39 protein-coding genes, 3 tRNA genes and 1 pseudogene are annotated in these 49,061 nt (G+C 60.9%); 12 read left to right on the top strand and 31 right to left on the bottom strand.

The features are described 5' to 3' along the window. Positions 1 to 58 precede the first annotated feature (58 nt). From C7C56_RS15260 to cysS, 23 genes and pseudogenes are all read right to left on the bottom strand, one after another. Positions 59 to 340, bottom strand: a complete 282-nt coding sequence (locus C7C56_RS15260; RefSeq protein WP_106758229.1) for a type II toxin-antitoxin system RelE/ParE family toxin — start codon at positions 338 to 340, stop codon at positions 59 to 61. After that, a complete protein-coding gene (locus tag C7C56_RS15255; protein ID WP_229458797.1) occupies positions 330 to 551 on the bottom strand; it encodes a CopG family ribbon-helix-helix protein in 222 nt (73 codons plus the stop codon). Before C7C56_RS15255 ends, C7C56_RS15260 begins: the two co-directional genes overlap by 11 nt. Positions 552 to 877: 326 nt before the next feature. Then, a pseudogene (locus C7C56_RS15250) lies at positions 878 to 1,266 on the bottom strand (ATP-binding protein). Positions 1,267 to 1,371: 105 nt separating this feature from the next. Next, positions 1,372 to 3,417, bottom strand: coding sequence for a BREX system Lon protease-like protein BrxL (gene brxL, locus C7C56_RS15245; protein WP_106758227.1), 2,046 nt, complete (start codon positions 3,415 to 3,417; stop codon positions 1,372 to 1,374). Between the two features lie 64 nt (positions 3,418 to 3,481). After that, positions 3,482 to 5,884 carry a BREX-1 system phosphatase PglZ type B gene (gene pglZ, locus C7C56_RS15240; protein WP_229458796.1) on the bottom strand — a complete coding sequence of 801 codons (2,403 nt, stop codon included), beginning with the start codon at positions 5,882 to 5,884 and terminating at the stop codon, positions 3,482 to 3,484. Beyond that, positions 5,824 to 7,638, bottom strand: a complete 1,815-nt coding sequence (locus C7C56_RS15235; protein WP_106758225.1) for an Hsp70 family protein — start codon at positions 7,636 to 7,638, stop codon at positions 5,824 to 5,826. Before C7C56_RS15235 ends, pglZ begins: the two co-directional genes overlap by 61 nt. A gap of 4 nt (positions 7,639 to 7,642) precedes the next feature. Then, positions 7,643 to 8,914, bottom strand: a complete 1,272-nt coding sequence (locus tag C7C56_RS28210) for a hypothetical protein (RefSeq protein WP_146204498.1) — start codon at positions 8,912 to 8,914, stop codon at positions 7,643 to 7,645. Further along, entirely contained in the window at positions 8,911 to 10,026 is a 1,116-nt protein-coding gene (locus C7C56_RS15220; RefSeq protein WP_106758222.1) for a hypothetical protein, read from the bottom strand. Before C7C56_RS15220 ends, C7C56_RS28210 begins: the two co-directional genes overlap by 4 nt. A gap of 68 nt (positions 10,027 to 10,094) precedes the next feature. After that, on the bottom strand, positions 10,095 to 11,786 hold the full coding sequence (locus tag C7C56_RS15215; protein ID WP_106758221.1) for a DUF262 domain-containing protein: 1,692 nt from the start codon (positions 11,784 to 11,786) through the stop codon (positions 10,095 to 10,097). A gap of 97 nt (positions 11,787 to 11,883) precedes the next feature. Beyond that, positions 11,884 to 15,270, bottom strand: coding sequence for an Eco57I restriction-modification methylase domain-containing protein (locus tag C7C56_RS15210; protein WP_229458795.1), 3,387 nt, complete (start codon positions 15,268 to 15,270; stop codon positions 11,884 to 11,886). Between the two features lie 148 nt (positions 15,271 to 15,418). Continuing rightward, positions 15,419 to 18,343: a dynamin family protein gene (locus tag C7C56_RS15205; RefSeq protein ID WP_146204497.1), complete on the bottom strand. Its 2,925-nt coding sequence runs from the start codon at positions 18,341 to 18,343 to the stop codon at positions 15,419 to 15,421. 46 nt (positions 18,344 to 18,389) lie between these two features. Beyond that, positions 18,390 to 21,854, bottom strand: coding sequence for a BREX system P-loop protein BrxC (gene brxC, locus C7C56_RS15200; RefSeq protein WP_106758218.1), 3,465 nt, complete (start codon positions 21,852 to 21,854; stop codon positions 18,390 to 18,392). Positions 21,855 to 21,911: 57 nt separating this feature from the next. Beyond that, the gene (locus tag C7C56_RS15195; RefSeq protein ID WP_106758217.1) at positions 21,912 to 22,475 is read right to left on the bottom strand and encodes a DUF1788 domain-containing protein; all 564 of its coding nucleotides are present in this window, start codon (positions 22,473 to 22,475) and stop codon (positions 21,912 to 21,914) included. Further along, positions 22,465 to 23,265, bottom strand: coding sequence for a hypothetical protein (locus C7C56_RS15190; protein ID WP_229458794.1), 801 nt, complete (start codon positions 23,263 to 23,265; stop codon positions 22,465 to 22,467). Before C7C56_RS15190 ends, C7C56_RS15195 begins: the two co-directional genes overlap by 11 nt. A gap of 2 nt (positions 23,266 to 23,267) precedes the next feature. After that, complete coding sequence (locus C7C56_RS15185; protein WP_106758215.1) at positions 23,268 to 23,468, bottom strand: hypothetical protein; 201 nt, start codon at positions 23,466 to 23,468, stop codon at positions 23,268 to 23,270. A 154-nt stretch (positions 23,469 to 23,622) separates the two neighbouring features. Further along, on the bottom strand, positions 23,623 to 23,847 hold the full coding sequence (rmuC, locus tag C7C56_RS30325) for a DNA recombination protein RmuC (protein ID WP_267874715.1): 225 nt from the start codon (positions 23,845 to 23,847) through the stop codon (positions 23,623 to 23,625). Further along, positions 23,811 to 23,987: a hypothetical protein gene (locus tag C7C56_RS30320; protein WP_267874714.1), complete on the bottom strand. Its 177-nt coding sequence runs from the start codon at positions 23,985 to 23,987 to the stop codon at positions 23,811 to 23,813. Before C7C56_RS30320 ends, rmuC begins: the two co-directional genes overlap by 37 nt. A gap of 981 nt (positions 23,988 to 24,968) precedes the next feature. After that, positions 24,969 to 25,061, bottom strand: a tRNA-Ser gene (locus tag C7C56_RS15175). 116 nt (positions 25,062 to 25,177) lie between these two features. Then, positions 25,178 to 26,425 carry an aspartate kinase gene (locus C7C56_RS15170; RefSeq protein ID WP_106758214.1) on the bottom strand — a complete coding sequence of 416 codons (1,248 nt, stop codon included), beginning with the start codon at positions 26,423 to 26,425 and terminating at the stop codon, positions 25,178 to 25,180. A gap of 132 nt (positions 26,426 to 26,557) precedes the next feature. Next, positions 26,558 to 27,916: a tRNA lysidine(34) synthetase TilS gene (gene tilS, locus C7C56_RS15165; protein ID WP_106758213.1), complete on the bottom strand. Its 1,359-nt coding sequence runs from the start codon at positions 27,914 to 27,916 to the stop codon at positions 26,558 to 26,560. Between the two features lie 236 nt (positions 27,917 to 28,152). Further along, positions 28,153 to 29,130, bottom strand: coding sequence for an acetyl-CoA carboxylase carboxyltransferase subunit alpha (locus C7C56_RS15160; protein ID WP_106758212.1), 978 nt, complete (start codon positions 29,128 to 29,130; stop codon positions 28,153 to 28,155). 164 nt (positions 29,131 to 29,294) lie between these two features. Beyond that, entirely contained in the window at positions 29,295 to 29,954 is a 660-nt protein-coding gene (locus tag C7C56_RS15155; RefSeq protein WP_106758232.1) for a DNA-3-methyladenine glycosylase family protein, read from the bottom strand. Next, the gene (cysS, locus tag C7C56_RS15150; RefSeq protein ID WP_106758211.1) at positions 29,954 to 31,348 is read right to left on the bottom strand and encodes a cysteine--tRNA ligase; all 1,395 of its coding nucleotides are present in this window, start codon (positions 31,346 to 31,348) and stop codon (positions 29,954 to 29,956) included. Before cysS ends, C7C56_RS15155 begins: the two co-directional genes overlap by 1 nt. Positions 31,349 to 31,623: 275 nt before the next feature. On the opposite strand from cysS, the gene C7C56_RS15145 reads away from it, so the two are divergent. The 3 genes from C7C56_RS15145 (at position 31,624) to C7C56_RS15135 (ending at position 33,604) form a co-directional block, all read left to right on the top strand. Further along, positions 31,624 to 32,217, top strand: a complete 594-nt coding sequence (locus tag C7C56_RS15145; RefSeq protein ID WP_106758231.1) for a peptidylprolyl isomerase — start codon at positions 31,624 to 31,626, stop codon at positions 32,215 to 32,217. Positions 32,218 to 32,328: 111 nt separating this feature from the next. After that, positions 32,329 to 32,817, top strand: coding sequence for a peptidylprolyl isomerase (locus C7C56_RS15140; protein WP_106758210.1), 489 nt, complete (start codon positions 32,329 to 32,331; stop codon positions 32,815 to 32,817). Positions 32,818 to 32,833: 16 nt separating this feature from the next. Then, positions 32,834 to 33,604 carry a UDP-2,3-diacylglucosamine diphosphatase gene (locus C7C56_RS15135; protein WP_370660210.1) on the top strand — a complete coding sequence of 257 codons (771 nt, stop codon included), beginning with the start codon at positions 32,834 to 32,836 and terminating at the stop codon, positions 33,602 to 33,604. Positions 33,605 to 33,633: 29 nt separating this feature from the next. Here C7C56_RS15135 and C7C56_RS15130 read toward each other — a convergent pair whose 3' ends face one another. Then, positions 33,634 to 34,404 (bottom strand): YoaK family protein, encoded by a 771-nt coding sequence (locus tag C7C56_RS15130; protein ID WP_106758209.1) that lies wholly within the window; start codon positions 34,402 to 34,404, stop codon positions 33,634 to 33,636. A 100-nt stretch (positions 34,405 to 34,504) separates the two neighbouring features. After that, complete coding sequence (locus C7C56_RS15125; RefSeq protein ID WP_146204496.1) at positions 34,505 to 35,425, bottom strand: hypothetical protein; 921 nt, start codon at positions 35,423 to 35,425, stop codon at positions 34,505 to 34,507. Positions 35,426 to 35,666: 241 nt separating this feature from the next. Between C7C56_RS15125 and C7C56_RS15120 the strand changes: the two genes are divergently transcribed. Genes C7C56_RS15120 through C7C56_RS15110 form a run of 3 tightly spaced genes read left to right on the top strand, consistent with a single transcriptional unit; the run spans position 35,667 to position 37,881 of the window. Then, a complete protein-coding gene (locus C7C56_RS15120; protein WP_106758207.1) occupies positions 35,667 to 36,035 on the top strand; it encodes a GntR family transcriptional regulator in 369 nt (122 codons plus the stop codon). Then, positions 36,032 to 36,889, top strand: coding sequence for an ABC transporter ATP-binding protein (locus tag C7C56_RS15115; RefSeq protein ID WP_106758206.1), 858 nt, complete (start codon positions 36,032 to 36,034; stop codon positions 36,887 to 36,889). Before C7C56_RS15120 ends, C7C56_RS15115 begins: the two co-directional genes overlap by 4 nt. Continuing rightward, on the top strand, positions 36,886 to 37,881 hold the full coding sequence (locus tag C7C56_RS15110; RefSeq protein WP_106758205.1) for a hypothetical protein: 996 nt from the start codon (positions 36,886 to 36,888) through the stop codon (positions 37,879 to 37,881). Before C7C56_RS15115 ends, C7C56_RS15110 begins: the two co-directional genes overlap by 4 nt. Before the next feature lie 142 nt (positions 37,882 to 38,023). On the opposite strand, the gene C7C56_RS15105 is transcribed toward C7C56_RS15110, so the two are convergent. From C7C56_RS15105 to rnr, 4 genes are all read right to left on the bottom strand, one after another. After that, complete coding sequence (locus C7C56_RS15105; protein ID WP_106758204.1) at positions 38,024 to 38,713, bottom strand: YceH family protein; 690 nt, start codon at positions 38,711 to 38,713, stop codon at positions 38,024 to 38,026. Between the two features lie 28 nt (positions 38,714 to 38,741). Next, the gene (cysE, locus tag C7C56_RS15100; RefSeq protein WP_106758203.1) at positions 38,742 to 39,479 is read right to left on the bottom strand and encodes a serine O-acetyltransferase; all 738 of its coding nucleotides are present in this window, start codon (positions 39,477 to 39,479) and stop codon (positions 38,742 to 38,744) included. A gap of 199 nt (positions 39,480 to 39,678) precedes the next feature. Then, complete coding sequence (rlmB, locus tag C7C56_RS15095) at positions 39,679 to 40,422, bottom strand: 23S rRNA (guanosine(2251)-2'-O)-methyltransferase RlmB (protein WP_106758202.1); 744 nt, start codon at positions 40,420 to 40,422, stop codon at positions 39,679 to 39,681. 41 nt (positions 40,423 to 40,463) lie between these two features. After that, positions 40,464 to 42,932: a ribonuclease R gene (gene rnr, locus C7C56_RS15090; RefSeq protein WP_370660211.1), complete on the bottom strand. Its 2,469-nt coding sequence runs from the start codon at positions 42,930 to 42,932 to the stop codon at positions 40,464 to 40,466. 347 nt (positions 42,933 to 43,279) lie between these two features. On the opposite strand from rnr, the gene C7C56_RS15085 reads away from it, so the two are divergent. Continuing rightward, positions 43,280 to 43,364 (top strand) — tRNA-Leu (locus tag C7C56_RS15085). Between the two features lie 119 nt (positions 43,365 to 43,483). Beyond that, positions 43,484 to 43,568, top strand: a tRNA-Leu gene (locus tag C7C56_RS15080). A gap of 232 nt (positions 43,569 to 43,800) precedes the next feature. Here the strand turns inward: C7C56_RS15080 and cueR are convergent. Continuing rightward, complete coding sequence (gene cueR, locus C7C56_RS15075) at positions 43,801 to 44,214, bottom strand: Cu(I)-responsive transcriptional regulator (protein ID WP_106758200.1); 414 nt, start codon at positions 44,212 to 44,214, stop codon at positions 43,801 to 43,803. A 211-nt stretch (positions 44,215 to 44,425) separates the two neighbouring features. Between cueR and C7C56_RS15070 the strand changes: the two genes are divergently transcribed. The 3 genes from C7C56_RS15070 (at position 44,426) to phaP (ending at position 47,308) form a co-directional block, all read left to right on the top strand. After that, positions 44,426 to 46,369 carry a GAF domain-containing sensor histidine kinase gene (locus tag C7C56_RS15070; protein ID WP_106758199.1) on the top strand — a complete coding sequence of 648 codons (1,944 nt, stop codon included), beginning with the start codon at positions 44,426 to 44,428 and terminating at the stop codon, positions 46,367 to 46,369. Positions 46,370 to 46,406: 37 nt separating this feature from the next. Further along, complete coding sequence (locus tag C7C56_RS15065) at positions 46,407 to 46,613, top strand: hypothetical protein (protein ID WP_106758198.1); 207 nt, start codon at positions 46,407 to 46,409, stop codon at positions 46,611 to 46,613. A gap of 131 nt (positions 46,614 to 46,744) precedes the next feature. Then, positions 46,745 to 47,308: a TIGR01841 family phasin gene (phaP, locus tag C7C56_RS15060; protein ID WP_106758197.1), complete on the top strand. Its 564-nt coding sequence runs from the start codon at positions 46,745 to 46,747 to the stop codon at positions 47,306 to 47,308. A gap of 301 nt (positions 47,309 to 47,609) precedes the next feature. On the opposite strand, the gene C7C56_RS15055 is transcribed toward phaP, so the two are convergent. Next, positions 47,610 to 48,479 (bottom strand): type VI secretion system protein TssA, encoded by an 870-nt coding sequence (locus tag C7C56_RS15055; RefSeq protein WP_106758196.1) that lies wholly within the window; start codon positions 48,477 to 48,479, stop codon positions 47,610 to 47,612. A gap of 343 nt (positions 48,480 to 48,822) precedes the next feature. Between C7C56_RS15055 and C7C56_RS15050 the strand changes: the two genes are divergently transcribed. Then, on the top strand, positions 48,823 to 49,061 hold a 239-nt coding region (locus C7C56_RS15050; protein ID WP_146204495.1), incomplete at its 3' end, for a hypothetical protein.

Below are 49,061 nucleotides of genomic sequence, written 5' to 3'. Positions count from 1 at the left end.
AAATACGCAACTGAACCCGTCGCCCCGCTTTGGCAGATGCAATCGTGGATGTAATTTATTAAAGGCGTTTCGGCCAGCGCCTTGCCACATGCTGAACTCGCAAAATCTCTACGACGTCGCCGCGCACGCGGTATGAAATGATGTAATTTGGGTGAATGACCAGCTCACGCGTGCCTGTCACACGGCCAGGACGCCCGATGCTAGGAAACTCGGTAAGCCTGTTGGTCTTGGATTGAATTTCCATCGCAAACGACTTTGCGCGCTCGGGATTGTCTCGCTCGATGAACTCGACGATGGAAATGAGATTTGCGAGCGCGGTTTTCGTCCACTTAACTGTCATATTTCGCGAAGAAGGAATCTACCTCATCGGCGCTGGCGAATTCGCCCCGGTCTGCCTCGGCAATACTTTCCTGAACATCACGAATCTGCAAGGCCTCTGACTCGACAAACGCTCGAAGCGCGGCGACCGCTATCAAACGCGTGTTGCCGCCGGTTGCAAGCGCCAACTTCTCCAGCTCACTGGCCAGGTCGGCAGGAAGGTGTATGGTCATTGGTTCGTCAGCGCTGGGTTTCATAGTTTTCAAACCTAAGAGGCAAAATGTTCTACGCCTTCAGTGTACTTATCGCAGCGGCAATGTCAAACCGCTCGATGAATCGAGTCGCCTGGTGGGCGTCAACTATCACAGCCGGCCAAGAATATTGGCGCTAACCTGCGTATGCCGGTGAACGTGACCAGCGATTCCGGGGAACGTGACCGCTGCGCAGGAGATGGCGTTACGCGGTCAAAATTCTAATCCCTGCGATCACGATGGGTCGATGTTTTTCTCCTTTTTGGCCGTTTTTGGCCGTTGGGTGCGTAGCGAATCACCGGTCAGCGTCAGCGTGAAGCGGTGGTTGCACTGCATGATGCGGTCCAGAATGGGTCGGCAATGTTGGCGTCGCCGATCCAGGCATGCAAGTGCTCGACCGGCAATTGGCTGGTGATGTTGGTGGCCTTGTTGCCAGCCCGGTCATAGATGATCTCCAACAGATCGGAGCGCGTGATGCCGTCAATTGTTCCCATGCCCCATCCAGGACCAGCACATCAGTCTTAGCCAATTGCAGCAGCCATTTGCCAAAGGCGCCAAAGCCGTGCCGGATCCGCAGTTCTTCCTGCAAGCGGGGTACACGCTGGTAGATCGCCGAGTATCCACGCCGGCAGGCGTACTGTGCCAACGCGCAGGCCAGCCACGACTTGCCTGCGCCGGTCGGGCCCGTGACGAGCACGCTGTGGCTGCGCTGACCCAATCGCCCAAGGCCAGGCTCATTACCTCGCGCCGGTCGAATCCGCGATCTGCGCGCGCAGCGATGTCCCCGATCGCAGCCTGCCTACTAGTCGACTAACGCCTTCAACAACGCATCCCTGCCGTCCTGATAGAACTCAACATCGAGTTTGGTCGCCATATCGTCTGACAAATCGAACAGCTGCTTGCGGCAGGAAACTGGCAAGAGAAGCGACTTAGCACCTTTCTCCACCGATTGTTCAGCCAAAGCCACTGCGTTATAAATCGGTTCAATGGTGCCGCCCAGCGTCACTTCTCCAACCACCACCAAGCCGCCGCGCACCGACTTGCGTAACAAAGCACTGGCCAAGGCAATTAGTGATGCAACGCCCGTCTTGGCGCCTGATTTAGCGGCGTCAAAGGCCCTCAGCTGGACCGAGAATTCATGCGCTCGCGGGTCACGGTCGCCGACCAGCTGAACAGCTCGCGCGTACAAGTTCTGCTCCGCACAACGAATAGACTCCTTGAAAGCGGCCGGCACCGGGTTATTCAACACCCGCACGCCGCTGCCGGGGCCCTCGGTGACTTCCAGCCGAAACAGCCCGGGATGTTCGTCCTGCCCGCCAGGACTCAGCGTCCAAATCTGGCCACATTCAAGTGGCTCGTCGCCAATGCCCCCTTGACTTTGCAGCTCAGGAGTCGATACGAACTTCTCAACCCCCTCGGAACCGATCGTGTAGCTGAAGTGCGTATTGCGGAACTCTGCGGCCCCGATGCGCTTTTGTTGCTCCTTAACCCGGCGCCGCACCTCCAGGCTCAAGCGAACGGCCCATTCCAAGTCCTCATCACTAACCTGGGCCTGCGCATCGGGGCTGAGCAGCTTGAGCAAACCACTGACCGTCTTGTTGACCCCGTTCAGATCTCGGCCAGAAAGCGCACCGCCCCAAAACACTCGCCCCTGCAGGGTTGAGACCCGGCTCTGGCCGCGCAGTTGAGTGAAGCACTCGGAAAGGAAGTCGCTCACCAAACCAAAATGGTCGGTGAACATGGTCGGATTCAGCTTGGGAACATCCCAGCCCGGCAGGAAGCAGTGGATGCGGTCCATGAAGGCCGTGTCGTCACGCATCCCCGTTGGCAGCGGGCCAAATAGATGTCCAAGCCGTTGCTGGTGTTCGACGTCGACATCGAAATTACCTACCAACACAATGGAGCCATCGGCGCGAATGCTCTCCTTGCCACGGGAAAATTCGCCGCTCTCCATGTACCCTTTCATGATATTGACGCCGTCCTTCTGGTCGAAAGACACGCCTGAAACCTCGTCGAAACACACTACATCATACTGGCACACCAGCCCGCGCTGGCCATTGCTGTTGTTGACGAACATGCGTGCGACACTGGCCTTGCCGCCGGAAATTAGATGGGCATAGGGCGATATTTGCTGAAAAAGGTGTGATTTCCCGGTGCCTCGCGGCCCCAACTCGACCATGTTGTAGTTTCGCTCCACAAAGGGCACCATGCGCAGCAACAGAGCGTCTTTGGCGCGCTCGGTCAAGCCGGCTGGCTCGAAGCCAACACTACGCAGTAGCACATCGCGCCATTCGGGCGTGCTGAAGTTAGCCCTCCCCTTGGCCAAGACTTCGAGTACTTCGCGCTTAGATAACTGTATCGGCCTCAGAGCATCCACCCCGAAAGGCCGGCCGCCCTTTTCTTGCGCGATAGAGCCGTCATAACCCAAGGTGACCTCGGCATAAAATCCCCCGGTCAACATCCGCTCATGGTCCTTCACCATCTCAGGTGTAATGCGCACGTCGTTCAAGCGCAGGCTCGGTAGCGACGCCACATAGGAATCGCTTTTCGCGTCCAGCCGAGCCGTCACGATATCAATAATTTTCACCGAACCAGACTCTTTCGCCCTGGCCTTGAACAGCTCCTCTTCACCCGCTTTCACCGTGCGGGAGCCCAGTTGACGCTGAACGATTTCCAGCCCCTCCTGGATCTCCGCCTCGTCGGTCGTGGCGCAGTAACGCCCCAGCAGGAACTCAACTACATAGGTCGGCACTGGAAACTGCCGACTGAAAGTGCGGACCAGGTCCTTGCGCACGACATAACCCTCAAACGCTGCAGTGGCCTTGCGGTCCAGTTCATCTAATTGCATTCTTCGTCCCCTCTCACCGCGTCTTTAAGGATCTTACTTAAACTGGCGGTGAGAAAATTGCTCATCACTCGCCGACGGTCGTTGGCTTCTTCTGCACCACCTTGCCCGCCGCGTCCAGTATGACCAAAAAGGCCGCCGTGCCCTCCTTCGAATCATCCTCCACCGCCAGCGACGCCTTGCCGCCGGCCAAAGGCTTGGCATGTGACACCAGCGACGAGTCCGGCAAGGCTGCTTTCGTACGGATGTCGACTTTAAGAACTCCTATATCGACACCCGCCTCGGCGCTCACCTCGACCTTGCAGCGCATTCCCGTCCATGCCACTTTCGCGATATCGACCTTCACCAAGGCGACGGGACTGCTTGTCGCCAGCACTTCCAAGATTGGCACCAAACACTCCTGGAGGGTCAAACCGCCATGAGCGTACTCTGCGCCGGCGATGAAGCTCCCGATTCCGGGTGCGAACGCAATTTGGACATCCTTGCACCAATCCCAAGCGAAGGTCAGATCGGTGCCGTGTGAGTTATCCTTCAGGACAGCACAACGTCCCCAACGGGTCTCCGCTTCGAATTTGGAGAGCTCGGTCTTCGGCAACCCGCCCGGAACTAGCAGCCAGCCATGGTCGGTAACGATTCGAAAGCGCGCCCAACCGCCTTCATTGAGCTCCGCAATGCGTTCAACAATCTGCGCCAACTGGCTTTCGATGTCCCTGGCCAAACGAAGCCCATGTTCATGCCCAAAATGGTCGAGATCACCGCACTCCACCCACGCCCTACCATCGGGCGCCCCGGTTTCGTGTTTGTCCAGCACCTGATAGCCCTGTTCGGCCAACAGCTTGCGAAAATTGTGGGTCGATAATGCCTTGCCGTCCGCGGCAACACTCGGCTGGAAATCTGCATCTTCCTTCTTCCCGGCCACGAAGGGGGCAACAGGCGATGCCCAGGCCTTTCCCGACGCAGTGACGGACGGCATGCTGGTCCACGCCGCGCTTAACTGAACCTGGCCCACAGCCGCCAATTCATCCTTCAAGCGCATGGCGACGTCGTAGCGCAAACCGTCGACGAAGACTGTGCAAACCCCGTCCTGTGGCTTAACGGCGCCGGGCGCCTGACTCGGCAGCCCAAGCCGTCCCTCCGCTTTTACCAAGTCTTGGAATCGATAGGCACAAGCTTCCAACCAAGGCACATAGAGCGCCTTCAGTGCCGCGCATACTGCCTCGTTATCGGTCTTTCCTGAGACCGCAGCCAAGGCATGCATGGCGGCTTGGTCCAACTTCCATCCCGTATCCTGATACCAACCGGCGAGCTGCGTCAACGTCGTGCCGGCGCCCGTCTGAGCCGACAAGGATGCCAGCAGCTCCAGATGTTCAAGCGCACCGGCCAGAGAGGACCGGCCCATTCGTGCCCACAGCCAAGCTCGCCGGTCGCCGTGTTCTTGCTCTGCCTGGCGAATCGATGCCCGTGCAAGCTCAGGCGTCATCGCCGCACACGCATGAAGCCTATACCGTAGGGCGCCCTCGGCATCCTCATTGGCTTGCGGGTAGCCGGCCAGCTCATTCAAGTCATCGAATAGACCTTTGGGCTTCGGTGCCTGCAACTGCCCCAACAACTCGGCCACTGCGGGGAAACTCGCAAATGAGTCTCGGTAAAGTTCCCAAACAGAAGCCCATGCGCCGGTACGTCCGGCAAGTTTTTCCGCAGCGGCCAACGCGCCATCAGCGATGGGGTCGAATCCAAAATCCTTGCCACAGCGGCTGACGAAAATTTCCCACCGAGGTCCTGCCCATTGTGAGCCGACCTGACCAGGATCGTTTAGCCAAACCAACATATCCCGCGCTGGGTTCGGCAACACCAAGGCGTCTAACCAGGCTGCATTGATGGCTTGGGCTTGCAATTCTTTGACGCTCCGCTCCAGCAGGACGCCCGCTGCAAGCGCCCGTCCCAACGCCTCATGCGTCGCCTTGTCACCGGCCACATCCAAACCCAAGCCGCCATTTTTCGACGACAGAAAGGCCGCCAAGGTCCAATCCTTGCCATTGGACTGGCTCCAGAACACGCCGCGATATTGAAGCTCGGCGAGCGGCTGCAGGTCGCGCGGACAGTTCTCGATGGCACGCAGGTCGGTACGGCTAACTCCAGGCAAGTATACTAACGGCACTCCGCTGTACTTACAGTCTTCAAAGGCGCCGGCGATCGCGCATTTGAGCCAAATAGCCGGTCCCGTGCGTTGTGCTTGGTTGAACGCGCCAAAGCTGAACAACTCAGGCATAGCAGCAGCAAACTTGGGCACCACGCTTTCCCAAATGCCGTCCTTATCCGGCCACAGGATGGCTGCGGCTGGGGCTGACGTGTTTGAATTACCCTTCGCGGACAAGACCAGCGAGTGAATCACCGCATCAAAAAGTGTTGTCATTGCTGTGCCCGTGGCTGAATTGCTTGCGTTGTCCTTGTCGCGGGAGAACTCGCGCATTTGCAAAGTGGATCATTAGACACCCTGCGGCAATATGAACATGGCTCGTAGTACAAGCGCTCGTCCACCTGAATTTGGGGCGGACGAAATTGTTGGAAGTACGTGGGGTCGAAGCGGTAGAGTACCTCTCCGGGAACCAGTGCATTGTTCTCCGACGCGGCCAGATTAGACCGCATTACGAGTTCTCCGACGCCATGTGCAGGGCCGCCATCTGTTGCGTCTTGCATGCGCGTCGCCTGCTTCCAGCCTCGTTCGCCAGAGGGTAACGACAGTGCGAATTCCAAATCGTGCACCTCGACTTGCGCTTGGCCTTTTTGAATGGGCGACCATGCCTTGGCGAATAAGACCAAGTTGTCATTGATTTCCACATCAAGTTGAAGTCGCTCCCTAAATGGTGCGGCCTTGCTGTCAACATTCACCACCATATTCGACAGAACACGGCGCTTGTCGTCCGCCATCACCATCGGCCCGGCCCGGTGCGGAGAGACGAGTTGAAATTTTCCATGCCCATCAGTGGGGTCAACGCAATAGATGCTGAAACCATCGCTACGAACCTCGCCTTCGGTAGGCATTTCCAAACCCGCACACAACAGCGGCATGTAGGAATTGCGCGCCAACGACAGTTCAACGTTTTTGGCCAAATGCAAGCGCGCATCATCATGGGCGACCCACGCTGCCCCCTCTGAAATGAGCGAGGCACTGCGTTCAGAAACATGCACGCGTTGAGGCCCAAAAAGTTCATGCAATCGTGCCTTGACGATCGGCATATTGACCATGCCGCCGGTCGCCAGACAAAGTGCCACCGACGCTGTGGAATAGCCCTCGCGCTCAAGCAAACTCTCTATGCGGGCTATGCCGTGCTTGACAAGATTGAAGACGATACCTTCGAGGTCTTCTCGCGACAGCGTCACATCTAGTGCCGGGTCGTCGACACCATGGAAGAACGTCGGCACGAAGATCGTCACATTACTGCGGCCACTTAAGTCAATTTTGGCTTTCTCGCATTCATGCATCAACCGTGAACGAGCGTCAGCATGCACCTCTATGTCGTCCGGCAATTTCCTGGCGACTCGCGCCCGTCGCTCGATCTCATTTCGAAGTGCCTCGTCGAACAGGTCACCACCCACGTCCTCGGTACCGTCATTGCCGACCTGTACCAACATCCCATCGACCAATCGACACAGGGTTAAATCCAAGGTACCGCCACCCCAGTCAAACACCAAGACCAATTGCCGGTCAAAGAGCCGTAGCGTGGCCGCCATGTCCTCGCTGGAGCGCAAGTATCCATATAACGCGGCCAGGGGTTCATGGACAAACTGGACAATTCCGATACCCGCCATCCGAAAAGCATCCCGGAGCAAGGCCCGACGCCGCCCCTCCATATTGACTGGGATAGTAACCACGGCGCGGTCCGCGCTCAGGTCCCGGATTGTTCTCGACTGCGAAGCAAACTTCCGAACGAATTGCACAACATCACGCACAATGTCCACCGGGCTACGTTCCACACCACCGACGAAAACACTCTCTCTGCCGAGCAGCGTTTTGGGGGACCGAACCACATTCCCCTGCACTCCCAAACCCGCCTTACTCAGCCGTTCCCGGGCCTCGCGGCCGACGATGGTCTTGGATCCCTCGTAGCAAACCACAGAGGGAATGGGCGAACCTTGCTCATCATTGAAACTGATGACACGGTCCCCTTGGACGATCGAGATGAGACTGTTCGTCGTGCCAAAATCGAATCCAACAACTGCCATGGTTCTATTCCTCCCTGAGTTTGTTTAATTCTGTTCGCAGCGCATCCACCACGCGCTCGGCCCTGTCCTGCATTACATGAAAGCGCGGCTCGGGGCTGCGAAGTGCGGTCAAGCCCAGCTCCAACTGTTCCACGTCCGTCACCAGTCTGCGCAGCAGGCGGCTGCGAATCTGCTCAATATCGTCGCGCAGGTGGGCCGCTTCCGTTTGGGCGTCGGTCTTGAGAGTCATCACTTCAAGGTCACGCTCTCTGCGCAACGATTCAAGTGCAGACTTCGTCGCTTGAAGTTCTGAGAGCGCTTCGCCGAGTTCTTCTTCCAGTGCCGCCACCCGGTCCTTAAGCCTTGCCGCATCTCGGCTTGCTTGTTCTGCCAGATTTGTCTTTTCTCTCGCCTGCTGTCGATACAGCTCGCAGACGAGCCCGACACCTTGCACGTCTTCAATCTCCGTTAAAGCCCTGAGCCTGGCACCGTCGTCCAACAGGGCACGTGCACTTGGTATCCACAGGGCAGTGTTCAGGGACTCGATCAACTCCGTTGCTGCCAACTGCTTGGCGTCGGACAGCCACACCAGCAAGCAATTGGCTGCATTCAATCTTTGCGTTTCCTGGTCACTAGATTTAAGCGCGCCGCTTGCGTCTTGGGGGAGCATGGCGTCGCCGGCGTACACCAAGGCGAGAGCTTCCGCGCATGAAGGTGCATCAGGCAGGTTTCGAATAACCGCTTGCAATTTCTGCTGCTTGAATATCGGATGCCGGAGCATCACATCACCGACAAACTCGCGCAAAGCAGCGCGCAGGGTCGGATAGCCCTGAACTTCACGACACACCAGCATCAGTTGCCTAGGCACGGCAAACAGCTTGTCGGTTTGAGCGAGTTGCACCAATCGACTTGCCGCGTCCTCGGACAGCTGCGAGTTCTCCGCTACTGCTTTTTCAGCTTTTCCTGGCAGAGAAATCTTCCTGCCTTTTTTTCCATAAGCATGGACGATGAATTGCTCAAAATTCTGTATCTCGACGCTCTTCTTGGATGGCGAAGAATCTATCTCGGCTGCGGCTGGCTCGGTGGCGAGCGAGCGATCGCCGGATTCAGGAGAGGCGGTAGCAGTAGCATCGACAACACTTGCTTTCACCTCTTTGGGCAATCCCGCTGCGGGCATCGCTGACGACGGCCCTTCGGTTGGCAAGTCGCGCTTGGGACCATTGCTCTGCCCGCCCTCGACGTAACGAACCTCTCCGGTGCGGCTATTTACGACTCGCGTTCGATTGTCTTTATTCATTTTCCGGATTCCTTGTCTGGCAAGCGGGCCAATAATGCCTCCGCCCATATTGTTGTTCTTGAATTACCCCGCAACTCCCGCGCTGCTTGGCGGGCACCATCGGCATCGCCTTGGGCCGCCTTTGCCTCGGCAAGCATTAGTTGGAGCTTTAAGCGGTCAAAACCAGGGATCTCACGCTTTGTCTGCGCCGCTATGTCGTTTGCGTAGGCCATCAGCTGGCTCGTACCCAGCTCCGTCCAACGCAAGATCCGCAGGGTTTCATGGTCGGTGAGCAGTTCGACCAAGGCACTGCCTTCGTCCTGCGCAGCTTGCGGCTCGTGATGCCAAGGCCACCCCTCCAAGAGGCCCGCGAACAGCACTGCGGCATGTTGAAGGCGCCCGGCTGGCACCAGAGTTTGGGCGTCCTCGAAATGATTGAAGTGAAACGCCACCAGGGCGCGAATGATTTGAGCCAACGGTCGCTCGAATCCCAACAACTGGTCCGCCGCACGACTATAGCGCTTGCTGTACTCTTCAAAGGGCAGTGACGAGTCGCCCGCACGCTCTTTGGCCAAGACACCATAGAGGTAGTGGCAGATGCCGTCGCCATAAGCACTGGCCGTTTCGAATCCTATGCAGTCCGCAATAAAGCCCTCGATGGAGGCAATGCTCAGGGATCTGGCGTTTGCCAGCTTCAAAAAAGCGGCCTCCACGCCCACTAGGTCCGCCTCACTGGCAATATGTACCAACAATTCAAACTGCGCGCTGGCGCCTTCATTGCTCAGCACGATCGTGAGCCGGTCATTCGTCACTTTTGCGATGAGTTCGGGCAGATTGGCCGGCAACACCTTTTTGCCATTCAGGGTTGCACTCAATGCCCGGTCCAGTTGCACATCCTCGGGCACAAGTTGGCGCGTCACGCGCAGCGGCGTGGCCCCCAGTTCAAGGCCTCGAACAAACATCAAAGGTCGGGTGTAAGAATGGGCTTCGAAGCGATGACGCCGCAACACCTCCAGCGTATCGAACCTTTCGCTGCAAGCCGGGCAGAAATAGACCACCTCGCGCGGCTGATACGTGAAATCCAAACCTGTTGGTTCATGATGCTCGATGTTACCGGTGTGCCAAAAACCCATTTTTATGTTTCCCTAAAAAACAGCAGACCTCATACGTGTTCATCGTTACCCCATCAACACCGGCCTGTTCAAGCGCCACCCAGCTCCCACTTGGCAGTCAGAACCGCAAGCAAATCCTGCTGTCGCTTCACAATCGATTGCGGCGTCCATTCGGCAGCGCCCAGCACCTGAGTTGTCAGCGCGTACGAGGAAATTCCCTGCCTACCACCAAAATAGGCTGATTTCTTTTTGTCGAAATCAAAGTTAGACGCCTGGGAGTTGCGGCGCTGCGTGAGCGGCACCAGGTTGGCCAATCGATGAACCCACGAAGTGCGCGTATCGAGCTGAGGCCATTGCTCCGCCCACTGCGACCCGTCTGGCACAGACTGCGGCAGTACATGCTCGATAGTCAATAAACTAGGATCGTACGTCGCCGCGCCATCGACTAAGAAGGAGTCCAGGCGCAGAATCAAATAATTGCGCCGGCGCGCAGTCATCAGGTAAACGTCACCACCCAGGAAACCAAGCCAAAGCGCCTTTTCAATGTCGGACAGCTCGACGACATCAACAGGATTCGCAAGTGAATGATCCTTCTCGAGTGCATGGAGTAGCTTTGCATAACGCTCGATGCGTGTGTTTACGTCATAGGCACAAACGTGCATGAACGCAGCCAGCCGCTCCAGCTTGCGCATGAACCACAGTACATAAGCCGTGTCCGTCGATTTCGTAGCCAGGAATTTCATTGCCGAGGGCAGCCAATCCGAGTTATCGATGCGATTCATCCACTTGAGCAAGGCATTGATTTCAGCCGCGCTGGCGGTGGAGACATATTGGCATTGTTTGGCGACAAGGTAGGCATCGGTATAGGGCGCAATGACCTCGGTCACCAAATTCTCCATTGACGTAAATTTGCTAATGACGCGTTCTTTAAACTCATCGAGCAAGGCTTTGCGGGCTTTTTCCTTGGCGTGAATCATCCGGATATGTCCGAACACCTCGGCAAAACCGTCGCGCCCTGTTTCCACTTCCAGCTCTTCCCAGGTTTCGGTAAAGTCATCCTGGCGCTCAGCAGCAATGCCCCCGATGACGCTGGATTTGATGATGTCTGTTGGCAGCAGGTCTAGCCCGCGACTGTTCAACACCGAAAACACCCGGAACGCCGACTGCTGACTCGGCGTGGACACCACAACCAAGAAGCACCGTTGCACCAAGAAGGCCCCGAACGCGCAAAGTTTTTCGGTGTCGTTGTTAAAGGCCTGTACCAGTCGCTTCAACATTTCCTCGGCATTACGGCGAATGTTGAGTTGCGACTCGTTGCCCAGCGTGGCAGGGTCCAGGGCCACCAGTTCGTTCAATTTAAGGCTCTGCACATAGTCGGCAAAGAACTGCCGGTCACGCTCGCGCAAGGCCAATCTCGGCTTGGATTTCAAGCCCTGCGAAGCCCGGCCTGGCTCGCGGATGTAATTCTCAAAGTCTGAGCGCAGTTCGCCTACGAACTTCGAAGTCAGGGTCGACAGCAAGATGGTCAACGTTGTCAAGCGCTGCTGACCGTCGATGACTTCGGCATGTGGCTTGCCGTCGTCCTTGATGAGCACAATACTGCCCAAGAAATAGGTGTCGTCCTTTTCCTTCAAGAAGAAGTCGTGCAAGTCCGAGAAAAGCTCGCCGGCCTGCACCTCGGTCCATGCGTAGGGGCGCTGATACGAGGGGATCGAATAGTCGAAGTCCGAACTGAATATTTTCGAAAGTTGGTACTCGGCACCGCTGATTTTTTTCGTCATTTTTTTGATATTTTTCTATTTGGCTAGCCGAGTGCTCCAGGCCACCTTGCTTGCGAATTGAGCAGCATCGCCAATGACGCTGCTGAGCGGCTTCTATTTACCTCTTGCCCGGCGCCGCCGTTTTCTCGGCCAGGGTCAGATGACGGTCATTGATGCGCTCGCCACCATCAACCTTGAACCAGGGGGCGCTCCCTACGTCTTTGCCGCGGTCCTTGTCCCAGGTGATGTTGAGCTTGGGTTTCTTGTTGTGACGCAGCACTTCAGCCTGCATGAAGGGTCGGATGTTCAGCCGCACGCCGTCGTTCAGGTCGGGGTTCCAGCCGCTGGATTGTTCGGCGAGCGACTTCCAGCGGACAAAGATGTCGTGGCCTTTTTCGCCTTCGAGAATAAGCTCAAGGCGACGCTTTAGGTCAAGCGCTGCATTCAAGCGGATCTCGGCGCCGTCCACCTGCTCGCGCACCCCGTCGTCTTGCTGACGAATCCAATCGCCAAGGTAGGTGTGGATGAGGCGCTCCAGGTTCTTAGTGTCGAGCTTGTGATAGTTGACCAACGCACCGAAGCCATCCTTCAGGCCGTCCCACACATGCCAGATGAAGGGGCGGTGCTGGAAGCGCTTGGCGTGTTGCTCGAAGAATTTTTCGCGCAGCCACACGTCCAGGCCCTTGCCGGCGCAATCGGCCTCAAGCAGCAATTTAGCCAGAATGGCGGGTTTCCAACTGCCAGGCTGCACAGTTTCCCAGGCGGCAATTAACAGCGACAGAAGTCGATCGTGTGCGGCTTGTTCCCCGCGCACCGGTGATAGGCACGCGATTCCATCGTCATCGACGTGGCTTGACAGCGCTTCGCAGCGAGCAATCCAACTGCGGGCCTCGTCGGACAGTTCCATGTCAGCATCGGACTCGGCGGGCCAACGGTAGCCGAGCAAGCGGGCAACGGCAACCTGCAAGGTGTCGGTGGCAATTTGCGGATGGCCGTGAAAGAGCCACTGGGTCGGGTCGTCCGAATAGGGTTTTGGCAAACCGTTAGGGTAGCGTTCTGCCGCAATCCCTTGCCAATAAGCAAGATCAAAGTAGATTTTGATCAGAGTGGCATTGGTCACGTTTATTTTTTGGTCCACCTTTCTGACAGCGGGGAGGTAATTGGGCGACGTCATGAAACACCAAATGGCAGACAAATCTTCCAGCCGATGCGGAACCACAGTGGCACCACTCTTCCCGAAAATTTCCCCCGTATACAGCGTGCAAGCTAACTCACGCATCTGCGTTACGCGGACGCCCTTCTGGCCTAGGATAGGTCGACCATTCATCACTGTGCTTGGGAAGTTATGCGCTGCCGGGAAGGTGTGCAATGCCCCGGAGCCTTGTTCCCATCGGATAACATCACTTCGCCCGCCGTAGAGGCGTATTTGCTCTACGTTCTGAATGAACGGCTCCCAATTGCCATCGCGCCAGAGCACCTCCCAGAAGTGCGTTACGAATCTCGGCCCATCTCCTGTGGATAATCCTTCGATGCTAGAAGTTCGTTCGATCAACAGCCCCGATGATTCAATAAGCTCAAGAGCCACACGAGCGTCTGGATTCTTTAGCTGGCCGATCTGGCTCACCGAAACGACTTCCGCGCCGCCGCGCAGCAATGCCGCCTTCTCCAGCGCTGATTTCGGTGGACTGGCGTCCAAGCCGCAAAGCTGAAAATCCTCCGCCGCCGCTGCTCGGGTTTGGGTAAGCAGGATGATGAACGCCCCTGCCGCTTGTGAACTATCGAAACCACCTTCGCCCAAGCGTGCGAGAAAATTCCATTGCACGCGCTTCAATAGTGACTCGCGTTGCTTCCTGTAGCTAGTCAAGAAAAGCCAGTTCTGCGGCATCACGATTTGCACCACACCTTGGCCACCGTCCTCGGCCAGCTCCAGGCAGCGCTCCAAGAAGACGTTGGCCAGATCATTCTTCGCGTCCGGATAATGCAATTCGCAAAACTCCTTGAGCTCATCATTTTGCTTGCCACGGGCCAGATACGGCACGTTGGTGATGACCAACTGGTAGCGCTCATTGAGCAGCGCAGCCGCATCCAACAAGCCGCGCGCGGCCAGGGTCAAATCCCATTGTTCGTCGTTCACATCGTGTTCGCCGCCCCGCAGCGTGGGCGGCGCTTCGGCCGACAGCGCCTGGTTCAACAGATCATCGAGGCCCTCGAACTCGAATAGGCCCAGGTTGCCGCTCATGCCGCGCTTGGGCGACAGCAGGCTGCCCAGAATCGGCGCCTGCTGAAAGCTGGCGTGCAGGTGACGCAGCTCCTGGCGCAGCATCTCTGCGTGCGGTGCATCGGCGGGCACCAAGGCCTCCCAATCGGCCGCCTTGCCGGTGACTTTCAAACCGCAGCAGGCGATCTTCGGTGACGGCATATCGGCCCGCACGCCCAGCTGCTGGCCATCTTCATCCGGGAAGCGCCAAGCGGCCAAGGCGAGCGCGAACACGGCGATCTCCACGCAGCGGGCATCAAGCTCCAAGCCGTGCAGATTGTCGGCCAGCACCGCATCGACCGCGTCCATCGCCGACAGGCCCTCGGCGGCCATGCGCATCGGCACCAACAGCAAAAAGGCCGAAACCAGGAAGTGGCCGGAGCCGCAGCTCGGGTCCAGCAGCTTGAACTCGGTCAACCCTTTTTGTGGGTCTTGAGGCCAGCCTTCGAATTTTCCGGCTGCTGGAGTACCGTCCTCCAGTGTCCGCAGGTAGGTCAAAGGCACAGGGCAAGCTTGTTCCGGGTGACGCGTCACCCACCAGGCGCCAAGCGAGTTGTGCAGCAAGAAGTCCACCATATAGGGCTCGGTGAACAGCTGCGTGACGGCGGGCAGTTCGTCCGCGCCGATCTTGACCTCCGATGCGTTGACCTCGTCCTTGCGCTTGGCTTGCCAGAACTGGTAAACCCAGCCCAGGCTGTCGCTGGCCTGGAAGACCTCGATGGGCAGGTTAGCCAGTAACTTTTCCAGCTCGCGCTGATGCTCGGGCGCAAAGACCAGCTCGAACACCGGGCTCAAGGGTTTGAACACCTGGGGCAGCATGCGCGCGGCAAGCTTGGCCGCCAGTTCCCAATGGCTTTTGGCGCCCTGGGCCATGTCGGGGTGGTTGTCCACCATGTCGCGGCAGTCGTCGAGCGACACGGCGGCGCCAGGTTCCCACATCAGCAAGCCGTTTTCGGCCAGGAAGCGGGCGAACAGCATGCGGTGCCATTGCTCGTAGGCGACTTCCCATACCAGGTGGCGGGTGGGCTGGGAGTCGTCGGCATTCTTCACATCGCCCAGCGCGCGGCCATGGGCGCGCAAGCGGCGCCGCAATACCTTTTGGGCGTCGCTGAGATACTCCGGCAACTTGGCCTCGCCGACGGCCAGTTGGGCCAGCGCGGCGATAGCGGCTTTTTCGGCTATGTCTCGGGCGGTCTTGACGGTGTTTTCAAGCTGGGTGCGCAGGGCCTTGGCCAGGGGGACGTTCAATACGGCATTCGGATTCGACATCGTTGAAAAGCTCGCTTCTATTTCTGTTTTTTTGTGGCCTGACGCGGCGCACCTGCTCGGATGGCCACAGCGATATCAAGCTCATGCTTGACTCGCCGTGGCTGGTTTCGCCTTCTGCCGGGCTTGCTTATTTCGTCAGGGAGTGATCCAGGCAAGCAAATACATCGTTCTCGGTTTCGCGCACGCGGCGATTGGCCGGGCGGTATGCGGCCAGCCCAGTAGCCGCCTTGTAGATATCGAGGCCACGGCCAAGCTTGAACAACACGCCATGGTCTAGCACCAAGTAGCGTTCGTGCGCGTCTGCATCTCGACGCAGCGTCAGTGTCACGCCAAAATTTTGGAACAGGTCCTTGGCGGTGTTGTCGATCGCCCGTTCCTGGTGTGCCGCAGTCTCCAGCGGCGCAAAGCCGGTGACGACTTCAATTTCTCTTGGCCGCGCCGATTCGGCCAGGTGGAGAAGTAGCTCATTCAGGTTGCGAATCTGATGGTGGTGAGCCAGGTAAGGGTCGATGATACAGATGCGCAATGCCCCCTTCAAGACGCGCGGCTCGAAAAGCTTCTCATAGGGCCAGCCGGTCGTGCCGTCGGTCAAACGAAAACGACTGATGATCTGGGTAGCTTCGCGTCGCACGCGGTCGACCCAGCCGTCACCTACCATTTGGGCATCCTCAGCGCGGGCTTGCGGACTAGCCGGGGCGCCAATCAAGGCGTCTGAGCTTGGTGCCGCGCTCATCGTTGGCGACTTTTCACCCAGCACCGGCTCCGAAGCATGTTCAGACGCTTGCACTGCCACATACATCGGCACTTCGCCCAGCTTCATCGACTCATTCGGCTGCGCATTGCCAAGCTCCATCAACGCTTCTGCTTCGCGCAGAACACCCTGGAACTCTTGCTCAATGGTGGATACCAGTGCTTGGGTTGCTTCCTTTTGACCGGCAACCAGTGCAGCGGCCGCCGCACGGATGTTGTCTGACGCTTGTTCCAGCAAAACTTGAACCTCGGCCAGGGCGTCGCGGGGAGCGTCTTGCGCCTCGACTACCAGGAAGTCACCGAACTCTTGGCCACGGGTCTTGAGATGCGTTTCCAGCGCCTCGGACAGCAAGGTCTTGACCTCGCGGTAGAAGTCCTGAACCTCGGTGGACTGATTGCGCGTCGTGCCGGCACCCCAAATGTTGGCGACCTTGCTGCGGCACTCATCAATGCGCTCCGACACTTCGTCGGAGACGAAATCGTCGAGCATGGAGCTGACCTTAAGCTCTTCCGCGGCAATCAGATCTTGCGCCCCTTGCAATGATCGTTCGAGCGACTCCCTCAGTTTGACGGTGACGTCAAACGGCAAGGTTGCTCCGAGCTCCAGCGACTCGGAAATCCGCGCACCGTCATGGGCGAGTGTGGTCAGATAGACTTCGAAACTCTTGGCGAATGCGGCAAAAATCTCAGTGTATTCGCCCAGCATCTGCTGAACCTTGGGAAAGATATGGTTGGCCACACGGGTCTGGAAGTCATGCATATAACCCCAGTAGCCCGAGCGCCGGGTGCGCCAGTGCCGGCCCACATCGTTCATCTCAAAATAAGCAATCTGCCGTTCGGCCAATAGACCAATGTTTTCGATCAGGGTGACGTGTTGATGGCGTTTGACGCGCAGGCGATCAGACAGCAGCGTCACCTGCTGGGTAACCGCCCCTTCAAACCGCTCGCTAGCCTGCCCAAATTCATCACGAAAGGTATTGAGCTTCTGCTCGGCAACCTCCTTATCCTTGATGTCTCGAATGGCAATGAGCTTGGTCTGCAACACGGACTGCAGGTCGAGCAAGCCGGCGCGGGCGCCGATGGAGATGTTTTGCGCCGTCAGCGCCAGGCGCGATTCGGTGGAGAGCAGGCGTAGCAGTTGACTCTTCAAGCGTTCAACGCCACCCGGGTCGCTCGCCTCGATGGCGCAAGGGACGGGCTTGCCGGCCTTCCAGTCACGGTGCAAGACCGCCGAGGTGAAGGCGATTTCGACGTTGCCCAGTTGCTCACGATAGCGGCGCATGGCGGGCGAGTCGTCTTGGCTCAGGTCGTTTAACGTCGCCGCAACTTCCTTCGCGATGCGCACCCGTTCGCGGTCGATACGCCGCGCAAGCGTCTCGGGTTCTTCGTCGTTGTCTTCCGCAGTACGGACATGCTTACCATAGGTAAGATCAACTTGGGTGATCACCACGATCAATTGCTTGACCGTGCCTTTGCGCAGCAAGGACAGCAGAAAGTCTTTTTCCGACTGCCCGTAGGCTTCGCCGGACTGGGTTAGGAACAGAACAGCGTCGACATCGTCAACGGTTTTTTCGGTCAGGCTGACTCGAAATCGTTCGGTGTCATCTAACCCTGGGGTATCGATGAGCAGGACGCCCTCGTCAAGGATGGATGCGGGCGAGGTGATTTCGATACCATGCACAAGGCAGTGATGCGGTTTGGCGCCGGAGGTGAACTCCTTCAAGCTGCGACGAAATTCCGTCTCTGCCTTTTTGGTGCCGTCGGAGGACAAGGCAATTTCGACGCTGACGCCGCCGGGCTTGATGTACTGGCGCTGTAAAGCATCCAAATCAAACGCTTCCTCTGTTTCGCCATCCTTGGTCTTCTTGGGTTTGCCGAAGCTATTCCACATTTTCACGCGGTGGGCGTCGACGTGTTTTGGGTCTTCCGCAAACAGGGTTTGCAGCTTGACCCACTCCTCTTGCGGAGTGAAACGCACGGTGGCCTTGACGTGTTCCCCGTGGCGGAAAATGGTGATGGCGGCCGTTTCGGGGTTGGTGTCTTCGCTGGCCAAACGGGCGCCGAGCAACTCGTTAACAAACGACGACTTGCCCGTCTTGAAACGGCCAACCAATGCGACTTTGTAGTCGGTGGGCAGCTCTTGCGTCTTGAGCAAATCACCCAGCACATCGGCCGTGCGTTTGCATTCCTTTCCAATCTGAGCAATCTGCACGTCGGAACGTTTGAGCAGCGCCTCGCGCACCTGATCCAGGTGTTGTGTGAGGGCTCGAATATCGTCGCGAACTTGTTTTGGTGATTTCACTAACACTCCTCTTCTGACTGCATACGTGCGAATTGCGATGATGCCGTCAAAGACTGACAGGCCCGGACTTCAGCTTGGCGCCTATCAGCGCTTCGACTTCGGCAAGCCAAATTTTTAACTCTGCTTCGTCATTGAGAGTGCGGCGTGGAATGCTCACTTGAACCACATTTGGCTTCAACAACTGCACTGCGGCGTGCCGGGCGGCATCAAACCGGCTCGGCAGGGCCTGCGTCTTGGAGGCCCAGTGATCGAGGTCGCAGTCGTCCAAGGCGTCCTGCAATTGCTCGGGGGTCCCCGTCGCGACATTTGGCAAGGCCGTCAAACTGTGTTTGGCAGAGAGTTCGGAGCGTTGAGCGTCGCTTAGTTTTTGCCAATCCCCGTCCGCAACCAACTGGGTTTCCAGCTTCTGATGGGTTTGTCGGTAATCGGTTAGCTTGGCGTTAAGTGCCAGGCGCAGCAGGTCGGAGGTCTTATCCAACAGCGGCCGTACCGGGTCGGGCTCAGATAAAAGACTGCGCCGCGCCTCGACGGCATCGGCCTCTGCCTTCAGTTCAGCATACGGCTTCAAGGTCTTGCCGTGCTTGAGTAAGGATCCCAGCTGGTCCCAGACGGGCAGTCGCTTGGCAATGTCTTCTGCTGTCTTCTTCCATTGCTTGGCCAGACTTGTCAATTCATCGTTTCGGCTGTACAGCTCCAGCAACTGAGCGTTGCCCGACTGCGCCTCCACCGCCTCAATGGCAGTCAACGACGGCACGGCCGGCGCAGGCGCAGCGCCACCGGCACTGGCCGCAGCACTACGAAACTTGGCCAACAGGGTCGGCAACTTGGCTGGCTCTTCTTTAGGCTGGCAAGCCACGCCAAGGGTATTAAAGAGTTGCCGAATCTTGATGAGCTGCGGCGGCGAGATGGTGATGGACTCTTGCTTGAAGCTGGCCTGGGTAAGCTTGTTGCGGTCCAGGGTCTTGGCATCGACCGGCTTGCTAGCTGCGTCCAATCCGCGAATATGGCCGCAGGCAAGAAGAGCAAAAAGGGCGCCTTCGATTGCGTCACGCGGCCAACCATAGGGAGGGCCTTCGAATTGGTCTCGAATATCACTGCCCTTCTTGCCGCTGGCACCAATGTATGCCAACAACTTCTGGCAAACCGGGTGCTTGTCCGCTTCTTGGCTATGTCCGACGGCCTTGAGGGCGTCGGGGTTGCCCTTGCGCGCATCGTCAAGCACCTTGTCCCATTTGTCATGATCGGCAATATCGAACTCGCGATAGAGGCGAATGGCCGAGGCCTTGCCTGCGCGGTTGAGGCGGTCTGATAGCTCATTGCCTTCACTGACCTCTTGCCCGCCGGCTTGAAACACACGCACACCGGCAAAGAGCTGGTCGAGCAGATCCTTCAACTCTTTTTCGGCATTGCGTTGGCGACTCTCCATCGAACGCTGAGCATCACGTCCTTCTTCGGTGGATGGGCTGCCTTTTTTGCTCAACGTGACACGGGCGGACTGCAGGGCAACGATGGCATTCGTCAGATCGGTCTTGTGTTGTGCCGGCAGAAAGGCAAACAGCGTGGGGTTGTCAGCGCTTTTTGCCCTAGCTTCGGCCAGGACAGACTTCTCTTCAGTTTGCCAGCCGTCCTGTATCCACAGGTACAGGGCCCGGTCATTGTCCTTCGGGAGGCTGTCGTCGTAGGTGGGCGAAAGGCGACGTTCGACGTTGTCTTTACCCTGAACCACACGAACTTTTTTCAGCACCTCGCCGAAGCGGGTTTTGATCAGATCGGAGCGCTGCTGCTCCAGGCGCTGGGGGGCCGACTTCAGTTCGGCTTCCTGGACGCGGAATTCGTCGTACCAGGCACTTGACTCGCGCGTCTGCAGTCGGTATTCCAGCCCATTGGAGCCGGCCATGGACATGATGAGACGATCCTCGTTCTGCAACTTCTGCAACAGCTCGGGAAGTTGCTTGCGCAGCGCAGCGGAACCAGCAGCCAAGTCTGTCACCAACAAGTCGGCCAGCATGTCTTCAGTTGCCTTCAGGCCGATGTCGAGGGCGGCGTCGGCAGGTAGTTTGTTGATTAGAAAGATAAGCTTGAGCAGCTTGCCTTTGAGCTGCGAGCTCTCGTCCCCTGCAGAAAAGCGTTGGACGTTCTCGAACACTTCTTTAGGCAGCTGGGCCGTGGAGACCAGATTGGCGGAGATTTGGTCGTAGAGGAAGTCACCCGCAACCACATGGCCCAACGGCAGCTCGGCTGTCGCCAGCACCGCCTCGTGTACGACGCGCAACTGGCTGCGCAGCTGTGACACCGTGCCGGTCGTGTCGATGGTGCGCAGCACGCGCTCCCAAAAACGGCGACGTACCGGTAGGATTGGGTAATCGGCCGTCAACACAGATTCATCATCGGTAACATGCTCGAGCTTGGTGCCGCGTAGGTGGCGAGAAATTTCACCGAGGTTACCGCGCCACACCTGTTCAATCTGGTTCTGAGCGGATGGCTTCTTGGCCAAAATGATTTGACGGGTGACGTTTTCAACATCGACATCGCTGAGCATCACTGCCACAGGGAATCGGCCCATCAAACGCATTAGGTTAGGCATGCCCGACAAGGCCGATTGGCCCGTACCGATGAACAGCAGCTTGCCGGTGAAATGCTTGCACAAGGACTCGGTCACCTCCTGCACCATATAGGCTTTTTCGGCGTCGTTGCCGATGTACTGCTGCACCTCGTCGAGTACCACGAGGGTCAGAGGGAAAATGCCACCCTCGGACAAGGCGTCGGTGATGGCCGTGACCATCTCGCCATTGGAAACGTCTTGGACCTGCGGGAACTGGACCTTGAGCAGTTGGCGAACGCCCGCCTCGCTTTCCGCCATGCCGGGCCTAACCGTCAACAAAGCCTTAGCCAAGTGGTTGGAGACGTACATATGCGGCAGCTCTTGCGCGAGCGAACGGCCTGCGGTTTGCAGCTCAGCCTCGACACCATCGAACAGTCCGTCACGCTTAAGCCACAACACAAACTGAGCCTGGTTGTACGACTCCGGCAATCCCTTGGACTTGAACACGATGCCCAGCAAGGCCATGCGTACCTTGTCGCCGGCACCCGCGCCCAGCTTGCCGGCTGCGGCATGCAGGCCTCCATGGCGGCGCCCTTGGACAGTTAGCTCCTTGAGGTGCTCATAAACTGCGGCGGGCAGCGTGGCTATGCTGCGAGCGGTGGCACCGTCGGCGAATTTATAGTCGGTCCACAAGGTGCGGAGCATCTTGGCCAAATGGGATTTTCCGCTGCCAAAAAACCCGGAAATCCAAATGCCAGGCTGCTCGTTTTGACTACCCAGGTTGAGCAGGAATTTATCGAGGATAGTTTCCAGGCCAATTTCGTACTGGCCGTCGCAAACGAAGGTCTCGAGTTCGTAGCGCAGTACGCGCTGTGCGGCCGCGGAGTTGTCTTCGGAAAGTTCAGCAACGCCGTTGTTGGCGAGGCGGTTTTCCGTAGGCGCCTTGGAGTAGATGTCCTTGTTCAGCATGTGAGTCCCTTGATTGCTTGCTTTGTACTATGGTTTGTTTTTTGTTCCGGGTATGGCTTAGTCGGTCGCTTGTAGCGGCACAGCCAGATAGTTCCAGCCGTCCCGGGCGTCGAGCAGGCGATACGTGTGGTTTTCGGGATGGTGCTCGCCGGGGAAGAACACCAGCAGGCGCCCCGCTACCGAGTCCTTGATGCCCTCGACGACGAGGGACACGCGCGCCAGACCGAACAAGCTGCCCACACCAAGCAACGCGACGACCGTTTCCGGGCCGGCGTCGGCCTCGATACGCGCCTTGAGTTGCTCCGTCAGCGCTGCGACGAATTCGGTCAACTCGCCGCTCTGATAGCCAGCCAAATCTTCAGGACTCTCAAAGTAGGCATCGCGGTACTCCTGCACCACCATCCACTGCGGAAATGCGTTCGTCACATCAAGCAGCAGCCAATGCTTGCCCGCTTGCTGAGCCACCAAGGCGAATTCCTCGACGTTGGCGCGCAGGCGCAACTCGTCGGTTTTGTCATAGACCGCAAAGATGACGCGCTGAATGCTCGCCAAGCCCGCCTGCCAAGGCACTGTCAGATGCTGTTTAAAGACTGCGACAAGTTTGCTGACCTTAGATGACATGAGATCCTTCTAGACGTAGTAGTTCTTCTTCATGAGTGAGGAAATCGGGGAAGCGCACTTCTTTGACACCCCCGCCGTTAAGAAACACTAACAAACCTCGGTACGATGCCGAGTTTGCAAGCGCCTCTAGCTCTTCAGGTGAGCCTGGCAGCAAATTTATCCAGTCGGACGCAAATAAACGTTGTCCCGACAGTCCCTCTAGATGACCAAGGAACAGTCCGAAGGCAACCGCCACCGGACTGAGCGTTGGATTCGAACGACTTTTCCGCACGCGTCCACATAGGAATCCAGCCGCTGTCCAGGTGCCCGCGACATTTTGCGCAAAGGACTTGAGGGAGGCGGGGCTGAATCGGTCTTGGTGATCGGCCACTAGCCGCTCCTCCCAATCAGTGCGGTTAACGACTGCACCGATGGATCTGCTCAGGATGAAAGTTTGGGTGCGCTTTAGCAAGGGGTCCCGCGCCAGCGAAGCCAGCAGGGCGAGTACGGGCTGTCCAGCGGGGTCAACATCCCATAGGCGTCGCAAAGCGCGAAACAGTGCAAGTTTCGGATCGAGGCCGTAAAGAGTGGTCAGATGACGAAGCGCTAGCTCCCGTGCCTTTTTGGTCGGTTTCCCCAGGACATTGAGGCTGATGATGTGTTCGGCATAGTCGACCCGTTCGGCACTGGCAGGCACATGCGCAAACAGCGCCTGCAGGTCATCGAGCATCATGGTGCGTGCGGCGTGCGGACCATTCAACCCGAAGCGAAAGCCCAGCTTGACCAGAATTGTTTCTTTCGATGGATTCACGGTTACGACTGCGCCTTTGCAGCTCGCAAGGTTTCCGCGAGGCTACGGTTAAAAACAAAGGCATGGGCATGAACGAAAGACAAGTCCATCACATTGACTGTATAGGCAAAACTAAGCATTTTCCAGTTGGCTAAAGATTGCTGTGCGGCCTTAACGTACGACTCGACCACCGCGCTGATGACTTCCGACTTAATAACAGCCATTGATTATTCCTGTGTGTAACGATTGCAAGCGGCTAGCTTACCGCAGAACACGTCTTCTGATGCCACTCTGGGGAACACGATCGGTCCATCCATACCGGCCCACACGTACACGTTCACTGACCACTAGGACGGCTGCGTATCCAATTGCCGCCACCTAGTCGGTCACAACACCTGCCTCAGAGGCCATATCCACAATCGAAGCTGGCATCGACTTTGTCTGCTTCACACCAAGCTGCTTCAGCATCTCTGCCTGCCGGATGACATTGCCCTTGTTGCTGGACAGCTTGTTGCGCGCTTCGGTGTAGCTATCCTGGGTCACGCGAAAACGGTCGCCCATTTTTTTCAAATCAGCAACAAAGGCGGAAAGACGGCCATACAGTTTGGCTCCACATCTGGCGATTTCCTGCGCATTCTTCCTCTGTGCTTCCTGTCAACAACAAAGTAGACGGGCTGACCAACAAGACATTCCTTGTTGAGCGCCTCCATGTACAAGTCTTGATCATGGGTAATCGCAACCATGAAAGCCGGCTCGATCGGGACGAACATCAACACGAAATCAAGCGATTTCTAGCCATAGAGCGACTGATAATTTTTCTAAGCTAGGCCCTTCATGCGCGCGCGTACAGAGTCGAGATGACGTTTAATGGCAACTTGCCGTGCTCATCGTCCTCCGCCGAGACGCAGGCCTCATAGGCGACCAGCGACACTTTGGCATTGACGATGAAATCGAAGAGGTTGCCAGACGGATCGGTAAGGATGAACGCACTTCTGACGGAATATCAAGCTTTCAAGGTTCGGCAATGGGATGCTGCCAACTTGCGTTTGCTTGAACAAGAAGAATCGGAGATATCCTAGCCAATGAAACTTCGAAGCAATCAAGAAATCTCATCGCAAATTCCAATTTTCAGATTGCAAGCCAGACAAAGATAGTAGTCTTCGGGAATCATTTGCCAGCTGCCACAAAGTTCGCGCTATTTAAAATAAAACAATAACATGTTTTTCCCATCGGAAACTCACTGATAGTCACTTAAGTGATAAGAAATGTTAGGGTGAAATAGTTTTGTTTTATCCTGAGGCCAAGTTCATGATCTGAACTGTGTGACCAGCCGCAGGAAAAGTGCGAAACCGAGAAAACCCTCGCGTCCATTTGCAAATGCGAAGCGCGCTCGAGTAACAGGGTTGGCGTATGCGCATTCAGTAGACAACCCCATCTCAGAAACGCAGAAAAAACGCAATACGCGCATGACCAAGAGACAATATACAAGAATCAGGATGGGCTGCCGGGGTGCCAGAGTATCGGGTGCTGTGTGTTGCAGAGGTGGGGGGGGGCTGGGGTTGCACCTACGCCATGTGAAGGCACAAAAGCAAACGGGGCGGCTCAAGGCCGCCCCACTTTCAAAATGAGTACGTTGACTCATTCTGTATCCCCCCGTCATAAACCTTTTGATGGGTCCTTTGGGGGGGGTAGAGAGATTTTTCGAATATCTCTCATAGCTGTACTGGCGGAGACGGTGAGATTCGAACTCACGATACAGGTATAAGCCGTATGCATCCTTAGCAGGGATGTGCCTTCGGCCACTCGGCCACGTCTCCTAGCTGAACTAAATCAACCTTTTCCTGCCCCGGCAAAATTTGCTAGAACAGAAGACCAAGATCATATCTTTTAGCGCCCGTTTGGTCAATGGAACGGACGCATTTTTTGAAAAAAGTTAAGCTTTTTCCAGATCGAAGGCCTTGTGCAGCGCGCGCACGGCCAGTTCCATGTACTTTTCGTCGATCAGCACCGAGATCTTGATCTCCGAGGTCGAGATCATCAGGATGTTGATGCCCTCCTCCGACAGCGTGCGGAACATCTGCGATGCCACGCCCACGTGGCTGCGCATGCCCACGCCCACCACCGACACCTTCGACACCTTGGCGTCGCCGATCACGCTGGCCGCGCCGATCTCGTCCTTGATGCCCTCGAGCACGCCGAGCGCCTTGGTGTACTCGCCGCGCGAGACGGTGAACGTGAAGTCGGTCTTGCCCTCGACCGACTGGTTCTGGATGATCATGTCGACCTCGATGTTGGCATCGGCGACCGGCCCCAGGATGTGGTAGGCCACGCCCGGCTTGTCGGGCACGCCCAGGATCGTGATTTTTGCCTCGTCGCGGTTGAACGCGATACCGGAGATGACGGCTTGTTCCATGTGTGAATCTTCCTCAAACGATATCAGGGTGCCCGAATCAGCTTCTTCCTCGAGCGGCATCAGGGGGTCGGTCAGCGACGAGAGCACGCGTACCGGGACCCGGTAGTTGCCCGCGAATTCGACCGAGCGGCTTTGCAGCACTTTCGAGCCCAGCGAGGCCAGCTCGAGCATTTCTTCGAACGTCACGGTCTTGAGCCGGCGCGCCTCCGACACCACCCGCGGGTCGGTCGTGTAGACGCCGTCGACGTCGGTGTAGATCAGGCATTCGGACGCCTTCATGGCCGCCGCGATCGCCACGGCCGATGTGTCGGAGCCGCCGCGCCCGAGCGTGGCGATGTTGCCGAAGCCGTCCACGCCCTGGAAGCCGGTGATGATCACGACCTTGCCAGCGTCGAGGTCGGCGCGCACCTTGGCGTCGTCGATCGACTGGATGCGCGCCTTGGTGAAGGCCGAGTCGGTCTTGATGGCGACCTGCCAACCCGCGTACGAGACCGCTTCCTTGCCGATCGCGTGCAGCGCCATGGCCAGCAAGCCGACCGAGACCTGCTCGCCGGTCGAGGCGATCATGTCGAGCTCGCGCGGATCGGGGCTGTCGCTGATCTGCCTGGCCAGGCCGATGAGGCGGTTGGTTTCACCCGACATCGCCGACGGCACCACCACGATCTGGTGGCCGGCGTCATGCCACTTGGCCACGCGCTGCGCGACATTTTTGATGCGGTCTGTCGAGCCCATCGACGTACCGCCGTATTTGTGGACGATTAATGCCATAGAGAGAAAGTTCCGCTCGGTAAATAGTAAAAAGAGGGCTTAACTCTACATGCTGCAATGCAAAAAAACAAGGCAAACCCGGCGCCGATTTATACGGAATCGGCATAAGGTAATGCGTATTTCAGGCAGTAGTCAGCCGACCAGGCTTTGCCAGCGCAGGTGGATGCGCGGGCCGTCGCCGGCGCCCACGTTATGGCAATCCATGCCGATGCCGGCCGCGAACAAGAGCGCCTTGCCGGCGCTGACGATGGGCAGGCGCTCGCGTTCCCATGCGGGCACGTCGTTGGCCTGGTAGTGGTATTTGAGGCTGCGTGTGGGGCGGTTGGGCGCCGGCTTGAGGCGCTCTCCCCCTTTGCGGAAATCGATCTGCAACGGCTGCGCGCGCAGCCAGGCCGGGTCGATGCCGGATTCGAGTTGCTCGAAGTGGAGCACGCCGCCGTAGGCCGGAAACGCGATCTGCGCCTCGCCCTGCCAGCGGAACAACTGGCCGGGACCGCGCACGTCGTCGTCCTCGTCGCGCGTGCCGGCCAGCTCGGCCAGCTTGGGCGTGATGTGCAGGCGGTCGCGGTGGCGCCGGATGTGGCAGTCGGGGTGGGTCACCAGCAGTTGGGCGTCGTGGCGCGCCTCGACCAGCTGGGTCACCATTTCACTCAGCCACGCGGTCGACGGCATGCGCAGCGCGCGCGTGCCGAACCAGTGGCGCAGCATGTTGTAGGCGCGGTCAAGGCTCATCAGGCGCAGCTTGGCGACGTCGATGCACTCGCCGTCTAGGCATTGCCCGAGGTCCTGCACGGCCAGCTCGGTCAGCAGGCGCTGGGCCGACTGCGCGTGCGCGGCGCTGCGCGCAAAGCGCTCCTGGAAGCCCGGGAAGGCGTCGGCCAGCGCGGGCATCACCTTGTGCCGCAGGGCATTGCGGGCGTAGTGCGGATCGATGTTCGATTCGTCGTCGACATACGCGATGGCATTGTCGGCGACGTAGCTTTCGAGCTGGCCGCGCGCGACCGGCAACAGCGGGCGCGCCATGACCAGCGCCGGGTTGCCCAGCAGCTCGGGTGCGGCGTTGGCCGCGTCCATGCCCGACAGCCCCGCCGTGCCGGAACCGCGCAGCAACTGCAGCAGCACCGTTTCGGCCTGATCGTCGAGATGGTGGGCGGTGAGCATCAGGTTCACGTCGTGCTCGCCGCACAGCGCGCCCAGGGCCGCGTAGCGCAGCTTGCGAGCCGCCGCCTCGATGCCGGACTTGCCCTTGGCAAGCGTGACGTGGCGCGCGGCGAAGGTGACGCCGAGCGCCTCGCAACTGGCGCGGCAATGCGCGAGCCAGGCGTCGGCGTTCGGGCTGATGCCGTGGTGGATGTGGAAGGCGTACAGCGCGATGCCGTGCTGCTGCGCGTAGTTATGCGCCAGGTGCAGCAGCGCGGACGAATCCAAGCCGCCGCTGTAGGCGATTGCCATCGAGGAAATTGGGGCGTTCGCGCCCTGCTCGCTCAGCATGGGTTCCCGCTTTCGCGGGAATGACGGTGTTTTTAGCGGCAATGACGGTGTCTCTCGCAGCAATGACGGTGTCTCTCGCGGCAATGACGGTGCTTCTCGCGGCAATGACGGTGCTTCTCGCGGCAATGACGGTTCTTCGCGCGGCAATGACGGTGTCTCTCGCGGGAATGACGGCGTTGTTAGGGCGCCTAGCGCCCGCGCGAACGTTGCCGGGACCGACCCGGCTTGAACTGAACTCACTCGTCGACCGGCGTGGTTTCTTTGAATTTGCCGTAGCTCATCAGTTTGTCGTGGCGCGCCTGGATCAGGTCCTTGGTCTTGACGCCCTGGAACTGGCGCAGCGTGTCGGCCAGCGCGCGCTTGAGCAGCACGGCCATCTGTTTGGTGTCGCGGTGCGCACCTCCCAAAGGCTCGTTGATGATCTTGTCGACCAGGCCCATGGCCTTGAGCCGGTGCGCCGTCAGGGCCAGCGCGTCGGCCGCGTCGGAGGCGCGCTCGGAGGTCTTCCAGAGGATCGAGGCGCAGCCCTCGGGCGAGATGACCGAGTAGGTCGCGTATTGCAGCATCAGCACGGCGTCGCCGACGGCGATCGCCAGCGCGCCGCCGGAGCCGCCCTCGCCGATGATGGTCGCGATCAAAGGCACCTTGAGCTCGGCCATCGCGTACAGGTTGTGGCCGATCGCCTCGGACTGGCCGCGCTCCTCGGCGTCGATGCCCGGGAACGCGCCCGGGGTGTCGACGAAGGTGAAGATCGGCAGGCCGAATTTTTCGGCGACCTTCATCAGGCGCATGGCCTTGCGGTAGCCTTCGGGCTTGGGCATGCCGAAGTTGCGCAACGCGCGCTCCTTGGTGTCGCGCCCCTTCTGGTGGCCGATGACCATGCAAGCCTGGCCGTTGAAGCGGGCCAGGCCGCCGACGATCGACAGGTCGTCCGCGTACGAGCGGTCGCCGTGCAATTCGTGGAAGTCGGTGAAGATTTCGTTGACATAGTCCATGGTGTACGGACGCTGCGGGTGGCGCGCGATCTGGCACACCTGCCATGGCGTGAGCTTGGCGTAGATGTCTTTGGTCAGCTGCTGGCTCTTTTTGGCCAGGCGGTCGATCTCTTCGGAGATGTCGACGGCGGAATCGTCCTGGACGAAGCGCAGCTCTTCAATCTTGGAGTCGAGCTCCGCGATCGGCTGCTCGAAATTGAGGAAGGTTGTTTTAGTCATTTTAGCTCCGTGTTATTTCGGGCCGCCGCACATCCCCCGCGCGGCCGGCGCAAGGCGTTATTCTACCGGAACCGGAGGGTGTAGCAGGAAATTTGCGCGCCATGCCGCGCACCTGCTTGACGGGCCTGCCTCGCAAGACCGGCCTCCACGATCCGCCGTTCTGGCTACTCAGCAATTACCGGGTCCAGACTGCGCCACAAATACCATGTCGCCACGGTCCGCCATGGCTCCCAGTTGGCCGAGACCTCGCGCGCGTCGCTGCGCGAGACCGGCTCGCCCGAGAAGTAATTTTGGCTGATGCCCAGGATCAGGCCCGGGTCGTCGAGCGGCAGCACGTTGGGGCGCAGCAGATTGAATATAAGGAACATCTCGGCGGTCCAGCGTCCGATGCCGCGGATCTGGACCAGTTCGGCGATGACGGCCTCGTCGTCCATCTCGGCCCACTGGTTCGCGTGCACGCGCTTGGCCTTGAAATGGTCGGCCAGGTCGAGGATGTATTCGGTCTTGCGCTTGGACAACCCGCATGCCGACAACTGTTCGGCGCCGGCCTTGATGACCTGGACCGGCGTGATTTTGGGGCATACCGTGATCAGCTTGTTCCAGGCGGCGTCGGCCGCGCGGGTGGTCACCTGCTGGCCCACCACCGAGCGCGCGAGCGTGGTGAACGGGTCGCCGTGGCCGACCAGGTGCAGGTCGCCGAACTGGGGGATGAGCTTTTTCATGATGCGGTCTCGCTTCATGAGCTCGGCTTTCGCCTGCTCCCAGTAGTGTGGGACTTCGAGTATCAAGGTGGTCGTGCCCGCCGTTTCCCGGTGCAGCGCCATCATGCGCGGCGCCAATTGGTGCTGCCGTCCGGCTTGTCCTCGAGGATGACGCCGGCGGCGAGCAGCTCGGCGCGGATCTTGTCGGACTCGGCGAAATCGCGCGCCTTTTTGGCCTCGAGACGGCGCGCGATGGCGTCGGCGATGGCCTCGTCACCTCCGGCGCCCTGCCCCGCGCCCGCCTGCAGGAAGGCCTGCGGCGCGCGCTGCAAAATGCCGAGCACGCCGGCGAGCGCCTTGAACTGGCGCGCCAGCGCGGGCGACTTGTTTTTGTTGATCTCGGTGACTAGGTCGAACAGCGCGGCAATGGCGACCGGGGTGTTGAAGTCGTCGTCCATGGCCTCGCGGAAACGCACGGCGTGCGCCTCGGCCCAGTCGACCTGGCATTCGCCCGCGCTCAGGTCGAACTCGGCCAGCGCCGTGTACAGGCGCGTGAGCGCGAGTTTGGCGTCGTCGAGGTGGACGTCGGAGTAGTTGAGCGGGCTGCGGTAGTGCGCGCGCAAAATGAAAAAGCGCACCACCTCGGCGTCGTATTTTTTAAGGACGTCGCGGATCGTGAAGAAGTTGCCGAGCGACTTGGACATCTTTTCGTTGTCGACGCGCACGAAGCCGTTGTGCACCCAGTAGTTGGTCATGGCGTGGCCGAACGCGCCCTCGGACTGGGCGATCTCGTTCTCGTGGTGCGGGAACTGCAGGTCGGCGCCGCCGCCGTGGATGTCGAAGTGCTCGCCCAGCGTGGCGCACGACATGGCCGAGCATTCGATGTGCCAGCCCGGGCGCCCGCTGCCCCATTTGGACGGCCATTTGACCTCGTCGGGCTCGGACTCTTTGGACGCCTTCCAGAGCACGAAGTCGAGCGGGTCGCGCTTGCCCGTATTGACGTCGACGCGCTCGCCGGCGCGCAGGTCGTCGAGCGACTTGCCCGACAGCTTGCCGTAGCCGGCGAACTCGCGCACCGCGTAATTGACGTCGCCGTCGTCGGATTTGTAGGCGAGGCCCTTTTGCTCGAGCAGCTCGATGATGCCCAGCATTTGCGGAACGTATTGCGTGGCGCGCGGCACGACGTCGGCCGGCAGGATGCCGAGCGCGCCGGTGTCCTCGTCCATGTATTGGGTGAAGCGGGTGGTCAGCTGCGACAGGGTCTCGCCGTTTTCGACCGCGCGGCGGATGATTTTGTCGTCGATGTCGGTGATGTTGCGCACGTACCTGACCTGGTAGCCCGAGGCCTTGAGCCAGCGGTAGATGACGTCGAACGCCATCATCATGCGCGCATGGCCGATATGGCAGTAATCGTAGATCGTCATGCCGCACACGTACATGCCGACCTTGCCGGGCTCGATCGGCACGAATAGCTGCTTCTCACGCGCGAGCGTGTTGTAAATCTTTAGATTGCTCATGTGGCTTTTGCATGTGTTTAGTTGGGCGGACGCCCGGGCAATGCGAATACCGGGCGCCGTCGCCCTGGGGGCGCGCACCGGAATAGCGGATTTGCGTCGAGATCGTCGGACCCTCTGTATTGTTCTAATTTGATAGAATGGAGGCGTTCTGCGCAAAGTATAGCATTGATAAAAACCGGACTGGCCGCATATGGATCAGGTTTATTTTTACGCAAATGGCTTGACAGCAATTGCGCTATGTAATGCCCCTGCACTTCAACGTTGAGGAAGCCAAAATGCAAGAATCGAAATTGTTAAGCGTGCCGCTGGTCGGCAAATTCCTGGCCGTTCTGTTCGGCATCAGCCTCGGCGGCGCCGTGCTGGCGGCCGCGCCGCCGCAGGTCTCGCTCAAGACCAGCATGGGCGAAATCGTGCTCGAACTGGACCAGGAAAAAGCCCCGGCCTCGGTCGCCAACTTCCTCAAGTATGTCAAGAAGGGCCACTACAAGGGCGTCATTTTCCACCGCGTCATCGACGGCTTCATGATCCAGACCGGCGGCATGGACGCGCGCATGGTGCAAAAAAAGACCGACCGGCCGATCAAAAACGAAGCCCAGAACGGTCTGCAGAACGTGCCCTACAGTGTGGCCATGGCGCGCACGGGCGACCCCAATTCGGCCACCTCGCAGTTCTTCATCAACGTGGCCGACAACCAGGGCCTTAACTATCCGGGCCAGGACGGCTTCGGCTACACCGTGTTCGGCAAGGTCATCTCGGGCATGGACGTGGTTGACAAGATCAAGGCCGTCAAGGTCGACGACAAGCAGGGCCAGCAAAACGTGCCGATCAAGCCGATCACGATTCAGTCGGCCACCGTCGTTAAACGGTAGAAAAATAAAGATTACCGGTAGAATAACGCCCTCGCGTCCGCCGTTCGCCGCCAGCGGCGCGGCGGCGGACGTGCCGCAACCACCAACATTTTAGTCAACAGGACACACATCATGACCGTACTGATCACCACCAACATGGGCAACATCACCGTCGAACTCGACACCGAGAAATCGCCGAAATCGGTTGCCAACTTCCTCGACTACGTCGCCAAGGGCCACTACACCAACACCATCTTCCACCGCGTCATCGCCGACTTCATGATCCAGGGCGGCGGTTTCGAGCCGGGCATGAAGCAAAAGCCGGCCGACCAGACGGTCGAGAACGAAGCCAAGAACGGCCTCAAGAACAACCACTACACGCTCGCCATGGCGCGCACCTCGGACCCGCATTCGGCGTCGGCCCAGTTCTTCATCAACACCAAGAACAACGCCTTCCTCGACTATCCGGGCGGTGACGGCTGGGGCTACGCCGTGTTCGGCAAAGTCACCGCCGGCACCGACGTGGTCGACAAGATCAACCAGGTCAAGACCACCCGCAGCGGCATGTTCGCCGACGTGCCGGCCGAGCCAGTGATCATCGAGAAGATCGAAGTCCTGTAAGGGCCAAGGTCACGCGATGACGATGCCAGCGCGCGCAAGCGCGCTTTTCATTTCTGACCTGCATTTGCAGGAGGCCCATCCGCGCACCACCGGCGCGTTCCTGCGTTTTCTGGCCGAGCGCGCTGTGGCTTGCGAGGCGTTGTACGTCCTCGGCGACCTGTTCGAATACTGGGCCGGCGACGACGACCTCGGCGCGCCCTACCACCAGAGCATCTTGTCGGCCCTGCGCGCCGTGGCCGACGCCGGCGTCGCGCTGTATTGGATCCCCGGCAACCGCGACTTCCTGACCGGCCCCGCGTTCGCGCGGGCGGCCGGCCTGCGCGCGCTGGCCGAACCGCATGTGGCCGAGATCGGCGGACAGCGCATCGCGCTCGTGCATGGCGACGCCGAATGCACCGACGATCTCAACTACATGGCGTTCCGCGCGCAGGTGCGGCAAAGCGCGTGGCAGGCGCAATTTCTGGCCATGCCGCTGGCCCAGCGCAAGGGCATCATCGCCAGCCTGCGCGAAGGCAGCCGCGAGGCGCACACCAGCAAAAGCGACGAGATCATGGATGTGACGGACGCGGCGGTCGGCGCCCTGTTCGCGCGCACCGGCGCCGACGTGCTCATCCACGGCCACACACACCGCCCCGCCCTGCACCAGGCCGGCGGCAAGCGGCGCTACGTGCTGCCCGACTGGGACGAGGACGCCGAGCCGGCGCGCGGCGGCTGGATCGAGATCGACGCCGCCGGCGCCATCACGCGGCGCGACCGGGACGGCGCCGCCGTGCCCGATGGCGCCTAGAAAACGTCTAGAAAGCGCCTGGAAAGCGCCTAGGAGCGCCTCTTTCCGGCGCGCCGGCGCAGCCCGCCCCGGACGTCGTCTATCGTCGGCACCAGCGCGAACGCGCACAAAACCAGTGCCAGCGGCACCGTCGCGAGATAGCCGACCAGCTTGAAGCCGAAGGCGCCGACGAGCGCGCCGCCGAAAAAACTACCCAGCAGCGCGGACAACAACTTGAGCCGGTCCGGATCGGCCGCGACCAACGGCCGCGCGCGCGCGCCGCCGCGGTTCCAATACACGAACTTGCCCAATTCGATGCCGAGGTCGGTGACGATGCCGGTCACATGGGTGGTGCGGATTTCGGCATGCGAGATCTCGGACATGAGCGCGTTTTGCAGCCCCATGATGAAGCACAACAGCATCACGGTCGCGGGGATGAACAGGCCTTCGATGCCGGCCAGGCGCGCGCCCAGCATGCCGAAGGCGAGCAGCAGCAGCGCCTCGACCAGCAAGGGCAAGGCGTATTCGCTGTCCCTTTGCCGGCGCCGCGCGTAGTTGACCATGACGGCCGTGCAGGCCGCGCCGAGCAGGAACGACAGCAAGGCGCCGAACCCGGCCCCGACCAGCGCGAACGCGCCGAGGGCAAGGTTGTCGGCGACCGCCGAGACGATGCCCGTCATGTGCGAGGTGTACTGCTGGACCGCGAGAAAGCCGCCGGCGTTGGTGGCGCCGGCGACGAAAGCGAGCGCAAAACCAAGATGGCGGTTCGACTTGGCCGAGCGGGTATGCCCGGTCAGCCGCCGCGCATAGTTGATCGGCATGCCACCCCCCTTTCGGCTGCGGCGGGCGGCGCGATCCGATGTTCACGCATCATGAAGCACGTGTCATCAAGCGACTTCACGACACGCGTCACGGGGCACATCACGGGGCGGGCATCGCGACGATCGGCGGCCCGCCCTTGACGGCAGGACTGGCGTCGAGCTGGGCGAACGAGCGCTCGGGCAGCTTCGGCAAGACATCACTCGGCGGCGCCCACTTGCTTTGCGGATTGCTTTCGAAGGCGTCGATGATGCCGGCGATCTTGAACCCGCTCATCCCCGCCACCCGCGCGCGCGTTTGCGCCAGGCGCTCGCGCTGCAGCAGCACGTAGCGCGCCACCGTCAGGCCGGCGCTCGGATACTTGTCGGTGCGCCCGCACAGGGCCTTGACCAGGGCCTCGTGCTTGTCGAGCAGACGCGGCAGCGGCAAGCCCGGATACGAGGCGAACACGTCCGTCGGATAGCGCAGCAGGTAGCTGGTCGGGGTCACCTTGTGGTCGGTGGTGACGGTGCGGATGGTTCCGCCGATCACCGAGAACACCGTCAGACGCACGCCGCCGATGGCGCCGGTGGTCGCGCCCGGCAGGGTCTCGATCCGCTGCACCTCGATCAAGGTGGTCTTGAGGGCGTTGAGGAAGCAGGCCGAGACCCAGGTCGCGCCCTTTGGCAGTGGATTGGGCGTGTGCCAGCCGAGCGGCTCAAAGCCGCGCAGCCTGAGCGTGACGGCGAAATCGTCGAGCGTCTTCCAGTCGACCTGGTGGCCGCCGACCTTGCAGCCGTGTTCGAGCGCGATCCAGGAGAACTGGCGCGTGATCTTGGCCAGCGTGCGCGCCTTGAGCCTGTGCATCTTGAGCAGGGCCGCGGACAAGCCCGCGGCCAGCGCCAGGCCCAGCGGCACGCCGAGCATGATGGAATCGAGCCGCATCAGGCCCGACAACACCCCCGCCCCGGCGCTGGCGGCGAACACCAGCACCATTGTCACGACCATATTGCTGATGACCGCCCTGCGCAATTTCAACCCCATGACATTCCCTCTGTTTCGGCCCCGCCAGTCTACGCCCTTACGGGCAACATCAGTTATCGTTCCGCCTAGAGCGTTGCAAATTGGAAACACTTTCCCGACTGGACAATCGACAATAAATCTGTTGACTTAAATTAGAACGGTGTTATAGTTAACTACATCACCACCTCAATACCCAATCACCTCACCACCAGGGAGGCATCATGTATCAACCTGCTTCACGGTTTGCCCAGGAGAGTCAAAAATGACGATCGGCTGGAACGACAACACCCCAATCTACCGCCAGCTCAAGGACCGGGTCATCGGCATGATGCTCGACGGCGCGCTCAAGGCGGGCGACCCCCTGCCCTCGGTGCGCCAGGTGGCGGCCGAGTACCAACTGAACCCAATAACCGTCTCACGCGCCTACCAGGAACTCGTGGACGACAATCTTGTAGAAAAACGAAGGGGGATCGGCATGTATGTAACCGAAGGCGCCAGCGAGAAACTGCTGGCAAGCGAACGCGAGCGCTTCGTGCGCGAGGAATGGCCCGCCATGGTCGAGCGCATCCGCCGCCTCGGCCTCGACGTCGAACAACTGCTGCGCAGCACCCAGCCGGGCGGTGCGGCATGAGCGCCGTGATCTCGGCCCGGGGCTTGAGCAAGCACTACGGCAAAGCTGTCGCGGTCGACAACATCAGTTTCGAGATCCCGGCCGGGCGCATCGTCGGCCTGATCGGACCCAACGGCTCGGGCAAGACCAGCACCCTCAAGGCCGCGCTGGGCCTGATCCCGTTCGACGGCGAATTGTCGGTGCTCGGCTTCGACCCGCGCACCCAGCGCGACGCGCTGATGCAGGAGGTCTGCTTCATCGCCGACGTGGCCATCCTGCCGCGCTGGCTCAAGGTCGGCGACGCGATCGACTTCGTGGCCGGCGTGCATCCGCGCTTCGACCGCAAGAAGGCCGAACGCTACCTCGCCAACACCAAACTGTCGCCCGGCATGATGGTCAAGTCGATGTCCAAGGGCATGGTGGTGCAACTGCACCTCGCGCTCGTGATGGCGATCGACGCCAAGCTGCTCGTGCTCGACGAGCCCACGCTCGGCCTCGACATCATCTACCGCAAGCAGTTCTACCAGAACCTGCTCGAGGATTATTTCGACGAGAAAAAGACGATCGTCATCACCACCCACCAGGTCGAGGAGGTCGAGCACATCCTGACCGACCTGATGTTCATCCGCGACGGCAAGATCGTGCTGTCGGTGTCGATGGACGAGGTCGGCGAGCGCTACACCGAGGTGATGGTTCCGGCCGACAAGGTCAACGCGGCCAACGCGCTGCAGCCGATCGACCAGCGCAGCGTGTTCGGCAAGTCGGTGATGCTGTTCGACGGCGTCCCGCGGGCCCAGCTCGAGGCACTCGGTGAAACAAGAAACCCAAGCGTCGCCGACCTGTTCGTCGCGACCATGAAAGGAAGCTACGCATGAAAACGATGAAATGGTTATTGCGGCGCGAGTTCTGGGAGCACAAGGGCGCGCTGGTGTGGGCGCCGATCGTGGTCGGGATCGCGATGGTGGTCCTGCTGGGCGGCATGTTCACCTATGCGGCCGTCAACCATGCCGACACCGTCATCACGCGCCATGCCGACGGCACCAGCATGACGAAGTCGACGACGACCATCGCCACCGAGCTGCAAAAGATGCAGCAGGCCGACAAGACGAATTTGGTCGAGACGATGTCGAGCATGGTCATGCTGGCGGCCGTCCCGCTGCTGCTGATGCTGGCCGTGATCGCCTTCTTCTATTGCCTTGGCGCGCTGTACGAGGAGCGCCGCGACCGCAGCGTGTTGTTCTGGAAGTCGCTGCCGCTGTCGGACCATATGACGGTGCTCTCGAAGGTCGCCACCATCATCGTGGTGGCGCCGCTGATCACGCTCGGCGTCGCGACCGCGGCCTCGCTGGCCCTGCTCCTGATCGCCTGCCTGGTGTTCGCATTCCAGGGCATCAACGCCTTCGGCACCGCGCTCAGCAACGCCGACGTGTACCTGACCCCGGTGCGGCTGGTGGGATTGCTGCCGGTGTATGCGCTGTGGGCGCTGCCGACGATCGGCTGGCTGATGATGGTGTCGGCGTGGGCCCGTTCCAAAGTGTTCCTGTGGGCCGTCGGCGCGCCGCTGCTCACCGCCTTGCTGATCAAGTGGGCCAGCTGGACGGCCGGCATCGCGGTCAATATGGATTGGTTCATGACCAACATCATCGGACGCGGCCTGTTCGGCCTGGTGCCCGGCGCGTGGTTCGGTTTCGAGCGCATCACGCCCGAGCGCTTTGTCCCAAGCTCCGGCCACGGCGCCGAGATGGGAACAATCTTCTTTGAATCGTGGAGGACGCTGGCCGGACCGAACGTGTGGATCGGCGTGGCCGCCGGTGTCGCCATGCTGTTCGTGGCGACGCGTCTGCGTCGCTGGAGGGACGAAGGGTGAGCAGGGAATTGGGGTGGCATTGCCACGCCCCTGCGTAACGGACCTGCCTTGCAAGGCAGGTTTCCGTAAACACCATTAAGCAAAAAAACGCCCCGCGGTCTTGACGATCGCGGGGCGCTTTTGCTTTCCGGTACCGCGCGGTTTATTCGAATTGCTTGCGGAAGCTTTCGAATTGTTCCTTGAGCAGGTCGACCTCGCGCCGCAGCGACACCACCTCCTGCTCGAGCTGGCCGACGCGCCCGCCCTGCGACGGCGCCGCGAGCGAGCCGGCGTAGCCTGCCGCGGTCTCCTGCTGCGCCAGGGCGGCCTCGCCGGCCAGCAGATGGCCGTAGCGCGGCTCCTTGGTGCCGGGCGCGAGCGCCAGGCGCGACACCAGCGGCGGGTACTTGTCCATCAGGAACTGCAGCGCGGTCTCGACGTCGGCCACCGATTTGAAGTCGTGCACGCGGCCCGCGCGGGTGCGGATCTCGCCGGCCGTCTGCAGGCCGCGCAGCATTAGAATCGCCATCACGGCCAGTTTGTCCTGCTCGAGCGACCATTTGACGCGCAGGCGGTGCTCGTACTTGGTCACGCGCGCACCGGCCTGGGTGATGCCGTTGACGAACTTGCGCTGCATGAGCCGCTGCAGCACATCCTGCACCGTCTCGTCGGAAATTTGCATGACGGGGTCGCGGCTCGAGAGCTGGTTGCAGCCGTTGGTGATCGCGTTGAGCGACATCGGATAGTTGTCGGGCGTGAGCGCCTCTTTTTCGGCCAGCACCGCGAGCACGCGGATTTCGAAAGCATCGAATTCGGCCAGCAGGTCGGTGGTGCCGTTTGCTTCTAGTGTCATTAATCTTTCCTTGTATTGTACAGCCAGTTTATTCGACCAGTTTGTTGAGCTCGACCGAGTCGAGTTTGTCGCAGCCGGGGATGCCGGAGCAGGCGATGCCGGCCTCTTTGATCGTTGCCAGTATGCACTCCATCTGCTCGTCCTGGCGCGCCACGTGGTTGATCAGGTTGTGCAGCGCCTTCGACAGCGGGTCGTCGCCGTTGGCGCTGACGCCATAGGCAGAGAACAACTGCGCGTTGCGCAGGTCCAGGTCTTTCCGCACGATATGGGCCGGGTTGCCGACCGCGGTGGCGCCGGCCGGCACCGGCTTGACGACGACCGCGTTCGAGCCGACCTTGGCGTATTCGCCAACCGTGAACGCGCCGAGCACCTTGGCGCCGGCGCCGATGATGACGCCGCGCTCGAGCGTCGGGTGGCGCTTGGTGCCGCTGGTGAGCGTGGTGCCGCCGAGCGTGACGCCCTGGTAGATGGTGCAGTCGTCGCCGACGATGGCGGTCTCGCCGATGACCACGCCGAAGCCGTGGTCGATGAACACACGGTGGCCGATGGTGGCGCCGGGATGGATTTCGATGCCCGTGACGATGCGCGCGAGATAGGAGATGAAGCGGCCGATCCATTTGAGTCCGGCGCCCCAGAAGAAATGCGCCCAGCGGTGCATCATGATGGCCTGGAAACCCGGGTAACAAGTGATCACCTCCCACGTGTTGCGGGCCGCGGGATCGCGCTTGATGATGCTCTTGATATCGTCACTCAGGTTGGGGAACATAAGACAGCCAAATACAGTTGTTGGAGAGCCATGGTAGCGCATTCGCGCGAGGCTTGCCGGGGTCAGGTCAAAGCCAATCGCGGCCATGGACTTCGGACCGCAAAAAAAGGGTCGGAGTCATTTTCGCTGCGCGAAAAAACTCCAACCCTCTTTTTGCTCGACTGCGATTGCGGCCAAGCGCCTTGCTTCCAATCGAAAATCAGCCCTCGCGCGCCATGCGCTGGCGGCGCGCCTCGTACAGGCACACGCCGGAGGCGACCGACACGTTCAGGCTCTCGACCGAACCGAACATCGGGATGCCGACCAACACGTCGCAGGTCTCGCGCGTGAGGCGGCGCATGCCCTCGCCCTCCGAGCCCATCACGAGCGCGGCCGATCCCGAGAAGTCGGCCTCGTACAGGCCGCGGTCGGCGTCGTCGGAGGTGCCGATCAGCAGGATGTCGCGCTCCTTGAGTTCGCGCATGGTGCGCGCCAGGTTGGTGACGGTGATGTAGGGCACGGTCTCGGCGGCGCCGCTGGCGACCTTGGCGGCGGTGGCGTTGAGGCCGACTGCGCGGTCCTTGGGCACGATCACCGCGTGCGCGCCGACGCCGTCGGCCACGCGCAGGCAGGCGCCCAGGTTGTGCGGGTCGGTGATGCCGTCGAGGATCAGCAGCAGCGGCGGGCCGTCGATCGCGTCGAGCAGCTCGTCGAGGTTGCGCGCCAGCGCCAGTTCGCTCGCGAACGCGATCACGCCCTGGTGGCGGCGGGTGCCGACGATCTTGTCGAGGCGGGCCGAGTCGACCGGCATCACGCGCACGCCGAGCGACTTGGCGTTGGCCACCAAATCGTGCATGCGCCGGTCCTGGCGCGTGGCGTCGACAAAAATCTCCTCCACCGACGAAGCCTCGTGACGCAAGCGCGAGGTCACCGCGTGGAACCCGAATATCATTTTATTCTTCATCTTTTCTTCTTTAACTTTTTTCTTTAACTTTTTTCTTTAACTTAACGCTTCTTCTTGCTGGTTTTTGAAACCGGTTTTGGCGCGGCGCCGCCCTTCGAACGTTTGCCCTTTGGATTGTTCTCGGCGCTCGTGTCGAGCTCGTAGCGCGCGCTGTTGCCGGCCGTGTTGACGGTCGGCTTGCGCGACTTGCCCGGCTTGGCCTCGAGCGCCTTGGCGGCCGCGCTCTTGGGCTTGCCCGCGCCCGTGTCGCTTGAGACGCTGCCGCCGGCGAGCACGAGGTCGATCTTGCGCGCCTCGAGGTCAACCCGCGACACCTGCACCGTGACGCGGTCGGTCAGCTGGTAGCGCTTGCCGGTGCGTTCGCCGCGCAGCTCGTGGCGCGCGTCGTCGTACTGGAAGAAGTCGGTGCCCAGTTCGGTGATGTGGACCAGGCCCTCGACGTACAGCGCGTCGAGCTGCACGAAGATGCCGAAGGTGGTCACGCCCGAGACCACGCCGGTGAATTCCTCGCCGAGCTTGTCCTTGATGAAGAAGCACTTGAGCCAGGCTTCGACGTCGCGCGAGGCCTCGTCGGCGCGCCGCTCGTTGGCCGAGCAGTGCACCCCGAGCGCGTCCCAGATGGTCAGGTCCTTGGCTTGCTTTTGCTTGCCTTCGGCGGTGTCCTTGGCCAGCTGCTTGCGCGTCGCGTTGGAGACGGTCGTGTTGAGCGACTTGAGGTCGATGCCCTTCGGTTCGTACTTTTTGCCCAGCAGAATGGCCTTGATCGCGCGGTGCGTGAGCAGGTCGGGATAGCGCCGGATCGGGCTCGTGAAGTGGGCGTAGGCCTCGTACGCGAGGCCGAAGTGGCCGATGTTGTCGGGGCTGTAGACGGCTTGCTGCATCGAGCGCAGCAGCATGGTTTGCAGTAGTTGCGCGTCGGGACGCTCCTTGACCACGCGCATCAGCGCGGCGTAGTCGCCCGCGGACGGCTTGTCGCCGCCGTCGAGGTTCAGGCCGACCTGCTTGAGGAAGGTGCGCACCTGGGTGAGCTTCTCCTTGGTCGGCGTGGCGTGGATGCGGTAGGTGCCCGGATGCTTGTGGCGGATCAGCAGGTCGGCGGCGCAGACGTTGGCCGCGAGCATGCACTCCTCGATGATCTTGTGGGCCTCGTTGCGGGTGCGCGGGATAATCTTTTCGATCTTGCCGAGCGGGTTGCAGACGATGTAGGTTTCGGTGGTCTCGAAGTCGATCGCGCCGCGCTCCATGCGCGCCTTGAGCAGCGCGTGGTAGACGTCGTTGAGGTTGAGCAGGTGCGGCACGATGGCCGGCCGCTTGGCCGCCTCGGGGCCGGCGGTGTTGCCGACGATCTCGGCCACCTCGGTGTAGGTCAGGCGCGCGGCGGAGTGGATCACGGCCGGATAGAACTGGTAGGCCTTGACCTCGCCCTTGTCGGAGACCACGGCGTCGCACACGAGCGTGAGGCGGTCGACCGCCGGGTTGAGCGAACACAGGCCGTTCGAGAGTTTCTCGGGCAGCATCGGGATCACGCGGCGCGGGAAATACACCGAGGTGCTGCGCTCAATCGCGTCGATGTCGATCGCGTCGTTCGGCTTGACGTAATGGCTCACGTCGGCGATGGCCACGATCAGGCGGAAGCAGTTGGCCTTGCCCACCTTGACCGGCTCGCAATAGACGGCGTCGTCGAAGTCGCGCGCGTCTTCGCCGTCGATGGTGACGAGCGGCACGTCGCGCAGGTCGACCCGGTCTTCGAGGTCGATGTCGCGCACCTCGCCGGGCAGCTTGGCGGCCGACTTGAGGGCCGCGGCCGAGAAGATGTGCGGCACGCCGAACTTGCGCACGGCGATTTCGATCTCCATGCCGGGGTCGTCGAGCTCGCCGAGCACCTCGACCACGCGGCCGGTGGGCTGCTTGAAGCGCGATGGCTGGTCGATCACTTCGACGCTGACGATCTGGCCGGCCTTGGCCTTGCCGGGCGAGCCAGCGACCAGGATGTCCTGGCCGATGCGCTTGTCCTCGGGGGCGACGATCCAGACGCCGCCCTCGTTGAGCAGGCGGCCGATCACGTGCGTGTTGCCGCGCGAGACGACCTCGACGATCGTGCCCTCGCGCCGGCCGCGGCGGTCGGTGCCGGTGATCTTGGCCAGCACCTTGTCGCCATGCAGGACCTTCTGCATCTCTTTTTCGGACAGGAACAGGTCTTCGCTGGCGTCGTCGGGGACGACGAAGCCGAAGCCGTCGCGGTGGGCCGTGACCTTGCCGGCCACAAAGCCGGTTTCGTCAACGAGTTCGTAGGTGCCGTTGCGGTCCGAGCGGAGCTGGCCGTCGCGCTCCATCGCGTTCAGGCGGCGCGTGAGCACCTCGACGGCTTCGGTTTGGACGCCCAGTGTGCGCGCCAGCGCTTCGATCTCGATTGGCGCGGCCGCACTGCGGAAAATGCCGAGAATATCCTCGCGGCTGGGAATGGTGTGAGTAATTTGGTTCAAATGAGTTTCTATAATTGTTTTTGGCAGCGCCCTTGGCGAATGCCCATGGGGGCGACTGACACGGTGAAAATTGACACGGTGATATGCGTAGTGTAACGGAGGACCGTGTGATTCGCCTAACTTGGCGTGCACGCGCCGGACGCCCCGAAAAATTGTTTGGGCAAGCGCTTTGCGTTTTCAAATTGTTCCGCTATAATTTTGGTCTCTCGCGGCGGCGGCAAGCCGAAGCGAGGGAAAAATGCGGCGTACCAGCAGTCGAAGTCGGTGCCAAGGTTGGAAAGTTAATCTGGCGCAAAACTTCAAAGGCTTGTATGATAGCAGATGTCGTTGGAAACGTCGGCATTCAGTAGCAAAAGCAGCGAAGCAGGTTCAATGCCCACGTGGCGGAATTGGTAGACGCGCACGGTTCAGGTCCGTGTGCCGCAAGGTGTGGGGGTTCGAGTCCCTCCGTGGGCACCACTCCCCGGTTAGTTGACGGTGAGTACCAAGCAGGAATCACAGCAGGAATCACATTAGCGCGCCGTGATCTTCGATTGCGGCGTTTTAGTTTGAAGCAGTGGCAGCAAAGCGGTTCCAGTGCCCACGTGGCGGAATTGGTAGACGCGCACGGTTCAGGTCCGTGTGCCGTAAGGTGTGGGGGTTCGAGTCCCTCCGTGGGCACCATCTACCGGATTGATTTCCGCAGAGAAGTTAGCATCAAGCAGTCAGCAGCAGGCAGGAGTTTCAAACAGTTGTCGGGTTTGGCCAAAACGTCGCAATCTTTGCAAAAGGATTGCGGCGTTTTGCGTTGTGCGCTGTCGTTGCCTTCGCTGTGCGCTGTCGTTGCCTGCGTTGTGCGCTGTCGTTGCCTTCGCTGTGCGCTGTCGTTGCCTGCGCTGTGCGCTGTCGTTGGTGATTACCGCGGCGCGGCGGCAAGGTCGTCAAGGATCGGGCAGTCCGAGCGCGCGTCGCCATGGCAGGAACCGGCGAGCGCCTCGAGCGTGCGGCGCATCGCCGCCAGGCCGTTGATCCTGCGCTCGAGTTCTGCGATGTGCCCGCGCGCCAGCGCCTGTACGTCGGCGCTGGCGCGCTGCTTGTCGTTCCACAGGGCCAGCAAGGCGCCGATTTGCTCGAGCGAAAAACCGAGCGCGCGCGCGCGGTGGATGAACTGCAGGATCTTGACCTCCTTCTCGCCGTAGATCCGGTAGCCGGCACCGGAGCGCGGCGGCGGCGCCGTCAGCCCGATCGATTCGTAGTGCCGGATCATTTTGGCCGACACGCCCGAGGCCTTGGCCGCCTCGCCGATATTGTGTGCAATATTGTGTGACATCACCGCCCGCCTCCGCCTGTTCGCAATAGCCGTATTGTGCCTCGATTCCGGGTCTGCCGTGGAAGCGCCGGCCGGCACGACCGCAGGCACGCACCGCAGCTACGCACCGAAGGTACGCACCGCACTACGCACCGCTGGTAAGCACAATATGCCAAATTTCGCCCCCGGCGCGCCCCTTTAGTACTACACTTGGATTATGCAAGCCCCCGCAATGCAGCCCGCCCCAAACCACGGCCCCGCAAATCCGGCGCCGTCGGCGCCAGTGCACGCGCTCGAAGTGAACTATCACGCCATGCTCGCGCACTCGCCCGATGCGGTCGTGCTGGTCGACCTCGACAGCGGCCGGCTGATCGACGCCAACCTCAAGGCCGAGGCCATGTTCGGCATGTCCGGGTCCGCCCTGCTCAGCCGCAGCCTCGTCGATCTGTGTCCGCCCCGACAGGGCGGCGCAAGACCTTGCGCCGACGTGGTCACCGAGTTGCTCGGACAGGCGCGCGAGGGCGAGACCGCCGCGCCGGCCCTGACCTTCCTCACCGCCGCCGGCCGCGCGTTCGAGGGCGAGCTGCGCATGGTCCGCCTGCCCGTGCCGGGCCGCCGCCTGATGCATTTGCGCATTATCGACGTGACCGAGCGCAGCCTGGCCGAGGCGCTCGTCAACGGCCAGTCGCGGCTGCTCGAAATGATCGCGCTCGGCGCGCCGCTGGGCGCGACGCTCGACCAGCTCATGCTGCTGATCGAAGGCCAGTCGCAGGGCGTGCTGTGCTCGGTGCTGCTGCTCGACGAAGACGGCGAGACGCTGCGCCCGGCCTCGGGCCCCAACCTGCCGGCGGCCTACATGGCTTCGCTCGACGGCCTCAAGATCGGCCCCAGGGCCGGCTCGTGCGGCACCGCGATGTTCCGCAAAGACATGGTGGTGGTGAGCGACATCATGGGCGACCCCTTGTGGGCGGGCTACACGGGGCTGGTCGAACCGTACGGCCTGCGCGCCTGCTGGTCGACCCCGATCCACGTCGGCAAGGGCCAGGTGCTCGGCTCGTTCGCGATGTACTACCGCGAACGGCGCAGCCCCGGGCCCGACGACACGCGCCTGATCGGCGTGGCCACCCATCTGGCCGGCATCGCAATCGAACGCACCCGGCGCGAACGCGAACTGGCGCGCCACCGCGAGCATCTCGAAGAACTCGTCAGCGAGCGCACGGGCGAGCTGACCCGGGCCAAGGAGCACGCCGAGCACATCAACCGCGAGCTGGCCCAGACCCTGGCCACGCTGTCGACCACCCAGAACGAACTGGTGCGGCGCGACAAGCTCGCCGCGCTGGGCAGCCTGGTGGCCGGCGTCGCGCACGAGCTCAACACGCCGCTCGGCAACAGCCTGGTCGTGGCCACCACCATGGCCGAGCGCGCGCGCGTGCTCACGGCCGACCTGGCGCACGGCCTGCGCCGCTCCACGCTCGACGTCTACCTGGCCCAGGCCGACGAGGCCGGCAGATTGCTCGTTCGCAACCTGCAGCGCGCCGCCAGCCTGGTGGCCGCCTTCAAGCAGATCGGGGTCGACCAGTCGGCCTCGCAGCGGCGCGCGTTCATGCTCGGCGACCTGCTCGGCGAAATGCTGCCGCCGCTGCGCGTGAGCGCGCGCCAGCGCCCGATCACGGTGCTCTCGACGAGCGAGCCGGCACTGGCGATGGACAGCTACCCCGGGCCGCTGACCGAGGTCGTCTCCAACCTGTTCGACAATTGCATGCTGCACGCCTTCGAGGGCGAGCGCGGCGGCACCATCCGGATCACGGCCGCGCGCCGCGCCGACGGCGCCATCGCGCTGGCGGTGCAGGACGACGGCGCCGGCATCGCGCCCGAGCTCGCCGCGCGCGTCTACGACCCGTTCTACACCACCAAACTCGGCCTGGGCGGCTCGGGGCTGGGCCTGCACGTGGCGCACAACATCGTCACGGGCGTGCTGGGCGGGCGCATCGAGCTCCAAACCGAACCGGGCAAAGGCAGCACCTTCACGCTCGTGCTGCCCCCGGTGGCGCCGCAAATTGCCGAGGCCGGCGCGGGCGTGGAGGCGCCGGCCGGCGCCAAGGCGGAGGCAAAGGCGCACGCCAAGCCCGAGGCCGAGGCCAAGGCCGAGGCAAAACAGCTTGCGGGTGGCTATTGACTTGCGCGGCGAACAGTCTATGCTCGGGCATTAGCATATGAAAAACCTTCCCCACACCATCATCGGAGCCGCCCTCGCCTTTGCCTGCCTGGCGGGCGCGGCCGCGCCGGCGCCGTGGTATGCCTGGGTCAGCAAACTCGACGGCAAGCGGGTTTGCTCGCAGTCCCCGCTCGGGCCCGGCTGGGTGCGCGCAAGCGGCCCCTATAAAAATAGCCAATGCGTTATATTGTCAGCTGTTAAATAATGATTGAAATAACGAATTTGAATTCCATATAGTCGCAAGCAGACAGAAAAAGACATAAGAGACATAAAAGCCAGAACAGCCAAAAAAACCAGAGACCGTCCGTTGCATTCATCCACACCGAGGAGAAGTACATGTTTACAAATCCCGAACAATTTGCATCCGCCACCAAGACGCTTTTCGAACTCCAGATGATGACGTTTAACGCGCTCACCAGCAAAGCGGTGCAAGGCGTCGAACAGGTGGTCGCCCTGAACATGGCAACGGCAAAAAATTCGGCAGAGGCGTCCATCGCCGCGGGCAAGGAGATGAGCCAGGCCAAGGATCCGAAAGAGGCGATGGCATCGCTGGCGGCGCACGCCGAACCCGGCATGGCAGGCGCGGTCGCCTACGGCGGCCAGCTCAAAGACATCATCGAAGACATCCGCACCGAATTCACGCAGGCCGCCGACACCCACATGGCCGAGGCCAAGAGCACCCTGTCGGCCCTCATTTACGATGTGACGCAAAACGTCAAGCCGGGCTCCGAGAACGCCGTGGCCATCATCAAGACCGCGATCGACAACGCCTTCCAGGGCTACGAGCAGGTGACCCAGGCGACGCGCCAAGCGGTCCAGGTGGTCGAGGCGCAAGTGGCCAAAGCCAGCGCCCAGGTCGCGCCGGGCGCTGCTGCCAAGGCGCCTAAAGCCAAAAAATAAGCTAGGAGGCTGTCGGACTTAGGGAGTCGAAGCGAAAAAAGTGACGGGCGAGGACAGATTTTGGCGATTTCGCAGTGCCAATAGCGAGCTATTGGCCGAGAAAGCGGCGAAATATGGACCGTCCGACACTTTTTGCAGCCGACGATCCTAAGTCCGACAGCCTCCTAGAAGTGAGCAAAAGATAAGCGAAATGACGCAGGCGCGCGACGCGCTTGCCGCACCACACAAATACGGGCCGCTTGCGGCCCGTTTTGACGTCCGGGCCCACGGCCAACCTACCCACGGCCCACCTTAAGCGTTGCTAATGCGAAGGCTTGGCGTCGGCGCCAAGGTCGAGCATGCGCGCCAGTTGCGCGAACGCCGCCGGGTCGTTGACCACCCCGTGCAACCACACGTGCAGCGGCTGCTCGCCCCAGCTGGCCGCCTTTTCGGCCAGGTAGGCGACCGGGCTATCAGGCTCGGTGCGCCGGAAAAACGCAGCAGCCTCGCGCAGTTGCGCGACCGCGTGCTCGCGCGTTTGTGCCGGCGCCCAGGCCACCGGGGCCGAAGCCGGACCTTCTGGCTGCGCGCGCGCCGCCGCCGTCAGCGCGGGCATCATGCGTTCAAGGGACCGTTGGGCGGCGCTCATGCTCGGCCCCGCCGCTCCGAGACGCGCGTCGATGACACGTTCGAGTTCGGTGATTGCACCCATGCAGTGGCAGGCGTCGAGCAAGCGGGTTTCGTGGGGCGGGCGGGCGCCGGCGCCGAAGGCCGGGCCGGCCCCGGCCGCGATGGCGGCCAGCAGTTGCGGCGTGCGCGCGGCGATCCAGCATAGATGGCCGATGCGCAGCTCGCAGCCTTGCTCGTCGGGCAAGGGGAACACGCTGTCCCAGTAGCGTTCGCACAAACCGGCCACCAACAACAGGCCGTCGCCCAGGCCGCGCATGCCCGCGTTGATGGCGGCCGCCTCGGTCAGCCAGACCGCGAGCTTCAGGTTCTTGCTGCGCAGCCTGATCAGTTGGGCGCAGCGGCGCGCCACGAAATCCCAGTCGGCGTCGGGCCGCGTCCCAACGGCGCGCAGGTCGCTGCGGCGCGCCAGCGCGATCGCGTCGAGCTCGGGCGAGAAGGCGATGTCTTCGCCGCAAGGGTGGTCCCTGCTGAGCGGCGCGAGCAACTGCTCGATGGTGAACATGGTCTTCCTTTCAGGGGGCGCGGATGGTGCCACCATCATCGACCGCCCAAGCGGTCCGGATTTGCGCCCACTCAAGAACGCTGTCTGTTTCCGATGAACAATACCGGCGCCGGCGCCCGCCCGCCCCCCATACCGTCACACGCCTGATAAAAATCAGCATGGCTTTCGCCAGTCTTTCTAACCTAGGTTCCACAAACTGAGGAGACAAGTGGTGCAGCCAACAGACCAACATCAGCGCCGTCCAACACGGCCACACGCATTTCCCACCGGTGGCCGCCTCAGCCGCGGCAGGGCCTACGGTGGCGACCCGTTCAACCGCCGCGTTTTTGTCGGCGGCGGCTGCGTGCTGATCATGTTCCTGATCGGCGCGTTGGGCTGGCTGGTGCACATGAATGCCACAATGCCACGCCATACGGCGGTTGACGAGCCGCCCCGGGCCGCGGCGCTCGCGCCGCACGCGCCGGCCGCCGGCGCCCTGGCAAGCTTGGGCGCGGCAGACGACGAGCCCTTGCCGCCCCTGGTGCTGGTAAAGACCGGCCATGGGGCGGCGCCGCGCGCGGCACCGCCGGTCGCGGCGCTCGC

Source organism: Massilia glaciei (assembly GCF_003011895.2).
In the GTDB taxonomy this organism is placed as follows: domain Bacteria; phylum Pseudomonadota; class Gammaproteobacteria; order Burkholderiales; family Burkholderiaceae_D; genus Telluria_A; species Telluria_A glaciei.
The sequence above is the reverse complement of the archived record's forward strand: the minus strand, read 5'-3'. Positions and strand labels throughout refer to the sequence as shown.

Bases quoted from the DNA above. Each gene is read 5' to 3' on its own strand.
- C7C56_RS15260 (WP_106758229.1), bottom strand. From the start codon at position 340: ATGACAGTTAAGTGGACGAAAACCGCGCTCGCAAATCTCATTTCCATC.
- C7C56_RS15255 (WP_229458797.1), bottom strand. From the start codon at position 551: ATGACCATACACCTTCCTGCCGACCTGGCCAGTGAGCTGGAGAAGTTG.
- brxL (WP_106758227.1), bottom strand. From the start codon at position 3,417: ATGCAATTAGATGAACTGGACCGCAAGGCCACTGCAGCGTTTGAGGGT.
- pglZ (WP_229458796.1), bottom strand. From the start codon at position 5,884: ATGCGCGAGTTCTCCCGCGACAAGGACAACGCAAGCAATTCAGCCACG.
- C7C56_RS15235 (WP_106758225.1), bottom strand. From the start codon at position 7,638: ATGGCAGTTGTTGGATTCGATTTTGGCACGACGAACAGTCTCATCTCG.
- C7C56_RS28210 (WP_146204498.1), bottom strand. From the start codon at position 8,914: ATGAATAAAGACAATCGAACGCGAGTCGTAAATAGCCGCACCGGAGAG.
- C7C56_RS15220 (WP_106758222.1), bottom strand. From the start codon at position 10,026: ATGGGTTTTTGGCACACCGGTAACATCGAGCATCATGAACCAACAGGT.
- C7C56_RS15215 (WP_106758221.1), bottom strand. From the start codon at position 11,786: ATGACGAAAAAAATCAGCGGTGCCGAGTACCAACTTTCGAAAATATTC.
- brxC (WP_106758218.1), bottom strand. From the start codon at position 21,854: ATGCTGAACAAGGACATCTACTCCAAGGCGCCTACGGAAAACCGCCTC.
- C7C56_RS15195 (WP_106758217.1), bottom strand. From the start codon at position 22,475: ATGTCATCTAAGGTCAGCAAACTTGTCGCAGTCTTTAAACAGCATCTG.
- C7C56_RS15185 (WP_106758215.1), bottom strand. From the start codon at position 23,468: ATGGCTGTTATTAAGTCGGAAGTCATCAGCGCGGTGGTCGAGTCGTAC.
- C7C56_RS30320 (WP_267874714.1), bottom strand. From the start codon at position 23,987: ATGGTTGCGATTACCCATGATCAAGACTTGTACATGGAGGCGCTCAAC.
- C7C56_RS15170 (WP_106758214.1), bottom strand. From the start codon at position 26,425: ATGGCATTAATCGTCCACAAATACGGCGGTACGTCGATGGGCTCGACA.
- tilS (WP_106758213.1), bottom strand. From the start codon at position 27,916: ATGCTGAGCGAGCAGGGCGCGAACGCCCCAATTTCCTCGATGGCAATC.
- C7C56_RS15160 (WP_106758212.1), bottom strand. From the start codon at position 29,130: ATGACTAAAACAACCTTCCTCAATTTCGAGCAGCCGATCGCGGAGCTC.
- C7C56_RS15155 (WP_106758232.1), bottom strand. From the start codon at position 29,954: ATGGCGCTGCACCGGGAAACGGCGGGCACGACCACCTTGATACTCGAA.
- cysS (WP_106758211.1), bottom strand. From the start codon at position 31,348: ATGAGCAATCTAAAGATTTACAACACGCTCGCGCGTGAGAAGCAGCTA.
- C7C56_RS15145 (WP_106758231.1), top strand. From the start codon at position 31,624: ATGCAAGAATCGAAATTGTTAAGCGTGCCGCTGGTCGGCAAATTCCTG.
- C7C56_RS15140 (WP_106758210.1), top strand. From the start codon at position 32,329: ATGACCGTACTGATCACCACCAACATGGGCAACATCACCGTCGAACTC.
- C7C56_RS15135 (WP_370660210.1), top strand. From the start codon at position 32,834: ATGACGATGCCAGCGCGCGCAAGCGCGCTTTTCATTTCTGACCTGCAT.
- C7C56_RS15130 (WP_106758209.1), bottom strand. From the start codon at position 34,404: ATGCCGATCAACTATGCGCGGCGGCTGACCGGGCATACCCGCTCGGCC.
- C7C56_RS15125 (WP_146204496.1), bottom strand. From the start codon at position 35,425: ATGGGGTTGAAATTGCGCAGGGCGGTCATCAGCAATATGGTCGTGACA.
- C7C56_RS15120 (WP_106758207.1), top strand. From the start codon at position 35,667: ATGACGATCGGCTGGAACGACAACACCCCAATCTACCGCCAGCTCAAG.
- C7C56_RS15115 (WP_106758206.1), top strand. From the start codon at position 36,032: ATGAGCGCCGTGATCTCGGCCCGGGGCTTGAGCAAGCACTACGGCAAA.
- C7C56_RS15110 (WP_106758205.1), top strand. From the start codon at position 36,886: ATGAAAACGATGAAATGGTTATTGCGGCGCGAGTTCTGGGAGCACAAG.
- C7C56_RS15105 (WP_106758204.1), bottom strand. From the start codon at position 38,713: ATGACACTAGAAGCAAACGGCACCACCGACCTGCTGGCCGAATTCGAT.
- cysE (WP_106758203.1), bottom strand. From the start codon at position 39,479: ATGTTCCCCAACCTGAGTGACGATATCAAGAGCATCATCAAGCGCGAT.
- rlmB (WP_106758202.1), bottom strand. From the start codon at position 40,422: ATGAAGAATAAAATGATATTCGGGTTCCACGCGGTGACCTCGCGCTTG.
- cueR (WP_106758200.1), bottom strand. From the start codon at position 44,214: ATGTCACACAATATTGCACACAATATCGGCGAGGCGGCCAAGGCCTCG.
- C7C56_RS15070 (WP_106758199.1), top strand. From the start codon at position 44,426: ATGCAGCCCGCCCCAAACCACGGCCCCGCAAATCCGGCGCCGTCGGCG.
- C7C56_RS15065 (WP_106758198.1), top strand. From the start codon at position 46,407: ATGAAAAACCTTCCCCACACCATCATCGGAGCCGCCCTCGCCTTTGCC.
- phaP (WP_106758197.1), top strand. From the start codon at position 46,745: ATGTTTACAAATCCCGAACAATTTGCATCCGCCACCAAGACGCTTTTC.
- C7C56_RS15055 (WP_106758196.1), bottom strand. From the start codon at position 48,479: ATGTTCACCATCGAGCAGTTGCTCGCGCCGCTCAGCAGGGACCACCCT.